The organism is Chitinophaga sp. ARDCPP14 (genome assembly GCF_051362515.1).
Lineage (GTDB): Bacteria > Bacteroidota > Bacteroidia > Chitinophagales > Chitinophagaceae > Chitinophaga.
The window spans coordinates 346,029-403,699 of record NZ_JBKIXB010000003.1 but is presented as its reverse complement, the minus strand read 5'-3'; the positions used below and the strand labels follow the sequence as shown (position 1 = coordinate 403,699).

The 57,671-nt window shown below is 47.9% G+C and carries 51 protein-coding genes (2 of these 51 cut by a window edge); 20 read left to right on the top strand and 31 right to left on the bottom strand.

Annotated features, from left to right (window positions below):
- From ACLHR0_RS10760 to ACLHR0_RS10740, 5 genes are all read left to right on the top strand, one after another.
- On the top strand, positions 1-1,724 hold the 3' portion of the coding sequence (locus ACLHR0_RS10760) for a TonB-dependent receptor domain-containing protein (protein WP_436486449.1). It extends 499 nt beyond the left edge of the window; only the last 1,724 of its 2,223 coding nucleotides appear in the window; its start codon lies beyond the left edge, outside the window; it ends in the stop codon at positions 1,722-1,724.
- Between the two features lie 35 nt (positions 1,725-1,759).
- Complete coding sequence (locus ACLHR0_RS10755; protein ID WP_436486448.1) at positions 1,760-2,560, top strand: TlpA family protein disulfide reductase; 801 nt, start codon at positions 1,760-1,762, stop codon at positions 2,558-2,560.
- Positions 2,561-2,678: 118 nt separating this feature from the next.
- Positions 2,679-4,385 (top strand): arylsulfatase, encoded by a 1,707-nt coding sequence (locus tag ACLHR0_RS10750; protein ID WP_436486447.1) that lies wholly within the window; start codon positions 2,679-2,681, stop codon positions 4,383-4,385.
- A 25-nt stretch (positions 4,386-4,410) separates the two neighbouring features.
- Positions 4,411-5,214: a 3-keto-disaccharide hydrolase gene (locus ACLHR0_RS10745; RefSeq protein WP_436486445.1), complete on the top strand. Its 804-nt coding sequence runs from the start codon at positions 4,411-4,413 to the stop codon at positions 5,212-5,214.
- Between the two features lie 117 nt (positions 5,215-5,331).
- A complete protein-coding gene (locus ACLHR0_RS10740; protein ID WP_436486444.1) occupies positions 5,332-6,015 on the top strand; it encodes a GNAT family N-acetyltransferase in 684 nt (227 codons plus the stop codon).
- Positions 6,016-6,022: 7 nt separating this feature from the next.
- Here ACLHR0_RS10740 and ACLHR0_RS10735 read toward each other — a convergent pair whose 3' ends face one another.
- From ACLHR0_RS10735 to ACLHR0_RS10715, 5 genes are all read right to left on the bottom strand, one after another.
- Positions 6,023-7,534, bottom strand: a complete 1,512-nt coding sequence (locus ACLHR0_RS10735) for a DUF6770 family protein (RefSeq protein ID WP_436486443.1) — start codon at positions 7,532-7,534, stop codon at positions 6,023-6,025.
- 35 nt (positions 7,535-7,569) lie between these two features.
- A complete protein-coding gene (locus ACLHR0_RS10730; protein ID WP_436486441.1) occupies positions 7,570-8,955 on the bottom strand; it encodes a M48 family metalloprotease in 1,386 nt (461 codons plus the stop codon).
- 81 nt (positions 8,956-9,036) lie between these two features.
- Positions 9,037-9,996: a hypothetical protein gene (locus ACLHR0_RS10725; protein WP_370910774.1), complete on the bottom strand. Its 960-nt coding sequence runs from the start codon at positions 9,994-9,996 to the stop codon at positions 9,037-9,039.
- A gap of 50 nt (positions 9,997-10,046) precedes the next feature.
- Entirely contained in the window at positions 10,047-11,315 is a 1,269-nt protein-coding gene (locus ACLHR0_RS10720; protein ID WP_429048302.1) for a Na+/H+ antiporter, read from the bottom strand.
- 66 nt (positions 11,316-11,381) lie between these two features.
- Positions 11,382-11,705, bottom strand: a complete 324-nt coding sequence (locus ACLHR0_RS10715) for a hypothetical protein (RefSeq protein ID WP_370910776.1) — start codon at positions 11,703-11,705, stop codon at positions 11,382-11,384.
- 150 nt (positions 11,706-11,855) lie between these two features.
- Between ACLHR0_RS10715 and ACLHR0_RS10710 the strand changes: the two genes are divergently transcribed.
- The gene (locus ACLHR0_RS10710; RefSeq protein WP_370910777.1) at positions 11,856-12,515 is read left to right on the top strand and encodes a sigma-70 family RNA polymerase sigma factor; all 660 of its coding nucleotides are present in this window, start codon (positions 11,856-11,858) and stop codon (positions 12,513-12,515) included.
- A gap of 5 nt (positions 12,516-12,520) precedes the next feature.
- Here ACLHR0_RS10710 and ACLHR0_RS10705 read toward each other — a convergent pair whose 3' ends face one another.
- The 14 genes from ACLHR0_RS10705 to ACLHR0_RS10640 form a co-directional block, all read right to left on the bottom strand.
- Entirely contained in the window at positions 12,521-13,012 is a 492-nt protein-coding gene (locus ACLHR0_RS10705) for a MarR family winged helix-turn-helix transcriptional regulator (protein ID WP_429048300.1), read from the bottom strand.
- Positions 13,013-13,031: 19 nt separating this feature from the next.
- A complete protein-coding gene (locus ACLHR0_RS10700; RefSeq protein ID WP_436486438.1) occupies positions 13,032-15,479 on the bottom strand; it encodes a TonB-dependent receptor domain-containing protein in 2,448 nt (815 codons plus the stop codon).
- 171 nt (positions 15,480-15,650) lie between these two features.
- Positions 15,651-16,220 carry a dihydrofolate reductase family protein gene (locus ACLHR0_RS10695; protein WP_370910780.1) on the bottom strand — a complete coding sequence of 190 codons (570 nt, stop codon included), beginning with the start codon at positions 16,218-16,220 and terminating at the stop codon, positions 15,651-15,653.
- 201 nt (positions 16,221-16,421) lie between these two features.
- On the bottom strand, positions 16,422-17,495 hold the full coding sequence (gene leuB / locus ACLHR0_RS10690; protein WP_436486436.1) for a 3-isopropylmalate dehydrogenase: 1,074 nt from the start codon (positions 17,493-17,495) through the stop codon (positions 16,422-16,424).
- A gap of 18 nt (positions 17,496-17,513) precedes the next feature.
- Entirely contained in the window at positions 17,514-19,037 is a 1,524-nt protein-coding gene (locus ACLHR0_RS10685) for an alpha-isopropylmalate synthase regulatory domain-containing protein (protein ID WP_436486434.1), read from the bottom strand.
- Positions 19,038-19,055: 18 nt separating this feature from the next.
- On the bottom strand, positions 19,056-19,652 hold the full coding sequence (gene leuD / locus ACLHR0_RS10680) for a 3-isopropylmalate dehydratase small subunit (protein WP_370910783.1): 597 nt from the start codon (positions 19,650-19,652) through the stop codon (positions 19,056-19,058).
- A 42-nt stretch (positions 19,653-19,694) separates the two neighbouring features.
- Complete coding sequence (gene leuC, locus ACLHR0_RS10675; protein ID WP_370910784.1) at positions 19,695-21,098, bottom strand: 3-isopropylmalate dehydratase large subunit; 1,404 nt, start codon at positions 21,096-21,098, stop codon at positions 19,695-19,697.
- A gap of 280 nt (positions 21,099-21,378) precedes the next feature.
- Complete coding sequence (locus ACLHR0_RS10670) at positions 21,379-22,494, bottom strand: ABC transporter permease (protein WP_436486432.1); 1,116 nt, start codon at positions 22,492-22,494, stop codon at positions 21,379-21,381.
- Positions 22,491-23,597, bottom strand: coding sequence for an ABC transporter permease (locus ACLHR0_RS10665; protein ID WP_436486431.1), 1,107 nt, complete (start codon positions 23,595-23,597; stop codon positions 22,491-22,493). The genes ACLHR0_RS10670 and ACLHR0_RS10665 overlap by 4 nt, the downstream gene beginning before the upstream one ends.
- A gap of 9 nt (positions 23,598-23,606) precedes the next feature.
- Positions 23,607-24,350 (bottom strand): ABC transporter ATP-binding protein, encoded by a 744-nt coding sequence (locus ACLHR0_RS10660; RefSeq protein ID WP_436486430.1) that lies wholly within the window; start codon positions 24,348-24,350, stop codon positions 23,607-23,609.
- 11 nt (positions 24,351-24,361) lie between these two features.
- Entirely contained in the window at positions 24,362-25,279 is a 918-nt protein-coding gene (locus tag ACLHR0_RS10655) for an ABC transporter ATP-binding protein (protein WP_436486428.1), read from the bottom strand.
- Complete coding sequence (locus ACLHR0_RS10650) at positions 25,276-26,226, bottom strand: HlyD family secretion protein (RefSeq protein WP_429048286.1); 951 nt, start codon at positions 26,224-26,226, stop codon at positions 25,276-25,278. The genes ACLHR0_RS10655 and ACLHR0_RS10650 overlap by 4 nt, the downstream gene beginning before the upstream one ends.
- Positions 26,227-26,239: 13 nt before the next feature.
- Positions 26,240-27,520, bottom strand: a complete 1,281-nt coding sequence (locus ACLHR0_RS10645) for a TolC family protein (protein WP_429064472.1) — start codon at positions 27,518-27,520, stop codon at positions 26,240-26,242.
- A gap of 65 nt (positions 27,521-27,585) precedes the next feature.
- Positions 27,586-28,206, bottom strand: coding sequence for a TetR/AcrR family transcriptional regulator (locus tag ACLHR0_RS10640; RefSeq protein WP_429048283.1), 621 nt, complete (start codon positions 28,204-28,206; stop codon positions 27,586-27,588).
- A gap of 129 nt (positions 28,207-28,335) precedes the next feature.
- Between ACLHR0_RS10640 and ACLHR0_RS10635 the strand changes: the two genes are divergently transcribed.
- Together ACLHR0_RS10635 and ACLHR0_RS10630 are read left to right on the top strand one after the other, a co-directional pair.
- A complete protein-coding gene (locus tag ACLHR0_RS10635) occupies positions 28,336-29,055 on the top strand; it encodes a DUF2071 domain-containing protein (protein ID WP_429048281.1) in 720 nt (239 codons plus the stop codon).
- 109 nt (positions 29,056-29,164) lie between these two features.
- On the top strand, positions 29,165-31,699 hold the full coding sequence (locus ACLHR0_RS10630; protein WP_436486424.1) for a phosphocholine-specific phospholipase C: 2,535 nt from the start codon (positions 29,165-29,167) through the stop codon (positions 31,697-31,699).
- A 48-nt stretch (positions 31,700-31,747) separates the two neighbouring features.
- Here the strand turns inward: ACLHR0_RS10630 and pafA are convergent, their stop codons facing one another.
- Positions 31,748-33,388, bottom strand: a complete 1,641-nt coding sequence (pafA, locus tag ACLHR0_RS10625) for an alkaline phosphatase PafA (RefSeq protein WP_436486422.1) — start codon at positions 33,386-33,388, stop codon at positions 31,748-31,750.
- 232 nt (positions 33,389-33,620) lie between these two features.
- Between pafA and ACLHR0_RS10620 the strand changes: the two genes are divergently transcribed.
- Both ACLHR0_RS10620 and ACLHR0_RS10615 read left to right on the top strand, forming a co-directional pair.
- The gene (locus ACLHR0_RS10620; protein ID WP_436486420.1) at positions 33,621-35,933 is read left to right on the top strand and encodes a WG repeat-containing protein; all 2,313 of its coding nucleotides are present in this window, start codon (positions 33,621-33,623) and stop codon (positions 35,931-35,933) included.
- A complete protein-coding gene (locus ACLHR0_RS10615; protein ID WP_436486418.1) occupies positions 35,926-37,872 on the top strand; it encodes a WG repeat-containing protein in 1,947 nt (648 codons plus the stop codon). Before ACLHR0_RS10620 ends, ACLHR0_RS10615 begins: the two co-directional genes overlap by 8 nt.
- A gap of 49 nt (positions 37,873-37,921) precedes the next feature.
- On the opposite strand, the gene ACLHR0_RS10610 is transcribed toward ACLHR0_RS10615, so the two are convergent.
- Entirely contained in the window at positions 37,922-39,586 is a 1,665-nt protein-coding gene (locus ACLHR0_RS10610) for an ABC-F family ATP-binding cassette domain-containing protein (protein WP_436486417.1), read from the bottom strand.
- 308 nt (positions 39,587-39,894) lie between these two features.
- Here ACLHR0_RS10610 and ACLHR0_RS10605 point away from each other — a divergent pair, with 308 nt between their 5' ends.
- From ACLHR0_RS10605 to ACLHR0_RS10595, 3 genes are read left to right on the top strand one after another with little or no spacing between them, the layout of a single operon-like run.
- Complete coding sequence (locus ACLHR0_RS10605) at positions 39,895-40,416, top strand: RNA polymerase sigma factor (protein WP_436486415.1); 522 nt, start codon at positions 39,895-39,897, stop codon at positions 40,414-40,416.
- The gene (locus ACLHR0_RS10600; protein ID WP_436486414.1) at positions 40,397-40,654 is read left to right on the top strand and encodes a hypothetical protein; all 258 of its coding nucleotides are present in this window, start codon (positions 40,397-40,399) and stop codon (positions 40,652-40,654) included. Before ACLHR0_RS10605 ends, ACLHR0_RS10600 begins: the two co-directional genes overlap by 20 nt.
- A gap of 1 nt (position 40,655) precedes the next feature.
- Positions 40,656-41,294, top strand: coding sequence for a ClpP family protease (locus ACLHR0_RS10595; protein WP_429048270.1), 639 nt, complete (start codon positions 40,656-40,658; stop codon positions 41,292-41,294).
- Here the strand turns inward: ACLHR0_RS10595 and ACLHR0_RS10590 are convergent.
- Genes ACLHR0_RS10590 through ACLHR0_RS10580 form a run of 3 tightly spaced genes read right to left on the bottom strand, consistent with a single transcriptional unit; the run spans position 41,262 to position 46,995 of the window.
- A complete protein-coding gene (locus ACLHR0_RS10590) occupies positions 41,262-42,647 on the bottom strand; it encodes a TolC family protein (RefSeq protein ID WP_436486412.1) in 1,386 nt (461 codons plus the stop codon). The two genes, ACLHR0_RS10595 and ACLHR0_RS10590, sit on opposite strands and share 33 nt — an antisense overlap.
- Positions 42,648-42,684: 37 nt before the next feature.
- Positions 42,685-45,840 carry an efflux RND transporter permease subunit gene (locus ACLHR0_RS10585; protein WP_436486410.1) on the bottom strand — a complete coding sequence of 1,052 codons (3,156 nt, stop codon included), beginning with the start codon at positions 45,838-45,840 and terminating at the stop codon, positions 42,685-42,687.
- 18 nt (positions 45,841-45,858) lie between these two features.
- Positions 45,859-46,995: an efflux RND transporter periplasmic adaptor subunit gene (locus tag ACLHR0_RS10580; protein ID WP_429048264.1), complete on the bottom strand. Its 1,137-nt coding sequence runs from the start codon at positions 46,993-46,995 to the stop codon at positions 45,859-45,861.
- A 276-nt stretch (positions 46,996-47,271) separates the two neighbouring features.
- Between ACLHR0_RS10580 and ACLHR0_RS10575 the strand changes: the two genes are divergently transcribed.
- Positions 47,272-48,408, top strand: coding sequence for a redoxin domain-containing protein (locus tag ACLHR0_RS10575; RefSeq protein WP_436486408.1), 1,137 nt, complete (start codon positions 47,272-47,274; stop codon positions 48,406-48,408).
- Between the two features lie 83 nt (positions 48,409-48,491).
- Here the strand turns inward: ACLHR0_RS10575 and ACLHR0_RS10570 are convergent, their stop codons facing one another.
- The 4 genes from ACLHR0_RS10570 to ACLHR0_RS10555 all read right to left on the bottom strand — a co-directional run bounded on the left by ACLHR0_RS10570 (position 48,492) and on the right by ACLHR0_RS10555 (position 51,880).
- Positions 48,492-48,911 carry a VOC family protein gene (locus ACLHR0_RS10570; RefSeq protein ID WP_429048261.1) on the bottom strand — a complete coding sequence of 140 codons (420 nt, stop codon included), beginning with the start codon at positions 48,909-48,911 and terminating at the stop codon, positions 48,492-48,494.
- A 107-nt stretch (positions 48,912-49,018) separates the two neighbouring features.
- Positions 49,019-50,125, bottom strand: coding sequence for an ABC transporter permease (locus ACLHR0_RS10565; RefSeq protein ID WP_436486405.1), 1,107 nt, complete (start codon positions 50,123-50,125; stop codon positions 49,019-49,021).
- A 10-nt stretch (positions 50,126-50,135) separates the two neighbouring features.
- Positions 50,136-50,903, bottom strand: coding sequence for a DUF1295 domain-containing protein (locus ACLHR0_RS10560; protein ID WP_436486403.1), 768 nt, complete (start codon positions 50,901-50,903; stop codon positions 50,136-50,138).
- Positions 50,900-51,880 (bottom strand): NAD-dependent epimerase/dehydratase family protein, encoded by a 981-nt coding sequence (locus ACLHR0_RS10555; protein WP_436486401.1) that lies wholly within the window; start codon positions 51,878-51,880, stop codon positions 50,900-50,902. Before ACLHR0_RS10555 ends, ACLHR0_RS10560 begins: the two co-directional genes overlap by 4 nt.
- Positions 51,881-52,009: 129 nt before the next feature.
- Here ACLHR0_RS10555 and ACLHR0_RS10550 point away from each other — a divergent pair, with 129 nt between their 5' ends.
- The 4 genes from ACLHR0_RS10550 (at position 52,010) to ACLHR0_RS10535 (ending at position 55,251) form a co-directional block, all read left to right on the top strand.
- On the top strand, positions 52,010-52,837 hold the full coding sequence (locus ACLHR0_RS10550; protein ID WP_436486399.1) for a helix-turn-helix domain-containing protein: 828 nt from the start codon (positions 52,010-52,012) through the stop codon (positions 52,835-52,837).
- Positions 52,838-53,145: 308 nt separating this feature from the next.
- Positions 53,146-54,051 carry an SMP-30/gluconolactonase/LRE family protein gene (locus tag ACLHR0_RS10545; protein WP_436486397.1) on the top strand — a complete coding sequence of 302 codons (906 nt, stop codon included), beginning with the start codon at positions 53,146-53,148 and terminating at the stop codon, positions 54,049-54,051.
- Between the two features lie 42 nt (positions 54,052-54,093).
- Positions 54,094-54,456, top strand: a complete 363-nt coding sequence (locus tag ACLHR0_RS10540; protein WP_436486396.1) for a hypothetical protein — start codon at positions 54,094-54,096, stop codon at positions 54,454-54,456.
- Between the two features lie 159 nt (positions 54,457-54,615).
- Positions 54,616-55,251, top strand: a complete 636-nt coding sequence (locus tag ACLHR0_RS10535) for a murein L,D-transpeptidase catalytic domain-containing protein (RefSeq protein WP_436486394.1) — start codon at positions 54,616-54,618, stop codon at positions 55,249-55,251.
- A gap of 30 nt (positions 55,252-55,281) precedes the next feature.
- On the opposite strand, the gene ACLHR0_RS10530 is transcribed toward ACLHR0_RS10535, so the two are convergent.
- Entirely contained in the window at positions 55,282-55,818 is a 537-nt protein-coding gene (locus tag ACLHR0_RS10530; RefSeq protein ID WP_429048250.1) for a GNAT family N-acetyltransferase, read from the bottom strand.
- Positions 55,819-55,869: 51 nt separating this feature from the next.
- On the opposite strand from ACLHR0_RS10530, the gene ACLHR0_RS10525 reads away from it, so the two are divergent.
- Positions 55,870-56,535, top strand: coding sequence for a YiiX family permuted papain-like enzyme (locus ACLHR0_RS10525; protein WP_436486391.1), 666 nt, complete (start codon positions 55,870-55,872; stop codon positions 56,533-56,535).
- A 41-nt stretch (positions 56,536-56,576) separates the two neighbouring features.
- On the opposite strand, the gene ACLHR0_RS10520 is transcribed toward ACLHR0_RS10525, so the two are convergent.
- Positions 56,577-57,020: an SRPBCC family protein gene (locus ACLHR0_RS10520; RefSeq protein ID WP_429048248.1), complete on the bottom strand. Its 444-nt coding sequence runs from the start codon at positions 57,018-57,020 to the stop codon at positions 56,577-56,579.
- Between the two features lie 34 nt (positions 57,021-57,054).
- On the bottom strand, positions 57,055-57,384 hold the full coding sequence (locus tag ACLHR0_RS10515) for an ArsR/SmtB family transcription factor (RefSeq protein WP_436486389.1): 330 nt from the start codon (positions 57,382-57,384) through the stop codon (positions 57,055-57,057).
- 151 nt (positions 57,385-57,535) lie between these two features.
- Here ACLHR0_RS10515 and ACLHR0_RS10510 point away from each other — a divergent pair, with 151 nt between their 5' ends.
- Positions 57,536-57,671 carry the start of a GDSL-type esterase/lipase family protein gene (locus ACLHR0_RS10510; RefSeq protein ID WP_429048245.1) on the top strand. Its footprint extends 638 nt past the window's final position, so the window shows 136 of its 774 coding nt (coding positions 1-136); its start codon is at positions 57,536-57,538; the stop codon falls past the right edge of the window.

Sequence of the window (57,671 nt, the reverse complement as noted above, 5' to 3'; positions counted from 1 at the left end):
ATGGCTATGGAGAGAAGGCCGCCGCCAGCCTTAATTTCGGCCGCACGCTCCGCAATACGACCTTGTACGGAAGTTATTCTTTCTCGCACGACAAATCCTATTACGACTGGTTTGCCCGCGCAACAGATGATATGCAATTGCTGGGAGGCCCCAGCTCCTCCGATTTCCTCAGCGTGACGAAGTCCGTGGGGAATAGTCATAATATCATACTGGGAGCAGATGTGAACCTGACCCCGCGTACCATCATCGGCGGCAGCATCAATGGCAACATCAGCCGGGTTACAGATCATACGTTGAACCACGGGGAATACCTGGTGAATAAAACCACCGCCTATAACATGGATGCGGATATCAGGGTTAACAACAACTGGGATAACCTGGGCGCATCTGTGTATGCAGAAAGAAAAATGCGCGAAGGAGAGCAGCTGAACATCGACCTGGATTACCTGTATTATAAAAACAACCGGCCCTCTGCCGGTATCAGCGCTTTCGTGGATAGCGCCGGCCATACACCGGGTACCAACGATACTCTTTTTGCCCCGGTGCAACGAACCTTTTCTGTGTCCTCGATGCGGATCGGCGTATTGAAAATGGATTACAGCAGGCAGCTATCTCCCAAAATAAAAATTGAAACAGGGCTGAAAGGAACCTATACAAAAAACAACAGTAACTCCAGGATAGAAAGCTTCCTGGATGAGGCCTGGGTAAGCAGTACCGCCGCTATCAATAATATCATTATGAAAGAAGTCATAGGGGCCGCCTATGGCTCACTGGAAGCGCAACTGCATCCTGCGCTACGGCTGGCAGCCGGTTTGAGATATGAATATGTACAAACACAAATGGATGATCCGGAAAATAAGCAACAGATCACCAAACGAACCTCCGGTAAGTTCTTTCCGGGCATTTTCCTGACATGGAAAAAAAAGGAAGCGGAATGGCAACTGTCCTATACAAAAAGGATCAGCCGTCCTGCTTACAACGACCTGGCCTCATTTGTCATTTACTCGGGACCCACTTCGGTGGAAACCGGCAACCCTATGCTGAAGCCAACGATCACCAACAATGTAAAGGTTGGTTATAACTATCACGGCTACTCGTTTTCCCTGCTTTACAGCAGGGATGATGCACCCATAGCCCGCTACCAGCTTACACCCAATCCCGCAGGGGAAGTGATATGGGTATCTCCGCAAAACCTGTTGTTCCAGGATAATGTTTCCTTTCAGGCGCTGCTGCCCTGGAAGGTGAGCGACTGGTGGAATATGAACTTCGGGTTTACGGGTGGATGGCGGCAATTTAAACTGGACTATACCGCCACACCAGTAGAGAAACAATATTTTGGCTTTAATACTAACTTCTCCACGGCCTTTACATTGCCTGCCCGTTTCTACCTCGAAATCTCCGGCTGGTATAACAGTGCGTCGTACGATGGTTCCAAAAAGGTAGATCCGTTCGGTGCGCTGAATGCCGGTCTTAAAAAAGAACTGAATAAAAACGGGGGAAGTCTCCAGCTAACGGTAACGGATATACTACGCACGGTGCACATCAGCAGTTATTTCGGGACGCTGGCGGAAGAGGCGTTTAACCTGAAAAGTAAAGTTACCTTCCAGCCGGAATCAGGCAAAATGCAGATCATAAAGCTGACATGGGCAAAAACTTTCGGGAACCAGCTGCAGCGGAAGCAGCGCAGCGGGGCGGCAGAAGAGAGTAACAGGGTAAGGAAATAATTTGTAACTTATGCATACCTGTAAATGGATACCATATGCTGCCTGCCCGTACACTGACGCTTATTATTATTCTTTTCTGCGCCTGCTCACAGCCGGCGGATAAATCAACCGGACCTGAACCCGGGGAACCCGCGATAGCGCCCGACGCCATTCTTCGTGATTACGCTTCCCTTTATTACTACAAAACAGGTGAGATGATGCTCACGGTGAAGTATACAGCATTGGATACCGCATCGCATGAAATCAGCCGGGAAGCATTCCTGGAGGCATTTGCGAGCGGCAACTATCTTCCGCTGAAGCTTGTTACGGCAGATTCATCAGTGAAGTATAAACTCTACCCGCTGCCGGATTCAACACCCGCCGGTGTCAGAAGTGCACTGCAGTACTACGGGAAAACTTATTATGGATACTATAAGAGAGAAGGAAAACCTTTTCCTTTTATTTCTTTGGAAGATATTAACGGCCAGGCATACACGAAGGAGTCAACCAGTGGCAAGATACTTGTCGTGAAATGCTGGTTTATTCATTGCGTGGCCTGCGTGAAAGAAATGCCCCGGTTAAACCAGCTGGTGCAGCAATACCGTAACCGGGACGACGTGCTTTTTTTAAGCCTGGCATTCGACGACCGGGAGCAACTGCGCAGCTTTATGAAAAAAACAATATTTGACTATGCCGTGATCCCTGTGCCGGAGCGTTATATCAGCGACAGTCTCCAGGTAAATCTTTATCCCACGCATTTGATCGTGGATAAAAAAGGCGTTATCCGGAACATTACCTCCGAAGCCGGTGAGCTGGCTGCTGCCCTGGAAGAAATAACTGGTCCGGGGAAAATTTAACCGGTTGCCAAAATAATTCTTCCCAATCATCCGGTTTATTTACTTTTCTGTCCGTTTTATTTTATTTTAACGGGAATCCGGTATAGCCGCAGCAATAGTAATAAAACGGTGAGAACCCATGAATGTAAAACCAAAGTCAGTTTATATTGTTCCATTCCTGTTGAGCAGTCTGCTGCTCACAGGGTTTAAAAAAAGTAAACAGCCGCTGAGGAAAGACGCGCGGCCCAATATTATCGTCATCCTCGCGGATGACATGGGTTTTTCCGATGCCGGCTGCTATGGTGGTGAAATCCATACACCCAATCTCGATTTCCTCGCTGCTAACGGTATCCGGTATACGCAGTTTTATAATACTTCCCGTTGCTGCCCTACCCGCGCTTCGCTGCTCACCGGTTTATATAACCAGCAGGCTGGCATCGGTAAGATGACCGAGGCAGAGGATGAGCCCGGGTACCAGGGACATATTTCCACTAACGCAGTAACTCTGGCGGAAGTACTGAAAACAGCCGGCTACCAGACCGCCATGTCAGGCAAGTGGCATGTATCTAATACAGTCGGACAGAAAACCCCGGCTGAACAAATGGCCTGGCTTAATCACCATCAAACATTCGGCGACTTTTCCCCCATAGCGCAGTATCCCACCAGCAGGGGCTTTGATAAGTTCTTCGGCACCATCTGGGGAGTAGTGGATTTCTTTGATCCCTTCAGCCTGGTAAGCGGAACAACACCCATCACAGCAGTGCCTGATCACTATTATCACACCGATGCTATCAACGATACGGCTGTGGCTTATATCAAAGGCTACGCGGAAACAGAAAAGCCTTTCTTTCTGTATGTGGCCCACAATGCGCCACACTGGCCGCTGATGGCATTGCCAGAAGATATTGCAAAGTATAAAGACACCTACAAGGCAGGCTGGGAAGCTATCCGCACCGCCCGCTATAACAAAATGGTGAAAATGGGACTGGTTGATCAGGCCACTACGCCGTTGCCTAAACGTTGGAATCAGGATCAGACCTGGGCGCAAAACCCTGATACCGCCTGGGATGCCATGGCCATGGCAGTGCACGCCGCCATGATCGACCGGATGGACCAGGGCATTGGTCGCATTATGGAAGCGCTGAAAGCAACAGGGCAGTTGGACAACACCCTCATCCTGTTCCTGTCTGATAATGGCGCCAGCCCGGAAAATTGCGCCAACTACGGCCCTGGTTTCGACCGCCCCGATGAAACCCGCGATGGCCGCAAGATCGTTTATGCCACCAAAAAACAGGCAATGCCGGGCCCGCAAACCACGTATGCTTCCATCGGGCAAACATGGGCCAACGTAGCCAATACACCTTATCAATACTGGAAAGCAGAATCATATGAAGGCGGCATCCACACACCATTGATCGCTTATTGGCCCAAAGGAATTACCACTAACAAAGGAGGCTTCAGTGATCATGCGGGACATGTAATGGACTTTATGTCTACGTTTACCGCACTCGCCCATGCGCAATATCCACAAGTATACCATGGTCATAAGATCCCGGCCACTACAGGTATGAGCCTGTTGCCATCTTTCAAAAATAAAAAAACAACCGGGCACGATCAGCTGTTCAATGAACACTTCGGTGCACGGTATGCACGCTCGGGCAACTGGAAACTGGTGTCGCTCAGCAATGATACCACCTGGCAATTATTTAATCTCGCTGCCGATAAAACGGAAACAAATAACCTGGCGGCACAGTATCCCGAAAAGGTACAACAGCTGCAAACCCTTTGGTACCAATGGGCGCAAACACACCAGGTATTTCCAAAACCAGGCAGCAGAAAACAATAAAATGAAAAAATCTTTAATTATCTATATGAGCAAAGTCCGTATCTCGCGTAAACTATTGATGATAGCACTGCTGGCAGGCAGTGTTTCCTGTAATGAAGTAAAACAATCCGAAAAAAAACAGGAATGGGTGTCCCTGTTTAATGGTAAGGATATCAACGACTGGATCGTGAAAATCCATCACCACGAACCAGGAGAGAACTTTGGAAATACTTTCCGGGTAGAAGACAGCATCATCAAGATACGCTATGATCAGTACGGCGACTTTAACGACCAGTTCGGGCATCTTTATTATAAGCAACCCTTCTCACATTATCATCTCAAATTTGAATACCGGTTTGTAGGAAAATGGTATCCGTCCGCACCGGAATATACATTGCTGAACAGCGGCGTAATGTTTCACTCCCAGGACCCGCGCACCATGCCTAAGGAGCAGGACTGGCCCATCTCCGTGGAAATGCAGCTGCTGGCTGGCTTAGGTGATGGTAAGCCACGCCCAACCGGTAACATGTGCTCGCCGGGCACCAATGTGGTTTACAAAGGAAAACTGGATGAAACGCATTGTATTGAATCCACCTCCAAAACTTATGAAGGCGAGCAATGGGTGAGGGGCGAACTGATTGTACTGGGCGATTCCCTGATCACGCATATCATCAACGGCGATACCGTATTGCAATATTCCAAGCCACAGATTGGCGGTGGTGTGGTAAACAACTACGACTCCACCATTAAAATAGATGGCAGGCTCCTCTCCAAAGGCTTTATTGCCCTGCAAAGCGAAGGGCAACCCGTTGATTTCAGAAGGATAGAAATATTAAACCTGGAACACTAACAGGTATAAAAAGAAAAGCGGTTTCCTGCAAAGGAAACCGCTTTTTTATGGGATGAACTTCCTGAAAAAAATATTCTTCCCCGGTTATTTTTTCTGATAAATGTATAATTTCGATGCATGAAGGAAGCCATCTTAGACAACCCCGCCTGGGGCGCGTTAACCACTACGCATGCGTACTTTGCACAAGGAACAGACCAGGCGAAAAGATACCAGCGGGAAATTGCACCCTTTGTTGCCGCCAGGCAAACCGATAACGACAGCATTGCCGCACTCGATACTTTGATTGATGCCGGGGAAACATTTTATATCGTCGGTGAATTGCCTGTGTTACCGGGTACCTGGACCGTAGAAAATGAACTGCCCTGCGCCCAGATGATACTGACAACGATGCCAGCCCCCTTGTCTGAAAAGGACGCGGCCATGGTGCACCTGCTGGGGCCAGAAGACGCCGGCGATATGTATGAACTGATCAACAGCATTCAACCAGGATTTTTTAATCACGGTACACGCCTGATGGGCAACTACTATGGCATCCGGCACAATGGCCAGCTCATCGCTATGGCCGGCGAACGCATGCAGCTCACCGGGTTCACCGAATTGAGCGCCATTTGTACGCACCCCGATCACACCGGCCGCGGATATGCGCAAAAGCTGATTACACAGCTATGCTATCAGCACGCCGGCGCGGGCATCACCTCCTTTTTACATGTAACCCGCACCAATGAACGGGCTGTGCGTTTATATGAGCACATGGGCTTTGAGCAAAGAAGGGACATTAGTTTCTACCGGGTGAAGAAGTAAGGGAAAATCAACTCACCTTCTCCATCCGCATCGAACTACCTTTCTCATTCGTTTCAAATATCAGCAGGTTCCCCGCTTTAGCCGGGTATATACTGATATTGGTCTTATCTTTCTGTATCGGCAAATCATCATTGCGGAACTTCAGGCCATTGTAGCGTATAATATGATAAGCGCCCCTTTCTTTTTTGGAGACCCTGCGCATATCGGTATAGCAAATGGAAAAGTTTTTATAGTCTTCCGTAATGGTCGTGAGTTTATAGTCGAAGCTGTTGTATCGTTTACTGGCATAACCCATTTTATGGATATTCCTGAAATCGGCCATATCCCGGAGGGTGATGCGTTGCTTCTCATAAACGTTGGTGCGTTTGAGGTGGTACTTACCGTCAAATTCCAGCATCACCAGGTTTGTAGAGATCAGTTTGGTGTTATTAAACATCACGCCCTGCGAGCTCAGGACCCTTTTATAACCTTCTCCTACCACAAATAATTTACCATCAGGTCCGGGAATCATATTATGGAGATAAAGATACCCCAACCCCTGGTATTTCCCTTTTTTGTTAGCCGTTAAAGTGCCGGACAGTTCCTTATTCCAGGCGTTGTAGGTGCTGGTGAGGATGTTGCCTTTTGAGTCGATATCATAAAAACCGATTCCTTTACTGGCGCGGCCTCTCACCTTATTGGCCCCCTTGAAATATTCACCTGCCACGGTGATGGTATCAGTGCCGGGCTTCGGCATTACGAAAGAAGGTACCAGGTGATAAGCTTCTTTTTTTTCTTTCAGTTCAAAAACTTTTTTCTTCGACTCAATGCTAAATGCGGTGAGGGAAGAAGTACACTTATTATTCTTCCTGCTGCGGGTAACTTCCAGCAGCATCAGGTTATCCGTTTTAGCCATGAATTCGGCTACCCATTCTTTGTGTGCTTCTTTTGGCTGCGTATATTTCCAGTGCTTTTTCTTAGCAGCATCAAAATAATTCACTTCAAATACAGCGGTGTGAATGCGATGACGTACATCCAGTATGGCCATATAGCCATGTGTGCCTGCATCAAAAAGGGAATGGTTGGCATCCCTGATATCATGATAAGCACTGTAATAAATGTTTGGCTTTCCCTGTCCCTTTACATAAGGTCTTTTGTAAGAGAATTTAAGCTGCCCATCTGCATCCAGGATCTTTAATTCCATGTCGCCTGTATGGGAATTACTCAGGAGGAATGCGGTGGTGCTGTCGTTGGAAGCCGCTTCGCATACGTATACGTCCTTTGCATCCAGGTATTCATATTCCCTTACCTTGTGCATGTTCTCATCCAGGATCTGCAGGCTGTACCGGATGGTATCTTTGCTCAGCTGATCCTTGATTACCAGCAGGAAGTAGCCGGTAATTTTTTTATTCCGCATAATATTGCCGCTGTTGGCCACTCTTATGTTGGATACATCGCCGAGGTTTAGTCTTCTCTGCGCATATACCATAGTGACGAACATCATCGTACAAAAAAGGGAAATCAGTATTTTCCGTATCATATATTTTAGTTAATAGGGATAGATGTTGTTAACGGTTAAGGCTGTACGTAAGAAATACTTCTTGCCATTTCTTTCTGGAATACCGGGTAGCTGTTGAGCCTGGCGTTGTACTGTTCCAGGAAGCTGTTGCTGATCCGGGCATAATCCTCCAGGTACAGGTTCCTGATAAATTGTGCCAGCAGGTTATAAGAGTCCGGGTTGCCCGGCGCCGGCATCGCTATTTTATCGCCGATATGATGCTGCTTCTGTGCCTGGTAACAGCTGTTGAGTATTTTGCCTGTCTGGCAAATCAGGTAGGCATCTTCCGGTTGTTCCTGCAACAGCGTAATGGTTTGATACAGGCTGGACGTATAGTTGTTATTGGTATACGCATACTCAATAGTTTCATAGGAGAATTCCTTCTTCAGTTTTTCAAACATTGCGGGATTAATGCTGTTGTTGTTTGTTTCCCTGCTGTATTCAGCTACCGCCGGCGCCAGTACGTTGATCCGTACTTTACAGTCGGGATGCGTTTTTAATGAATCCTCCACCGCGTGATCGTTTAATAATTGCGCATGGCCACCCAGTAGCAGATCGCTTTTCGCTAACCAACGCGATTGGAAAGGATAGCTTTTCGACCGGAACATCTTTTCAAGACAGGGTTTGATATCCAGGGAGTCGTTATCAATGGTATCCAGTAACGCCAGCGCGGTAAGAGCATCGGCAGTATTAAAGTGACTGTTATGCAGGAATTCCAGTCCCAGCGAATCTGCTTCTGACTCATGATCGCGGCTGTGCCGGCGGCTGTCGAATTTCAGCAGGGTATTCAGTTCTTCAAGATGCTCCTGCTTCCGGTATTTCTCTTTCTTGATTTTCTTTAACTGTTGCTGCACACTTTTTGAGTTGATGTCTGTCACATATTTCTTAATGGAGTTCTCGTTGTGATGCAGGTAGTAATGCGCCAGTTCATGACACAGCACAAATGCCGCCTGGCTTTCGGTTTTCAACTGCCGGAACAGGCCCATATTGAACAGAATAACGCCCTGGCCTATATAACTGGCATTGGGTACGGCCGACCTTGAAAAGTATGCATGTATTTCACGGCCTTGTAGCAAAGGATTGGTTTGCACAATCGCCGTCAGCATGCTGTCGATATATTTCTGCGCAGCAGGAGCAGTATACACTTCCTTCTCTTCAAACTTGGACTTGATATTTTCCCACCGCTTGCCATATATTTCCTTATACATGTCGCGGTTTTCTTTTGGAAGATGACTGATTACATCCTTGTGTTCCTTTTCCAGCTTACTGGAAGCATTATGCAGAAAGGAGGTGTTAACGGTCGCCGGGGTGTAGATGTCCTGTGAATGGGCTTTGCCGGTTAACAGGAACATGGCGGCGAAGGCATACAGCGGGTATGCACAACATAGAAACTTCAATTTCATAGCTTGTAATAGGTATAAGTTCCCGCAAATTAATATTTTTTACATGGGAACTACTATTACTATGTTTATTTTTTTAGCTTGCTAATTTCCGTACACCGCCTGTGTAATAAAATAAATATTCAGCAGCACATATACCAGCAGCACACCTATCGATAAACCGATATCCAGCCGGCGGCTCTGCTTAAACTTACCTGCTTTAATAAGCTGCAACGACCATGCAGAAGAAGTGATCACCACAAAAATAAAGAACAGGGTAATGCCATGGAGGGTATCTACCAGCGTAAAAGTAGTAGAGTCGGGGAGAGAGGAATCAATAATATATTTGTTACCAATGGCGGCAAACAGCGATCCAACACCAAGTCCAAACCGCGAATCAATATTATCAGGGTGAATATAAAAACAGATGTAAGCAATCAGGAAAGAAACGTACATGCCGAGAAACATCTTCCAGAACAACTGGGTAGCATCCCTGTTGATGCCTATTCTCACTGTAAAATTACTGTACTCTGTATGTGGCCTGCCGATATTTTCGTCGCCAAACGCGGTTTCATAGGCTTTTATACCGGTATTGATCCGGAAGCTGTCGATCACCCAGCCTCTCAGCGTAAAGCGCGGGTCAAAATGTTTGCCTAGTGAGTCCACTGAAAACACAAGTGATTTGGCATCAAACTGTGAGTTCTCAATGGAAAACCGCAAACGCTGCCGGTCAAAAGGAAAGTTGTTGATCCTCCAGGAGTCCTTCATCACGCATTGCAGCTTCATCAGCAAATAGATCCGGCCATTGGAAGAGTCGATAGTGGAGTAGGATTTGGTAAAGGTTTTTGCCTGGGGGATTTCCAGGTTCTGTATAAAATCGAACTGCTTGTTTTTATAGGTAAGCCACAACCAGAGGTTGACAGTAAACTCACTTTGTTTGAAGTCGATGTCATGAATGCTGGTAATGTATATTCCTGTTTTAACCGTATCTGGCGGCTCCTGCCGGGCAATAGCAGGAAGGAACAATAAAATAAGGCAGTTGAAAAGCAACAGTGATTTTTTCATCCACGCATCCTTTAGTAGTAAGATAGTATATTTCCGGCTGTTGTGATAAGTTAATGCGGCGTTTTTTTATCTGCCGGGGAGAGTTTTACGGCTTTCACAATCCACGGTAAAGAGATACCCTGCCCGATAAGGGTAAACAACACCACTACCACAGAAATAAAAATGATGGCATTCCGCTCCGGAAAGGGGGCTTCATCTTTCAGTGTCATCGGTAGCCCAATGGCAATGGCCAGTGATACAATACCGCGCATACCGGACCAGCTGATGATCAGGCTGTTCTTGAAATCCAGCAACGCGTTTTCAGTGATCCTGCCTTTGCCCTTTTTGAAAGCCTGGTCTAAATTGATCTGTTGCAGGAATACCCTGCCCATGCGCAATAACAAAGCGGCGAGGGTAATGATAAATCCATAACCGATATACGGCAGGATCTGGTGACTGGGAATACTTTTAATGATATAAGGAAACTGCAGCCCGATGATAATAAAGATAAGCCCGTTCAGCAGGAAGATGATAATATCCCAGATGGACCTGGACTGTTGCTTTAATTTCTCCGGGAAAACTTTCCCGCTGATCCGCGCAATCATCAGCCCAAGCACTACTACTGCAATCACGCCGGAAACATGCAGCTCTTCTGCCATCAGGTAGGTAACAAATGGCATCAGCAGCATAAAGCTGATGGTCACCAGGTCGTTTTGATGCACCCTTTTCAGGATCATCGCCAATATCCTGCCTACTACTATACCCGCCAGCACGCCACCTGCCATCAGCATAACAAATTCCAGGGAGGCCTTCCAGAAAACAAAGGCGGTACCGGTGGCCGCCGCAATGGCAAAATGATAAGTTACCAGTGCCGAAGCATCGTTGATCAGGCTTTCCCCTTCAAGAATGGTCACCGTTTTATGTGAAAGTCCCAGTCCTTTGGTAATGCTCATGGCTGCCACCGCATCTGTGGCCGACAGGATAGCGCCCAGCACAAAAGCCAGCGGCCAGCTCATCCCGGGAATAAGATAATGCGCAATCACCGCTACGGCCCCCGCTGTCAGAAACACCAACCCTATCGCCAATGTACCAATGGTGTTGAAGTTGGTTTTAAATTCCTGTGGGGAGATGTTAAACGCAGCGTCATATAGCAATGGCGGGAGAAATATCAGGAACACGATATCCGGGTTCAGCGTGATATTTGGCAGGGCCGGAATAAATCCGATGCCTATTCCCGCGGAGATCAGCAGCACAGGGTAAGGTAACTTTATCTTGTCTGCCACCGCAGACAGCATAATCATGATGGCCAGTATAAAAATGACGATGCTGTAATTCTCCATAGCATTTGTTTGTGTGCAAATGTATAGTTTTAATGAGATTAGCAGCATCCGTCACCGGCATCCCTCTCAGGATGCTTTACTGATTTGTTGCTCCCGCCATTTAATAAACATAATATGATAGGCAAATTCGAGGTAGAGATGATCGTCCAGCATTTCCAGGAGCAGCATTTTCCGTTTGGCGCTGTCCATTACGGTTTGCTGGATATAATCATATTGCGCCAGTTGCTCCTGCAGCGCAATTTCCATTGAGCTCACCAATGCCTGGAAAGCCTCCATGGGAGTACCGGTAATGAGTTTTCCCTTCGCTGTTTTCTTCAGCTCCTGGATCTTCTGATGGGTTAGCTCCGGCATTTTTATGCCGGGCAGATGAAAAATGTTATCTGGTTTCATAGCAGCTGCTTCACAAGTTAGGTTATGTCAAAAATCAGGGGCCGTTAACCGGCCCTCCTTTAATTAGAGTATAAAAAATTCAAATGGTTACAAAATCCCATAAAAGTTTTTTGTAACTTCTCAGTCGATTTATCATCTAATAAAAGAAGAATGACCACACTGCCGAAAACCGACACCGAAATTGACTACGAATTAATCACTAAAGTACTGGCCGGTGAAGAGCGCCTCTATGAGCAACTGATGCGCCGCCACAATGCCCGCCTGTTCCGGATAGGCATGACCATGCTGGATAATGATATGGATGTGGAAGACATGATGCAAACCACCTATATCAATGCTTATCAGAATCTGGATAAGTTTAGGATGGAATCCGCCTTCGGGACCTGGCTGACCAGGATCATGATTAATGAGTGCAGTCAGTTGCTGAAAAAGAAAAACCGGTTGGGCAGTGAGGATCTATCTGTTTTAGATGATCATCACCCGGCAAATAGTGCCGGGGTAAAAGAATCGCCCGTGGCAAAAGTTATTGATAAAGAATTGGGAAGGGTAATGGAACTTGCCCTGCTCGAAATCCCTGAGAAATACCGCCTGGTATTTGTAATGCGGGAAGTAGAGGGCTTAAACGTGGCAGCCACCGCAGCTGCATTGAATATCTCCGCGGTAAACGTAAAGGTCCGGTATATCAGGGCCCGGCTCATGCTGCGTGGAAAGATTTCCGATTACTATAAAAACGACCTGGTGTTTCCATTCCATCTTATCCGCTGCGACAGAGTGGTTAACCATGTATTGGATAAACTCGGTATCAAATAACCGGTTCACCTGGCAGATTGCTCTACCAGGCTCACTTTAATACGCTTATACATACTTCTTTCATCCAGCGATTTCTCCAGTTCAGACAGGAGCTGCAAAAGGTCTGCGCTGGCCTCGGCCAGCCATTTCCGGTTTTCTTCTTTGATCACCTGCAAAACAGGACCGATCTTTTTATGCATTTGCTTACCGGCAAGCGTCAGGGAAATCAGTCTCCTCCTTGCGTCTTTGGAGTCAGGCGCCGTTTTAATAAGACCATGCGTATGCATCTGCTCCGTAAACTGTACTACAGCAGCATGGCTCAGCTGCAGCGAAGAAGAGATCTCTGTAACCGCCATTACTTTTTCACGGCTCAGTAGTTCCAGGATCAGGTACCATTTTGCTTCAAAGTCCAGATCCGATTCTTTGTATATCTGGCTCACGTCCTGCGACAGGCGCTCTGCCAGCCGTTTTAAACGGGTGGCCAGGGCCAGTTCTTCCAGTTCGGTAACTAAGTTCATGCAATAAATGTATAAATTTTTATCCTGCCCTGCGCTTTTCGTCTTCAGCGCCGCCGGTCTTCCTTTTGACGCCACCGGCTCCAGTTCCGCCAAATTTATAATTGAAGGTCACCGTCGCTACCCGCGTATCCCTTTTCTGCTTAAACGTTTCGCCATAGCCCGTAAGCCGGGTCACTGCATTCGTTTGGTTGGTAAAGAAAATATCGCCCACATTCAGTTTTACAGATGCCTTCCGGTTCCATAACTGCCGCTGTGCGCCGGCATTAACAAACCAGAAGCCCCTGATATCAAGGAAACCGTAATACGCCCGGCTTTCATAACTGCCGGTCACTTCAATGGTAGTCAATGCGTTTACGGTAATGGTATTCACCGAATTGAAATTGAAAGATACCCTGTTCACATTGAGATCGGTATTCACCAGGTTGCCGCTGTAGTGCCCGTAATACACCAGCGCTGTGTTGGTGCTGCTAAGCCATTTACGGATATTTACCGGGAAGCCAAAGCTGAGATTGTAATAATCATACTTAGCCAGGTTCCTGCCGGTTTGGATGACTGCTCCCGGCGCTTCATCCGGCGATAGTACAATAAGGATGTTATCACGGGTACGGCTATACCCTAACTTAGTGGTGTACTGTTGCCGGAAGGTATGCGTAAGCTCAAACGAGTTGGTGATCTCCGGCAGCAGGAATGGATTTCCCGCAGAAGAGGTCAGCGGGTCCAGAAATACTTTAAATGGATTCAGCTGCCGGTAGGAGGGCCGGTCTATTCTGCGGCTCACGGAAAAACCGAGGTCGTGTTTTGCATTGAATTCATAGCCTGCATAGCCGCTGGGGAACAACTGTGTATAGTTCCGGTTAAACTTTTCAGCATTGGTTACCTGGAATCCGTCGGCCAGCGTATTTTCTACCCGGAGGCCCAGCTGCACGCTTAAACGTTTCCATTTCCGGGAAGCGTTTACATAGGCCGCATTGATGTTTTCTTTGTAAATAAAACGGTTACTTTTTCCTTTGTCTAAAACATTGCCGCCGTTACTCCTGTCGAAAAACTGCACATCATTATCTGATTTCACCCAGCTGCTTTTAATACCCGCGTCCAGTTTGGCGCCTATCAGCTTCAGGGGTTGCGTGTAATCCACTTTCACCGACCGGATACTAAGTTCGCCGTTTAAATCACCAAAGAGTGCATAAGGTGTTTTGGTTTCCGCCTGGTACAGATCATAATAACGGGTATTATAATTTTGTTCTTCGGAAGAATTGAAACGGGCATAGTCCAGGTCGGCAGTGAGTTCCCGCCCGCCGGTATCCAGGGTGTGTTTGTAATTCAGGTTGAGGCTCCCGTTCTTCCTGCCGGGATAGTTATCACCCAGCGTAATAAAGGAACCTGTATTTGCCTGGTGCGCATCAACAGATTGCGCCACACTGTTGATCGTAATGTTGCTGGCATTAAACATCCCATTGGCGGCAAAACCTACGACCACATTCTTATTAATGTTGTAATCAGCTCCCACACGCACATTATGGTTATTGTTCCGGTATTTAAAAAAGTTCTGGTAATTGTTACCACCGGTATAGGCGTTGTTTTCATCATAAAACTGCCGGTAAATGGTAAGGTCATTCATATCTTGCCGGTAATTATAATTATAAGAACCGAAAATATTGAGATGTTGTTGTTTGCTATTGAAGTTGAGAGATGGATTAACTTTGGGGTACCTGCCCTGGCTCAGGCTGAGAGACGCGTTCCCGTTAGTGCCGGATTTCTTTCCTTTCTTCAGCCGGATATCTATAATACCGGCATTGCCGGCGGCATCGTACCTGGCAGAAGGATTGGTGATAAGGTCGATCGTTTCAATCTGGCTGGCCGACATATTCCGCAGCATATTGGCCAGGTCCTGCCCCGACATGGGCACCTGTTTGCCGTCGATCATCACGAGCACGCCCTGCCTGCCACGCATGGCAATGTTATCGTTCTGATCAATGGTAATACCCGGTGCTTTTTCCAGTACTTCCAGCGCTGTGCTGCCGGCAGCGGAAATGGAACCCTCCACGTTCAAAACTGTTTTATCGTATTGCTGCTGGATAAAAGGCTTTACCGCTGTAACCGACGCTTCTTTTAATGCGGTTGTCTTTACCTGCAATGTGATAGTACCGGCCGCCGTATTTTTTTCATGCCGGAACGGAGCAGATTCATGTCTCCCGAAAACCATACTCTGCGTGGCAATCACATAACTGCCGGCAGGGATCTGTTCAAACGTAAATCTGCCGGTACTGTCGGCGTATTCAATTTTTACCATCTTCTTATCCGTGGCGTTCAGCAGTTGTATCACCACCTCTTTCAGCAACGCAGGATCATCCGCACGGAGAACGCCGCTGATATTAAAACCAGGAGACTTTACCTGCGGAAAGCAGGGATTTATGTAAGTAGTGACGGAAATTATAAAGGCAATAAAAAAGACTGTTTTCTTTTTCATCTGAAGGGGTTTATTTACTGCTAATGTAGATATTAAGCAGTATTTAAGCACTATAAAAGGAAACCTATTACAGGAAATATAGGTATGTACTTACGGGATGTTTTAGGAGATGATGAGTGGTAAATAAAAAACGGCCGGCAGATACTGCCGGCCGCTCACATTCAGGAAGATTTATTTTTTTTCATAGTGCAAACACACCACGCCTGAATCCGGGAAGGAGGTACTTGCCAGTAATTTCAGCCCTACCCGTTCCCTGATATTTTTAAACAGTGGAATGCCTTCGCCTATCAATACCGGGTTTACAAACAGCCAGAATTCATCTACCAGCTGGTGTTGCATCAGCGACTGCGTGGCGCCGGGGCTGCCAAACATGATGATTTCCTTGCCGGGCAGCTGTTTTAATGCACTTATTTTACCGGCGATGTCATCACTGATCACCGTGGTTTTGTCTTTCTTTAATCCCTTCAGCGTATTGGACAGCACAATTTTATCTACGTTGTTATACCACCGGGAGTGTTCAATGTCATGCTTGCTTGGATTAGGATGGTCGGCGGCAGTGGGCCAGTAGCCGTCCATCAATTCGTAGGTAACCCTGCCATACAAGGCAGTATCTGCCTCGTTGGTACGTTGTGCGGCGAAATCAAATATTTCATCGCCAACACTGATCCAGTCCATTTCTCCGGCAGGTCCGGCTACAAAACCATCCAGGGAAACATGCATGAAGGAAACTATTCTTCTCATAATGATATGTTTTTAAGTACATCACAAACATACCGCGGAAATCGAATACGGATGTGGTGCAATTCTGACATTTATGGGGGAGATTCCGTCAGGGCATTTGCGGATCAAGTCCACCTCAAAGGTGTACATGAAGCCTGCTTAAGGCATAAAACAACAAAGCCTCCCGGAGGGAGGCATTTGTTTATAGATTGTCAGTATTGCCTAAAGTAATTTCAGCACTTCTTCTCCCATAGCATTGGTATTCAGTATTTTATCGGCTGGCGTTTGCTTGTCGGCAATATCCGCGGTGCGGAAGCCTGCTTTCAATACACCATCAACAGCGTTGATCACGGCTTCTGACTCGGCCTTCATACCAAAGGAGATATCCAGTAACAACGCGGCGGATAAGATAGAGGCCAGCGGATTAGCGATGCCTTTACCGGTAATATCATGCGCGGAGCCATGAATGGGTTCGTACACGCCGGTACCATCGCCAATAGAGGCGGAGGCCAGCATCCCCATTGATCCGGCTATCTGCGAAGCTTCATCGGTAAGGATATCGCCAAACAGGTTGGCAGTTACCACCACATCGAAACGGCGCGGGTCCTTGATCAGCAACATAGCAGTGGCATCTACAAACTGGTGCTCCACTTCCACGTCAGGATATTCCAGGGCTACCTTCTGCACTACCTCCCGCCAGAGACGTGAAGTTTCAATCACGTTGGCTTTATCTACGGAGCAGAGTTTTTTTCTCCTGGTTCTCGCCGCGTCAAAAGCTTTGCGGGCAATGCGTTCTACTTCGTAGCGACTGTATTCCGCTATGTCGTAGGCAGTATCGCCGTTATTCTTTCTGCCTTTTTCACCAAAGTAAATATCGCCGGTCAGCTCACGGAAGAAGAGGATATCTGCGCCTTTTAATATTTCAGGTTTAATGCTGGATGCGCCCAGTAATTCATCAAATAATTTGATAGGACGGAGGTTGGCATACAGGCCCAGCTCTTTGCGCATCTTCAGCAGGCCCTGTTCAGGTCTTACTTTGGCAGAAGGGTCGTTATCATATTTAGGATGACCCACCGCGCCAAACAGCACGGCGTCTGATTTACGCATCTTTTCCAGCGACTCATCCGGCAACGGGTTACCGGTAGCTTCAATGGCTACGTGGCCTATCAGCGCTTCGTCGTAAGTAAAGGTGTGACCGAATTTTTCAGCAATCCTGTCCAATACTTTTTTACCTACTGCAGTTACTTCCTGTCCGATTCCATCACCCGGAACTATTAAAATATGTTTGGTAGCCATTCAGTTGTTATTGATAGTTTAGATTAGGTTCAGCATTTTTTGTGTGGCCTTAATGGCAGATACGGTCTGGTCGCTGTCCAGTCCCCGGGTCTTAAACTCTTTGTTGTTCAGCCTCCAGGTAATGATCGTTTCGCACAACGCATCGCTTTTACCGCCGGGAGGAATACGCACTGCGTAATCCGTCAGGGTAGGGAGCTCGCGCTTCAGCTTTTTGTATACCTTCTTCAGTGCATTCATAAAGGCGTCGTACTGGCCATCCCCCTGTGAATGTTCCTCGAATACTTCCCCATCAATGGAGATCTTCACGGTAACAGAAGGGTTCAGGTTTTTGGAGTGGGTAAGCACATAGTTTTCTACGGTCACCTTTTCCTCGATCCGGTTGCTGTCCAGCACATCAGAAATGATATAAGGCAGATCCGCCTGCGTGAGCACTTCTTTCCGGTCGCCCAGTTCAATGATCCGCTGCGTTACTTTCTTCAGATCAGGATCCGACAGTTTAATGCCCAGCTGTTGCAGGTTGTTTTCAATATTGGCTTTACCGCTGGTTTTGCCCAGTGCATATTTGCGGGTACGGCCAAATCGTTCCGGCATCAGGTCACTGAAGTACAGTTTATTCTTTTTGTCGCCGTCGGCATGGATACCGGCTGTTTGGGTAAATACATTTTCCCCTACAATCGGTTTATTCACCGGGATGCGGAACCCGGAAAAGGTTTCCACCAGTTTGCTCACGGTATACAACGAGGTTTCTGCCACGGCGGTTTTTACCTCCGGCAAAAAATCGTTCAGTACGGCGATGGCGCTGGCCAGCGAAGCGTTACCGGCCCGTTCGCCCATACCGTTGATGGTAAGGTGAATGCCGTGCGCGCCTGCTTTTACGCCTTCCAGTACGTTGGCGGTACCAAGATCGTAATCGTTATGCGCATGAAAATCAAAATGACTTTTCGGGTAGCGTTGCACGATGTCGGAAACAAATGCTTTCACTTCATCGGGCGTGAGCACACCGAGCGTATCCGGCAGCATGATCCTTTTTACAGGCACATTTTGCAGGAAGTCGAGGTACTGGAACACATACTCCCTGGAATGGCGCATACCATTGCTCCAGTCTTCCAGGTACACATTGCATTCCAGTCCTTTTTTATTAGCCAGTGCAACAACAGCGGCTACTTCTGCAAAATGTTCAGCAGGCTTTTTCTTTAACTGGTGGGTTAAATGATTGAGCGAGCCTTTAGTGAGCAGGTTCATTACTTTGGCGCCGGCTTTCAGCATCCATTCTACGGAAACGTCGCCATCCACAAAGGTGAGTACTTCCACTTTATCCAGAAAGCCGTTCGCTTTGGCCCATTTGGTAATTGCCTTTACCGCAGTAAATTCACCCTCTGAAACACGGGCGGAGGCAATTTCAATCCTGTCCACTTTTACTTCTGTCAGTAAAAGCTGTGCAATGGTTAATTTTTCTGATGGCGAAAAAGATACTCCGCTGGTTTGTTCACCATCACGGAGGGTGGTGTCCATTATTTCAACGTGGCGCTGGGTCACTGGCATAATACTTATGGAATGTTTTTAGTACAGGCTCTTGCCGGCGAATGTGGTGATTTCGTCTTTCATGGCCTGCAGGTAGTCAATATCATCATAGCCATTCATCATGTTGTGCTTCTTATAGCTGTTGATGGCAAAGGACTCGCTTTCCCCGGTAGCCGGGATGGTGATGGTTTGCGCGTCCAGGTTGATTTCCAATTCCGCTTTGGGATCGGATTCTATCGCTGTGAATATTTTGTCGAGGAATTCAGGACTTACCTGTACGGGTAAGATGCCGATATTTAAAGAGTTGTTTTTGAAGATGTCGGCAAAGAAGCTGGACACTACGCAACGGAACCCATAGTCGTAGATGGCCCACGCCGCATGTTCACGGCTGCTGCCGCTCCCAAAGTTTTTACCCGCTACCAGTATTTTACCGGAATAGATCGGGTTGTTTAAAACGAAATCTTTTTTGGGTGTGCCGTCTGTTTCATAGCGCCAGTCGCGGAACAGGTTGTCGCCAAAGCCGGTGCGCTCTGTCGCTTTGAGGAATCGTGCAGGAATGATCTGGTCAGTGTCCACATTTTCGATGGGCATGGGTACTGCTGTACTCCTTAATATCGTGAATTTATCGTAAGCCATTTTTTGTTGATCGTTTATAAAATTTTGTAAGAAGGGGAATGATTAAGCAATCAGTTCTCTCGGATCGGTTACCACACCTGTTACAGCTGCAGCGGCGGCTACCAGCGGACTGGCCAGCATGGTCCTGGAACCTGGTCCCTGTCTGCCTTCAAAGTTCCTGTTGCTGGTGCTCACGGCGTATTTGCCGGCGGGCACTTTATCATCGTTCATCGCCAGGCAGGCAGAACATCCGGGCTGACGCAGCTGGAAACCGGCTTCTGTCAGGATATCCAGGATACCTTCTTCTTTGATCTGCTGTTCTACGATGTGCGATCCCGGAACGATCCAGGCAGTTACATGGTCTGCTTTCTTTCTTCCTTTTACAATAGAAGCAAATGCACGGAAGTCTTCAATACGACCGTTGGTGCAGCTGCCAATAAATACATAATCTACTTTTTTACCCAGCATGGCTTCTTCCTCGTGGAAACCCATGTACTGCAATGATTTTTCGTAGCTGGTTTTGCTGTCGCCGGCCAGCGCAGAAGGAATATGTTTGGTAATGCCCATGCCCATACCTGGATTGGTACCGTAGGTGATCATCGGCTCAATATCCGCTGCATCAAAAGTATACTCCTTGTCAAACGTGGCGCCTTCGTCGGTACGCAGCGTTTTCCAGTAAGCCAGCGCAGTGTCCCATGCGGCTCCTTTTGGCGCTTTCTCACGTCCATTGATGTAATTGTAGGTGGTTTCGTCCGGGGCAATAATGCCACCGCGCGCACCCATCTCAATACTCATATTACAAACGGTCATACGACCTTCCATGCTCATGTTTTCAAAAACATCACCGGCATATTCCACAAAGTAGCCCGTAGCACCGGCTGCCGTGAGTTTGGATATAATGTAGAGGGTTACGTCTTTCGGCGTAATACCTTTCCCCAGTTTACCCGTTACGTTGATGCGCATTTTCTTTGGCTTCGGCTGCATAATGCACTGGGAGGTGAGTACCATCTCTACTTCAGAAGTACCTATACCAAATGCAATAGCTCCAAAAGCGCCATGGGTGGAGGTGTGGGAATCTCCACATACAATGGTCATACCCGGCAGGGTAATACCATTCTCCGGACCTACCACATGCACAATACCATTTTTTGGATTGCCTAATCCCCAGTGGGAAATGCCATACTTGTTGGAATTGGTTTCCAGGGCTTTCAACTGGTTGGCGGAAAGCGGGTCCTGTACCGGTAAATGCTGGTTAATCGTTGGCGTATTGTGATCAGCTGTGGCAAAGGTCTTTTCAGGAAACATTACCTTTAAACCCCTGTTTTCCATTCCAAGAAAAGCCACAGGGCTGGTTACTTCATGAATAAAGTGGCGGTCGATAAAAAATACATCCGGACCATCTTCAATTTTCCTCACAACATGTGAATCCCATACTTTGTCAAATAAGGTAGCGGGTTTATTGCTCATTTTTTAAAATTTTAAAAGTAGCTACTTGATTGTTCAAATTTATTCATAAAATCTATTTTATTTCAATATTTTTTCTAACAATAAGCAGGAAAAGAGGGCGAAACAGCAGGTAGGACGGGCGTTTGAGCCTGTTTTACAATGTATTGGGTTGATAGTCAGTTATTTGTAATTTTTTGAGGTGGGACTTGGAAACCACCTTATTTTGGGTAAATGCGTACGGTTAGTAATATGTGAAGGAGATATATACTGTGGAAAAACATAATGTGTCCGGTAGAATGATTCAACTCGTTTTCCGGTAATTAAAGATCGCCCATCCGTTTAACAGCACTGCAAACAGGATAAGATACAACAGCTCCATCTGCACATCGGCAAAACCACTGCCTTTCAGTACAATCATCCGGATTACCTTGATGAAATGTGTCACCGGGGTTAAATTGGCGATCACCTTTGCCCAGGGCGGCATACTGTCTACCGCCGTGAATAGCCCGCTCATCAGCATAAAGATCATCATAAAAAAGAATGCCACAAACATCGCCTGCAACTGGTTATTGGTATAGGTAGATACCAGCAGCCCGAAGCCCAGCAATGCTACCAGGTACACCGCGGCAAATACATACAATGTTACAAAACTCCCCACCGGCCAGATGCCGTATATTCCCCAGGCCACCAGCAAGCCAAGCGTAAACACAATCATGCCCACTACCCAGAAGGGAATCAGTTTTCCCAGAATAAACTGCCACTTCTGAATCGGCGTTACATTGATCTGCTCTATCGTGCCCACTTCTTTCTCCCGTACAATATTGAGGGCCGACATAAAGCCGCCGATCAGCGTAAGCAACAGCACCAGGATCGCCGGTACAATATAAAACCGGTATTCCGCCAGGGGATTAAACCAGTTGGAGTAGGTAATATCGATGATACCAGCCGCCGGCATCATGTTCCCGCCAATATTAACCGGGATATTCTTATTGAAGTCGGTAATCACCGTCATGAGGTAATTACCGCCAATAGCCGCTTTGGTGCCGTTAATCGCATCTACGGATACCCCTACACGCTGTTTCCCTTCCCTTATCAGGTTGCTTTCAAAATTTGGTGGGATCTCCAGCACTACATCGGCTTTTTCCCTTTCAATATAGGTGATGGCGCGCTGAAAGGAAGGCTCGGCAGCCACTATTTTAAAGTAACCGGAGGCGCCTATCTTGGCAATCAGCTGCCGGGAATAGGAACTGTGATCATTGTCCACCACCGCAAGGTTTACGCTCTTCACATCAAAGTTCATCGCCAGGGGAAGAATGATCAGTTGTATGACAGGCATCGCAAACATCATCGCCAGGATCGTTTTGTCCCGGAAGATCTGCCTGAACTCCTTTTTTAATAAATAACCCAGCACTTTCATGATAACCGCGTTTTAAAATTTTTAAGCGCAATAGTGAGCAGCGCAATGGTCATACCCAACAGCACCAGTGTTTCTTTCCAGACATATTCAAACCCAAGTCCTTTCAGCATCACCGATTTAATAATCAGGAAATACCACCGGGACGGAATAATATTGGAGATGAGCTGGAAAACCTTTGGCATATTTTCTATCGGGAACATAAAGCCCGTAAAGATCATGGTGGGAATCATCAGCCCCATCATGGATAAAAGCAAAGCCGTTTGCTGCGAGTTGGTCGTATTGGAAATCATCAATCCGAACGATAAACAGGTAATGATAAACAACATGCTTTCCATAAACAGCAGCAGGATACTGCCTTTAATGCCCACATCCAGCACAAACACCGCCAGCACCAGGATCAGGGTAAAATTGAGCAGCGACAGCACCAGGTACGGAATGGCTTTGGCAATAAGCACCATCAGTGGTTTAAAGGGAGATACCAGCAATATTTCCATGGTACCCAGTTCTTTTTCACGCACTACAGACACAGAGGTGAGGGCAGTACATACAATCATGAGCACCAGGGCCATTACGCCGGGAATAAAATTCAGGGAGCCATTGCCTTCTTCGTTATACAGCATTCTCGATTCCGGAACAATGACATAAGGCAGTTGTTGCGAGGGACTGATCTCCTGCTGGTAAGCTGTGGTGATAGCAGTGATATAGTTTACCACGGTTTTTGCGGTATTGGGATCGGACCCATCTGCAATAATTTGCAGCTGCGCTTTGCCACCGTGCCGGAGGTCGTTGCCAAAACCGGCAGGGAAAATGAGCGCGCATTTTGTGGTACCTTTTTTAAAGGAATCTTCTATATCGTTATAATCGACAGATGATTCACTGACGATAAAGTAGGAAGATGATTTTATTTTATGGATTAGCTGTTGTGAATTAGCATCCCGGGAATGATCAATCACCATCAGCGTAATATCTTTCACCTCACTGGTCAGTGCAAAACCAAACAGCATAATCTGCGCTACCGGCAAGCCAAACATGATCAGTAAGGTCCGTTTGTCACGGAATACATGGAAAAATTCCTTCCGGATAAAAACAAGAAGCTGTTTCATAAAAATGTTTTAGTCGCCCGACCTTTTGGCCCCACGGGCCAACCGGTAAAATACTTCGTCCATATTTTCTGCCTTAAACTGCGCTTTCAGGTTAACAGGAGAATCCAATGCCTCTATCTTTCCATCCACCATAATGGTAACACGGTTACAATACTCCGCTTCATCCATATAGTGGGTGGTTACAAAAATAGTAATGCCACTTGCCGCCGCTTCATAGATCATGTCCCAGAACTGTCGCCTGGTAACAGGATCCACGCCACCGGTGGGTTCATCCAGGAACACAATCCGCGGCTGATGAAAGATGGCTACTGAAAACGCCAGCTTTTGTTTCCAGCCTAACGGGAGCGCCCCTACGAGTTTTTTTGCTTCAGCGGTGAGCCCCAGCTTTTGGATCAGGTTATCGCTTCTTTTACGGATTTCGGTGGAGGAAACCCCATACACGCCGCCAAAGAATTCAATGTTTTCCACTACCGTCAGGTTTTCATACAAGGAAAATTTCTGGCTCATGTAACCGATATTCTTTTTGATGGATTCTGTTTGCTTATATACGTCAAAACCGGCTACGGTAGCCTCGCCGGAAGTAGGGTGGGAGAGCCCGCAGAGAATCCTCATGGCAGTAGTCTTGCCTGCTCCGTTGGCGCCCAGGAACCCGAAGATCTCTCCTTTGTTTACTTCAAAAGAAATCTTATTGACGGCATAAAAGTCGCCAAACCGCTTCGTAAGGTCCTTGCATACAATCACTTTTTCTTCCATGATACCCTGTTTTAGGCCTGGTTCATTAACCGGATAAAGCTATCCTCAATGCCCGGATGAATTAATTTTATGGCTACGTGTGTATGTCCCCGTTGGGTGATGTTACGCTGCAATGCCTCTATATCAGCGCCGGCGTCTTTCAGCGTAATATGAATGTATTCCCCAAAAGCAAAGCTGCTGTCCACTTCCGGCATGCTGCGCAGGTCCGTCAGCAAGTGATAGATATTGTCCGCCTTGATGGCATAGAGTTTCACCGGGAACCTGGACATGATATTATCGGGCGTATCTACCGACATGATCTTACCATTTTGTATCAGTGCAATCCTTTCACAAAGCACGGCTTCGTCCATGTAAGGAGTAGACACCACGATGGTGATACCTTGTTGCTTCAGGTACTTCAGCATGTCCCAGAACTCTTTCCGGGATACTACATCCACGCCGGTGGTAGGTTCATCAAGGAATAATACTTCCGGTTTGTGGATCAGCGCGCAACACAATGCCAGCTTTTGTTTCATACCTCCGCTGAGCTTTCCGGCCCTGCGATCGCTGAAGGGTTTTATCTGTTCGTAGATATCCTTAATGAGTTCGTAGTTATCTTCAATCGTGCTCCCGAAGAGGGTGGCAAAGAAATCGAGATTCTCTTTTACGGTCAGGTCCTGGTACAGGGAAAATTTCCCCGGCATATACCCGATCCTGTTACGTATTTCTCTATAGTCTTTTACGCAATCATAGCCGCGCACGGTGGCCGTACCTTTGTCGGGCAGCAACAAGGTAGTGAGGATGCGGAAGACGGATGTTTTGCCGGCGCCATCAGGCCCTATCAGGCCAAACAGTTCACCTTCCTCCACCTGCAGTGAAATATCATCCACTGCCAGCACCTTACCCTTGTCGTAAGTTTTGGTGATATGGTCCAGTGTTACTGCGCTCATTTGGATGCTTTATTTATCAGCATTTCACCATACATACCTATTTTCAGATAGCCGTCATTTTTTACCCTTACCTTGATGGCATACACCAGGTTAGCCCGTTCATTTTTTGTTTGAATGGTTTTAGGGGTAAATTCAGATTTATCGGAGATCCAGGTAATTTCACCGGTGTATGATTTATAGTTCTTTTGGCCCTGGTCAATGCGCGCCTCTACCTGTTGACCCAGTTTAATTTGAGGAAGCGTAACGCCGGTTACATAAGCTTTCAGGTAAAGGGTATCGATATTGGCGACTTTGTACAGCGGTTTACCGACGGTGGCCATTTCCCCCTGCAGCGCATATTTCAGCAGTACTACACCACTCACCGGGTTAATGATCTGTCCTTTATGGATCTGTTCTGCATATTGGGCCAGTGATTTTTCCAGCGGTGCTTTTTCACTGAGTATGCTGCGGTTCTGGGTAGACGTATTGGAGTTGTTGAGCTTCAGTTGTTGCCGGGTCACGCTGATTTGCCGTTCCAGCTGCACAATGAGGGCATTGATATCATCCAGTTGTTTCTGTGTGGCGGCGTCGCTTTTTACCAGGTTCTCCGTGCGTGTTCTTTCCCGGTATTGTTGTTGCAGCTGTGCTTCCTGCACCAGCAGCTGCCTGCGCACCAGTTCTGTTTGCGGCACCGGGTCCTGGGTTTTTTCTTTCAGCGCATTGATAGATGCCTGCACCTGTTCCCTTTGAAGGGTGGGGATGGTTACGTCAATTTGTCCAACGGTTTGCCCGGCAGTGAGCTTGTCGCCTTCTTTTATAACGAAGGACTGTATTTCACCGGTTTGTTCGGCAGATACGATCACTTCATCTGCTTCAAAGTTGCCGGACGCATCGAAATCGTTTTTGCCGCTTCCGCAGGCATTGATCATCATCACAACGGCTATACCAAGTATCATGTTGTATTTCATATGCAATAATTAATCAGTTCCCGGAGGTGTTTTTATAATTGTATTGAGCCTGTAATAATTGTATGCTGTGGAGGATACGTGATTGTTTCGCCAGGTTCTCCGCATTCAGCTGGGAGATGTAATCATGTACGGTGATAACGCCGTTGTCCAGCTGTGCCTGCGCGGATTTCCTGACAGAGGAGCGGAGCGTAATGGCGCTGTCATCCTGTTCTATCAGGGTGGCAAACTTATCAATATCCTGGTTTTGTTGCTGGAGGTTCATGCTGGTATTGAACAGGAAAGTTTCCTTGCTTACATCCAGGTTTTGCCGGTTGATGTCCAGCAGCTGCCGGTTGTTTTTCAGCGAGTAGAGGCTGCCTAAAGACCAGTTCAGGCGTACGCCACCCAGCCACCAGGTGCCGAATTTATTGTCGATAATATTCAGTGTGGGCCGTCCATAGGCGCCCTGGATAAAAGCGCTCAGTTTGGGAAGGTAACCGGACTGCAATTGTTTTTCCTGTACGTCGAAGGCTTTTTTCTGAATATCATAGTAAGTAATTTCCGGTCGATGTATACCTTGTTGTGGCGTCACTGGTGCAGGCCATGCCAGGCGGGTGCTATCGTTCAGCGGCTGATGGATGAAAGCCGACAGCATTTTCATATAGGCCTTCCTGTTAGCGCTGAATTCAGTGGCGGCCATCTCGGTATTCATAATTTCCGCTTTCAGTTCATCCACATTGCTACGGTAGGCCACACCGTTGTTGAGCGCCGCCTGCATCTTATCCGTGGCGCTTTGCAGGTCAGCTTTCCTGAGCCCGTTTTGCTCCAGCTGTGCCTCCATCAGTAATATTCCGAAATAGAGTTGCGTAATCCGGTCGCGGATGGCGTAAAGGTTTACTTCCAGTTGCTGTTGCTGTATGGCTTCGTTGGCACGGCTGCTTTCCTTTTGCAGTTTGCTTACGCCGCCATCATAGATCTGCTGGGAGATCTCCGCCTGTATTTTATATTGGTCTTTGCTCAACGAAGGGAATGTCACGCCGGGCAATGAAGGGATTGCCTCGCCAAAGTTGATGGTCTCCGACTGGTACGTTGCCTGTCCGCTTACGGTGAGTTGTGGTAAATACAACTTCCCTGCATTTTCCACCGAATACCTGCTGCTGCGTGCGATCAGGTCATACTGCCTGATCAGCGGATAATTCTGGCGGGCCAGGGTATAGCACTCTTCAATGGTAAGGGTGGCAGGCGCCTGGCTCCATGCCCTGCCCACCGCAGGCCCCAATAATATGAAACAGCACAAAGCTTTAAATAAGTTCATAGTGCAATATTCAGTTTGAATTATTGTTTTGAAAAGTTGTTCAATTTCCGGGCAAAAAAAAGCAGCTATTTCAGCATGCCTTTAATCCAGATGGGTATCAGCTTTCTCCGTTCTTCCATCAGCGCGGTGAATTCTCCCGGTTTCACCACCTTGTTCCTTTCCAGTAAGGGCCTGGCCAGGAAAGGCATTACCACAAAGCCTATCAGGTTCATCATTAACTGTATCGGCTGGATGCTCAGCTTACCTTCTTTATGCAGCGCCGCTAATTGTTTAAAGAAATGAGACTGGAAGATGGCATTTTTGCGGTTGTCTTTCAACAACTCATCCGTGCCGGCAAAAATCTCATTCACCATAAATAACGGGAAGTCCGGATTCACCAGCAACAGGTTAATATAGTGATTAGCTACCTGTTCCACTTTCTGCTGCACGCTTAACTGTTCGTTATTAAGGATCAGCGTTACCGTGGTAATCAATTTCTCCACGATCTCTGCCATCACAAACTGGAACAACTTTTCCTTGCTGCGGAAATAATAATTGACAAGCGACAGGTTGATATCAGCCTCTGCTGCAATATCCCTTACTTTGGTAGCCTGGTAGCCTTTCTTGGTAAATACAGTTCTGGCCGCGGCTTTAATCCGCTCTTCGGTGGAAGCATCCATATTTCCCTTCTTTTCACTTACCGCCATAGTCTGGTTTTGAGTTTAATATTTTACAAAGATAGTAAATTGAACAACTTTTCAAAACATTTGTTCAATTTTATGAAATAGTCATTTCTGAAGTTGTTTTGCAGTACCTTTAATCAGATCCTTACCTATATGAAGCTACCCGTTATACATGGTTATATTGACCGCCGCATCCTGGTGAATTTTACCGTGGACCCGGAAGCCGTTCAGTCGCTGTTGCCCGCACCTTTCCGCCCTAAAATTTACAAAGGCAAAGCCATTGCCGGTATCTGCCTGATCAGACTGAAACATATTAAGCCTAAAGGCTTGCCTGATTTTATGGGCATTTCCTCGGAAAATGGCGCCCATCGCATTGCAGTAGAGTGGGAGGAGAACGGTATTACGAAAGAAGGCGTTTATATCCCACGCAGGGATACCTCATCGAAGCTAAACGCCCTTGCCGGCGGACGACTGTTTCCCGGGAAACATCACCTGGCGGATTTTCACGTAAAAGAGGCCGGCGGGCATTTTCATATTGATTTTACCAGCTCAGATAAAACCTCTATCTCCATCGACGCACGCAGCACCAGCGAGTTTCCCGCGACCTCTGTTTTTGAAACGCTGGAAAACGCCTCTGCATTTTTTGAAGGTGGCGCTGTTGGTTATTCTCCGAATAGTCAGCAGTCGCTCGACGGGCTAAAGTTACAAACCTATCAATGGAAAGTAAGCCCGTTGCAACTGCTGCACGTAGCTTCCAGTTTTTTTGAAAATACAACGGTGTTTAAGAAAGGAACGGTTGCATTTGACAATGCCCTGCTCATGACCCGAACCGAACACGAATGGCATACCCTTACCGGTTGTCCTCAACCATAGCCGTACATACCGGATAATAAACACATAACGGGAGGCGCCATTGCATTCCTTGAGAATGTTTTTTATTTTGTTTTTCGAACAATGTAAAACCCACTCAATCGGAATATAAATGGACTCACGCAGAGAATTTCTAAAAAAATCTTTATTACTATCCGGTGCAGCAGGCTTGTCAACCATGATGCCCGCATCCATTCAACGGGCACTGGCCATAGATCCTGCTCCCGGCAGCACTTTCCACGATGCGGAACATATTGTGATCCTCATGCAGGAGAATCGTTCGTTCGATCACTGCTTTGGTTCTTTACAGGGCGTCCGGGGTTTTAATGATCCGCGCGCCGTATGCTTGCCGGACGCAAAACCGGTATGGTTTCAAACCAACGCCCAGGGTGATACCTACGCACCTTTCCGGCTGAATATCAAAGATACCAAAGCCACGTGGATGGGAGCATTGCCCCACTCCAGGCCCAGCCAGGTAGATGCCTACAACAAAGGCCGCTACGATAAATGGCTCATCGCAAAAACACCCGGCAACAAGGAATATGCGGCCATGCCTTTAACAATGGGGTACTATACCCGTGAAGATCTTCCTTTCAACTACGCAATGGCAGATGCTTTCACGGTATGCGACCAGAACTTCTGCTCGGCTATGACCAGCACCACGCCCAACCGCTCCTTTTTCTGGACGGGCAAAATTGTACATGAAGTAGACGGACTGCCAAAAGCACATATCCGGAACGATGACTTCAGCTACGGGAAACTACCGTGGAAAACATTCCCGGAATTACTGGAGGAAAATAATATCGCCTGGAAATTTTACCAGAATGAAATCAGCTGCGGTGGCGGATGGAAAGGAGAGGAAAGGGCATGGCTCGCAAATTTTGGCTGTAACCTGCTGGAATTTTTTGCGGCCTATAACGTGAAGTTCTCTGAACGGTATGTAAACGGATTATTGAAACAGGTGGAAACCCTGCCGGACGAAATCAATAAACTCCAGGAAGCCAGCCCTTCTTCGGATGCCGCCGCCGAAAAGATCCGCACCGATATCTCCAAAAAACAAGCGGTGCTGGACAATGCTACCCAGGAACTCCTGCAATGGAATAAAGAAAGCTATGAGAAATTAACGGATCAACAGAAATCGCTGTACCAACGCGCTTTTGTAGTGAATAAAAACGATCCCGCCTACCGGAGCGTAACAGCCGTAAATTATAAAGACGGCTCAAAGGAACGCACCATCACAGTGCCCGCCGGCGATGTACTCCACCAGTTCCGAAAAGATGTGAACGAAGGCGCATTGCCTCAGGTATCGTGGCTGGCAGGCCCGCAGAACTTCTCCGACCACCCCAGCGCCCCCTGGTATGGCGCCTGGTACGTATCCGAAATACTCGATATCCTCACACAAAAACCGGACGTCTGGAAGAAAACTATTTTCATTGTTACCTATGATGAAAATGATGGTTACTTCGATCATGTGGTGCCTTTCTCTATCTGCGATAACAATAAACCCGGTACTGGTAAATGCTCCGCCGGAATAGATACGGAGATAGAACAGGTGAGACTGGCGCATGAACTGAAACAGGGCATAAGTGAAAAGCAGGCCCGGGAAGCCCCGGTAGGACTGGGATTCAGGGTGCCTATGATGATTGCATCGCCCTGGAGCAGGGGAGGAAAGGTATGCTCACAGGTATTTGAGCATACTTCTACTTTACAATTCCTGGAAACATTTTTTAGTAAGAAGCTAAACAAACAGGTACACCTGGATAATATCAGTCAGTGGAGACGCACCATCAGCGGTGATCTTACCGCAGCCTTCAGTCCGTTTAATACCACCACACCAGCCAAACAGATTTTCCTGGACCAGCGCCGTGTAGTGGAAAATATTAATAACGCCCGCTTTAAATCAGCACCCGCAGGCTTTAAAAAGGTTACCGGTGAAGAGATAAAAGCCTTTGCTAACGGCAACGGCACTACGATCTTACAACAGGAAAAAGGTACCCGCCCTTCCTGCGCATTGCCTTATGAACTGCTGGCGGATGGTCAGTGGAAAGCCGGTGAGCAGTTGCTGACGCTGAAAATGAAAGCCGACAAACAATTGTTCGGCGACCGGGCACATGGCGCGCCTTTTACTGTATACACCAACCTCCCTTACAAAGACGAACAAACCGGTGAAACAGAAACAGGAAGAACCTGGTCGTTTGCAGTGGCAGCCGGAGACACGATCACCTATGAGTGGCCCGCCAAAGCCTTTGCGGATAACCGTTATCAGCTGCACCTGCACGGCCCCAACGGATTCTACCGCGCATTTGAAGGCTCCGCAAAACATCCGCAGCTGGACCTGGAGCTGGGTTATGAAATAAATGGCAAGCTGAAAAAGAAAGCAACCGGCAATCTTGTTTTACGTGTAGCCAATACCGGTAGCAGTGCACGCGATTTCAGTATCACAGACAATGCCTACGGCGGAAAAGTAATCCAGCGGAATGTTGCCGCCGGCGCCACTTTGGAACTTGTATTGCCATTGCAAAAAAGTCATGGCTGGTACGATTTCAGTGTACAGGCTGCTGGCTTTGATACTTTTAGTCAACGGTATGCAGGAAGAGTGGAAACAGGAGAAGAAGGGATAACAGATCCGTTTATGGGAAGAGTATAAAAAGAATCCGGGAGGATTTACAGGATGTGTAAGTCCTCCCGGAATATATTATTGCAGTATTTCCTTTACAGGCTTGCCTACACAACCGCTTGGCATTTGTATATGCAGCATTGCAGCAAGGGTAGCGGCGATATCTGTCATATGTACGGTTTCATTGGAAGCGCCATGCTTTACATGCCATCCCATAAATACCAGTGGGATATGGATATCGAAAGGATTCCAGTTACCGTGGGTAGTGCCCTTCAGCGAACCTTCAAACCATCCTGGCTCAGGAATCACAATCACGGAACCGGTACGTTTACGGTTGTAGCCATTGATCGCCATGGTGTTCAGCGGCTCCGGTAAAGGATTTGCGCCGATATTATCCAGGTCGGCGGCAAACTGGATACCCGGTTGTGCCTCAAAATACTTCACCGTTTCTTTCTTCACCGCATCATAGTCCAGTTTAGCTGCCGCAATTTTACCTTTGTCGAAGCTTACGTGGTAGTTCATAAAGGAAGACACCAGTTTGCTTACGCCAAAACGTGCATTCAGCGTGCTATCCAGGCCAGCTACCAGTTTCCTGCTTTCTGTCAGCCCGGAAGGCAGCTTATGCTCTTCCATGAATTTAATGGCATGCGCGGCGCCGTGGTCGGCAGTAAGGAACACGAGGTAATTACCTTTTCCTACACGCTGGTCCAGGTAAGTAAAAAAGGCCGACAGGTCTTTATCCAGTCGCAGGTAAGTATCTTCCACTTCAATGGAATTAGGACCATATTTATGGCCTACATAATCGGTGGAAGCGCAGTTAATAGTAAGGAAGTCGGTCACGGTATTATTGCCGAGGTCATACCCTTCAATGGCGGCTTTCGCAAAATCCAGTGTGAGCGTATTGCCACCGGGAGTGGATCTCAGGTTGCCCGGATCTTTTTTATAAGCATCTTTTAGTGCATGCGGAAAAACAGGGGCTTTTTCACCCGGGAAAGTACCTTCCCAGTCTACGTTGTCTTCACTGCTCTGCACATAAGTATTGATAGGATATAAAGTTTCCCAGGGTTTAGACATTAACTGTTGGGGCTCTTTGCGGTCGTTAAAACGCTTTACCCACTCCGGCAGTTCTTTCATGTACCAGGTGCTGGTAATAAAGCTGCCGTTGCTGTCGTCCAGCCAGAAGGCGCCATTGGGCGTATGTCCGGCAGGAAGAATAGAGGCGCGGTCTTTCAGTGATACGCCTACTACTTTGGAGCGGAAGTTGGTAGACAGTTTTAATTCATCTGTAATAGTGGAGGCCAACAGGTTGCGTGGCGACATTTTGCCCGCAGCACTGTTGCTGCCAACGGCTTGTACGGTAGTGTCTTCTGTGCAATACCATTTTCTGCCGGTAAGCTGATCGGGCCAGTCGTTGCCGGTGATACCATGAATAGCCGGCACACTGCCTGTATAAATGGTGCTGTGTCCCACGGCGGTAAAGGAGGGAAGGTGGCTGATAAAAGTGTTCTCACAGGAAAAGCCGTCGCCCAGCATACGTTTGAAACCACCCGCTTCGTAACGGTCGTAGTAACGGTATAAGTAATCCCAGCGCATCTGGTCTACCACAATGCCTACTATCAACTTCGGCTTTTCATTCGATTGAGCTACTGCGGTGAGCCCCTGTAGCGCTGCGAACGCGCCCAGGAATGCAGTGGCAACAGATTTAGTCATTCCATTCATAATGCAGATTTTTTTCATTTCTTAGGTTCACACCCCAATTGGGAATCGACAAACGTAATAAAAAAATTATAAAAACCCTGCACCTTTTCGTTGAACGGAAAAGGATGGATCGCTTCCCGGAAAAGTAGCCGGTATCTTTTTAACAAGAGATATTTATTTGCGTTTTCTGAAAGATCCGCATCTTTGCATATCTTCCATGAGAAGAATACTATTTCATAATGTAGCAAGACAGATGATAAAAAGATATTTACTGGCAGGACTCCTTTTAAACAGCATATCCCTGCATGCACAAGAGCCCGTGGTAGCGGGCTACCTCGGAAGATTCGAAGGACAGTTTGCCCCCGTGTTGATTAACCAGCAAAAACAATGGCTGCATGTTTCCGGTGCAGTATTGGTAGATAAAACGGAAAACACGGGTTACTACAATACCGTAGTAGCCGTGAAGCACAACGCCTATGGCGCTATCAACAATGCCGGTAAAATCATTGCCCCTTTCAAATATGATGAGGTCACCCTGGCCGATGAGCAGGACAACAACGACTCCACAAAAAATTATTGCTTTGTAATTACCCGGCTCAATGGAAAATATGGCGCCGCAGATACACTCGGCAATATCATCTGTCCGCCTATATACGCCGAGGTAAGCGCGCTCACACCCCATGTATTGAAAATAAAGAAGGATGGACGCTGGGGATGGATAGAGATTAAAACCGGTAAGGTATTACAGGAACCCATATACGAAGAAGCAGGTAAAAGCTATGCACTAAAAAACGCTATAGAAATTACCAAAGCAGGTAAAGTCGGACTGGCAGCGGAAGACGGCACCATCATCGTTCCGGCAGGGTACGAATCGTTTGATTACCTCGGCGGCAACAGCACTTATTTTGGTTTTACTGCCAACGGTAAAACAGGCATCATGGATCAAAACGGAAAGGTGATTATTCCGGCTGTCTATGATAAATGCAAGCCCGGACCGGCCACCACGCTGTTTGCCGTAGAAAAAAACGGTAAAACCGGCCTCGTAGACGCGGGCGGTAAAACACTGCTCCCGTTTCAATACACGGGAACCGGTTTGACGGGCAATGTCATGAAAGTGAGCATAGGCGATAAATACGGGGTGGTAAATACCGAAGGCAGAGAGATCATCCCGCCGCGGTACAGCGACATTAAAGCGATTAATGCAGCGGGACAGGAAGTGTTTGACGGTGGCGTAATATCGGCGCCCGGGCAGGCAACAGACCGGGTGTCGCCCGTGCCGGTAGTTTTCCTGGTAAGCGATGCCACTGGCACCGGCCTGTTTGATGCAAACGGGAAGAACCTTCTGCCCCTTACATACAGCCGCATAACACCGTTCTCCTGGCAGGACACTCCTTACCTGGCAGCGGAGAAAAATGGTAAAACAGGCGTCCTCGGAATGGATGGGAAAATAATTCTGCCAGTAGTCTATGATGGTTTGGTAAATGGCTTCGGCAGCGGATTTTCATATGTTGATGATAACGCAGGGGAAAGCAAAAAAGATTACCTGCCCATTGTAAAAGGAGAGAAGATAGGATTGGTTAATATTACGACCGGGAAAGAAATTATCCCCGCCCAGTACGAATGGCTGCAGTGGCAAAACAGCCGGATACTGCTGCTGCGCAAAGGCGATACCACTTCCCTGGCAGATGTAACGGGAAAGATTCTCCGTGGCGGAAAACGGTATGGATTTTTTACTGCGGTGGACACCAACAGGATTGTAGAAACACAATACAACGACGATGGCTCCACTACCAGCCTGCTCACCGATCTCGCAGGCAATACGCTCTATACCAGCCAGCGCTGGGAGTTTAAAGAAAACCAGGTGTCGCGGCTGCTGATGCCGGAAAGCGAAAAGGGAAGCAATGCAAGATTCAATAACGGCCTATTGAAATTATGGAGCAACGCCCGCAACAATGTCTTTTTAGATCCTAACGGAAAAGAAGTGGTTTTTGAAGGCTACAGCTTTGTGGGAGATTTCTGGAACGACCTGGCGCTGGCAGGAATCGACAGCACCCCGCAACATACCTTATACGGCATCATCAACCGCAGGAAAGAAATTATTTACCCGGTTACAGCCGACGATATTTATGCAATGAACAACCTGCTCGTGGTAAAAAAAGGAGACCGCAAAGGACTGATCACAAAAGAAGGTAAAACATTGCTCCCGGTGGAGTATGAGGAAATCGACGATATCTATGACGCGCCTTTTTTCAAGGTGTCACGCAATAATAAATATGGTGTAACAGATAGCCTGGGTAAAATAATTTTACCGGTAGAATTTGATGATATCAGCTACCGGAAAGATGAGCGCCTGTTCCAGGTAACGCGCGCCGGCAAGTACGGTATCGCAGATGCCTCCGGCAAAATGATCATTCCCGCTATCTATGATAATATGGATGTCAACCAGGGATATGACAAAAATATCTTTCCAATACTGGTACAGGAAGGCAAATGGTATTTTTATCTCGATGCGCAAGGGAAAGCATTCCCCTACAAATCACTGAAGAAAAAAGGATATGATGATTAAGGGTATAACAGGCAGGAATATACGTTTTTTACTGGCAGGTAGTTTTTTGCTGGCGGCTCATAGCTTATCCGCACAGCAGGGATCCGCGTTTCATAATGGGTTTGCCCGTATGGAAGAATCCGGCAAAAGCTGGTATATAGATTCCACCGGCAAAAAAGCATTTGACCAGATCGTTGCCCTGTATCACCCCGCTGCCGCCACAGCTGCAGATGAAGAAGCACTGCCTGAAGCACAGGAAACCATGCTCCTGGTAAGCAGCGCCGGCAAAACAGGCATTATTGCCGGTAATGGAAAGTGGCTGCTGCCGCCTGCATATGATACCATCGAACTGAAATGGAAAACTTACCTGGTATTACGTCAGCAAGGTAAAATGACTTATGCAGATACCGACGGGAAGCTGTTGCTGCCGCTACAGTTTGAAGACGCTGGCATATTGGACGATACACACTTTGATGTGAAAACCGGCGGTAAATGGGGAATCTACAGCACCGCAGAAAACCGGTTGCTGATACCGGCCATGTATGAATCATTCGACTACTGCGGCGGATGCGGCAGGAAAGGAGATTACCTGTTTGCGCAGAAGAATGGTAAATGGGGTATCATCGATTTTAACAATAATGTCCTGATGCCTTTTGAATACGAACATGCACACGCTTTTATGCGCAGCGACAACTGGGTACAATGTTTCAAAAAGCAGGGGCACGAAGTAACCATCAACCTGAAAACAAAAAAAGAATATACCGCACCGGAGTATACAGATATGACGATAACAGGTAACAGTTTGCTGAAAGCGCAAAAGAACGGGAAGTACGGACTGATTAACGAAGACGGCGTTACCATAGCCGATTTTATTTATGACGATATCACCGATGCTTATGGCGAAACAGAAAGAGGCCCCTATCTTCAGGTCACAAAAAATGGTAAAACAGGCATCCTGCGGGAAGATGGGAAAGTAATGATTGCTCCTGTATACGAAGGTGATATTACAGGATCCGGTGACTATTTTATTATCCGGGTGGATGGCAACTATAACCTGACAGATACCACCGGTAAGAAGTTACTGGCAAAAGATTATACCGAAATAACCTTCATGGATAAACGTTTTTCCGCCCCTCTCGTTAAGCTGAAGCAAAAAGCACTCTATGGTTTTTATAACCCGGTTAACAGGAAAGTAGTGGAACCTGCCTTCTTTGATATTGACAGGACCACAGTTACTGCCCCCGGCATAGAATTACTGGAAGTAAGTTACCAGGAGATGTATGGCTTGTATGATGCAGCAGGGGAGCAGGTGTTGCCCGTGGCGTATAAAAAACTGGATGACCTGGTACCCGGGCTGGTGGCGGTAAAGAAAGAAACCGGCACAGGTGTGTATGATATCAGGAAGAAGAAGATGCTGATCCCCGCAGTATATAACAGCATCAGCGTATCATCGGCAGACAGCAGTTTATTCCTGGCATCCCAAAGCACCCCGGAAGGCAGCTACAAAGAACTTTTCTTTAATCATAACGGCGTAAAGATGCCCGCACCTAAAGTGCCCATTGTCCCGGAAAAAAAGTCGCGGCTGCTGGAAAAGGAAACGGCTAACGGAGGATATCCGCTTTATGGTTATGCCAATAGCACCGGCAAAGTAATAGTGCCGCCCATATACGATCGCCTGCTCGTGGAAAAGAACGGACGGGGATTCCTGGCGCAAACAGGCGGTAAATTTACCGTGTTGAATGAAGCCGGACAACCGGTAAGCAAACAGCTTTTTGATGATATAGCGCTGGAAGAAGTACCCCGCTATGGCTCCGCGGAAGTGCTGTACAGCTTCCCGTTGCTTTGCAGAACAGGCGATACGTATCAGTATCTCACCGCTACGGGCAGTTTCCTGCCTGTTAAAGTTACCGGCATCGTTGCCTTCAGCGCGTACAGCCTGGATGGCATTCCCGAACTATAACAAGGATCCCGGAAAGGCTTTCACGAAGCCTTTCCGGGAAAAGATAACACTAGGTGTTTAACGCCAGTACATCATCCACACCCACTTCCGCAATAAAGTCGGGATCATGGGAAATGACCAGCAACGTACCTTTATACTCCCCGAAGATCTGCGTCAGTATCTTAATGTTTTGCAGATCCAGGTTGTTGGTGGGTTCATCGAGCAGGATCATGTCAGGCGCTTTGTCCTGTAAGGTCATGCTGCAGAGGGCCAGTCGCAGCATTTCACCGCCACTCAGCACTGCGCACGACTTATCCCAGGTATCGGGGCCAAAAAGGAAATTCACCAGCACCGTTTTTACCATCGATACTTCCAGCAGGTTGCTGTTGTAAGACAATGCCTGCTGCAATACCGTTTTACTCCGGTCTATCAGCGTATAGTCCTGGTCCAGCAGCAAACTGCGCGTATCGGCGGTATACAGCTCGCCTGTTGACGGCAACAGCCTGCCCAGTATCAGTTGCAGCAAGGTGGACTTGCCGCTGCCGTTGGGCCCTGTAATGGCCAGCCGCTGGCCGCTGCGGATTGTAAAGGTGAGCGGTGTTTTCCAGAGCATATTTTCCGGAGATGATGATTTTGCCGGTTCATTTGATGGCGGGGGATCCGGCGCCGCGGGTTCCGGTTGTGCAGCAGGCCATCCGAAGTTTATATCGTTTGCCTGCACCAGCACTTTCCCTGTATGAAGGGTAGATTGCTCAAAATAGCCCTTCATCATGCGCTGGAGCTGTATCATGGCAGAAAGTTCCTGCCAGCCTGCACGCAGTTCTTCTACTTTTTCAGTATGTACCTGTTTTAATTTTGAGGTAGATACTTCCGCATTATTCTTCCTCGCATTCAATAATATTTTAGGCAACCCTGCACTTTTGGTATGTTTCCGTGCCTGTGCATCGGCATGCTGCTTGCGCTCTATGGCCTCCTGGCGTTGCTTTTTGGCTTCTTTCAGTGTTTTCTCCTGGTGAGCCACCCGCTGTTGTAAGGCATCCGCTTCCAGTGTTTTTTGTGCGGCATAGAAATCGTAGTTGCCGCCATAAGTCTTTATGCCATTGGATTGCAGCTCCCAGATGGGTTCGCAGAGGCGTAGCAGCTGCCGGTCGTGGCTCACCATCAGCAACGTGCACGAGGTAGCGGCCATCCATTCGTATAGCTGTTCCCGTGCGTCGTAATCGAGGTGGTTGGTGGGCTCGTCCAGCAACACAATGGATGGCTCAAAGATATCGATGCCGGCCAGGAACAGCCTTGTTTTTTCGCCGCCGCTGAGGGTGGACAAGGGCTGATCCGGTTGCAATGCACGAAGGCCCCATTTTTCAAAGGCAGCTTCACTGCGCGCGACAATGTCCCAGTCGTCCCCGAGTATATCGTAAAGGTGCGGACTGGTGTCGCCCTGCAGGATTAATTCAAGGGCCTGGACCTTTTGCGCGGTGCCGGCGGCCTGCGCCACGGTAAGCGTGTTAAAGTGCCCGAAATGCTGCGGTACATAATAACAGGGCGCGGTAGTGCGGACGGTACCGGAAGACGCGGTTTCCTGGCCGGCAATGATCTTCAGCAAAGTAGATTTGCCCGCGCCGTTAGGACCCGCTATCGCTGCCCGGTAGCCTTTATGAAGCGTGAAACTGACATCCTGGAATAAATACTGCCCCGATGGAAGCTGGTAACTGAGTTGTTGTGCGCTGATAAGCATGTAAAATCGTTTTGAAATGAACAATGGCGACGGCAGGCGTCGGGTTAGCGGGTCGGGAAATGACAGTACGCATTTTCATGGCAGTAAAATTTAGTTGAATAAATCAGCGTATGCAGGAGCATCACTGTATGACGGTAAAAAATATATAAATGGGAAATGAAACACGCCAGAACGGCATGTATACAGGTATCAGCCTGCTATTGTATGTAGAGTATTGATCACATGGTTGAGCAAAGGTAAAAAAAAATTCTTAAATTTTAGGTGATATATCAGTGGTTTCTGACACTAGTATATAAAACCAGGCTCATATGCGTACTCATGAAGATCAATGGCTGGAAGAAATATACCGGAATACACTGCCACGGGTAGCAGGCATGATATACCGGATGGGCGGCCACCTGGAAATGGCCAAAGATATCTTCCAGGATGCTGTTATTATCTATCTTGAAAAACAACAGCAAAACAAACTACCTGCCGGGGTACCTGCGGAAGCATACATTACAGGGATCGCCAGGATTCTCGCTGTGCGGAAACTGAAACAATCCGGTCCGCATATTCCACTTGATGACATAGCGGGTGATATTGGCGTACCAGCAGATTATTATGCGCCGCCTCCCGTGGCGAAACCGGTACTGGAATATGTAAAAGCCGCCGGGAAAAAATGTTTGCAGCTGCTGCACGCATTTTATTACGACCATCTTTCCATACCCGAAATAACAGCAGGCTTTAATTTTAAAACGGAACATTCTGCCAGCGTACAGAAATACAAATGCCTGGAAAAAGTAAGGGAACAAATTAAACAATCAGATTATGCGGAAACAGTTAGCTGAAGCACGGGAAATTGAACAATACCTGCTGCGGGAAATGCCTGTTTCCTCCCGGCTGGTATTCCAGGCCAGGATGCTGGTGGCGCCGGCATTACGCGAAAAGGTGAAGTACCAGCGGAAAACAATGCAGCTCGTGCGCTGGCTCGCACGCGAAGAAAAACGGCAGGAGCTGGATCAGCTCTTCCTGCGTCTCATGCAGGATACGGCCTTCAACAATTCTATCACCTCTATTTTTAAATAATATGGCATTCCTGGTTCCTACCGTAATCGACGGCGACAGCCGCGGTGCGTTTGATATTTACAGCCTGTTGCTGAAAGAAAGGATTATTTTTCTCGGCACTGCCATCGACGACCAGGTGGCTAACCTGATAGTGGCGCAGTTGCTGTACCTCGACAGTGAAAATCACCGGCCCATAAATATGTACATCAATAGTCCGGGTGGCGTTGTTTACGCAGGCATGGCTATTTATGATACCATGAAAATGCTGAAATCGCCGGTATCCACTATGGCAATGGGTTTCACCGGCAGCATGGGCACCATCATTCTTACGGCCGGCGCTACCGGTCAACGGTATGCCTTGCCCAATGCTACCATCCACATGCATCCGGCAAGCGGCGGCGCCAAAGGATATACGGAAGATGTGCGTATTGCTTTTAATGAACAGGGCAGGTTGCAGCAAAAACTTTTCCAGATCATCGCCATGCAATCCGGCCGCTCCGTGCAAGAGGTGGAGCATGCCTTTCGCAATGATCATTTCATGGCCGCAGAAGAAGCCCGTGATTTCGGGCTGGTAGACGAAGTGTTGAACAGTGCTGCCGCACTGCCTGCGCTGGCATTCCGGCAGGAACTATTGCCATCCGCCGCCGAGCGCGCGGTATAAGAATACCACTGCCTGTAACTGCTGCAGGTGATCGTTGATCCTGTTGAGTTGCGCTGCTAAAAGGCTCTGTTGTGCATTCAATACTTCCGTGTAGTTGGCAAATCCATAACGCACCAGCTCCTGTGTATAGTCAACAGACAATTGCAGGTTCTGTAATTGCAGCCGCCGGGAGTTTCCTTTTTCCATGGCAGTCTGGTAAGAATATAATGCATTCGATACTTCCTGCCCGGCCGTTAATACGGCCGTATGGAATTCCAGCGCCGCCTGTTGCTGCTGCTCTTTCGCCACCTTCAGCCGGGTTTTATTTATGCCCTGGTTAAAAATAGGTTGTGTTAAACCCGCCGTCAGGTTGCTGATCCACGAGCCGGGACCGGTGAGAGACAAATAACTGGTATACCCACCAGAAGCGGAGATGGTGAGCGCCGGGTAAAAATAAGTACGCGCTACATTGGTCAATTCATAATAGTAACGCAGGTTATATTCCGCTGCCTGCACATCCGGCCGGTTGGCCAGCAGCTGTGCAGGTACACCGGTTTTCAGCAGCATGACTGGTTGCTGGTCGTCCATGCCGCTGCGGCTGATGGGACCGGGAGGCCGGCCCAGCAAGAGGTTCAGCTGGTTCTCTGTTTCGCGGATCGACTGTTTTAAATCGGGGATCGTTACTTCTGCGGCGTATCTGCTGGCTTCACTTTGCACCACGGCTGCCCCGGTAACCACATCACCTTTTTTCAGTTCCTTCATCACCTCCACGGTCGCCTGCCAGTTCACAACGGTTTGTTGCGTTATTTTCAGTTGCTGATCCAGTGCGGTAAGGTTGTAGTAGTTGGTGGCAATACTGGCAATCAACCCGGTTTGCACGGCCCTTGCATTGGCGGATGCCTGCAGGAATGCCGCTAAACCCGCGCGCCTGCTGCTCCGCAGCTTACCCCAGATATCAGCTTCCCAGGTGGCTGCGAGCCCGGCATTATATTGCTGCGGTATAACGGTCCTGCCTGTACGCTGTTGATTAGAGGCGCCTGCATAACCGGCGCTCACATCACCATTAACGGCAGGATACAATGCCTGCCTGCTTTGCGAGTAACTGGCTTCTGCCTGCCGCATGCGCGACCATGCCACCTGGAGATCGAGGTTGTGCTGAATACCCGTGTCAATAAGCTGCTGCAACAGCGAGTCCGTGAAAATTTCTTTCCAGTGAACGGTAGCGAGACTGTTGGTATCCGTTGTATGAATATCCCGGTACAGGTTATTGTCTGTAATGCCGGGCGATTGGTATGGCTTCGTGATGCCACAGGCAGTTACGAATCCTGCCAGGACTACAAAAAGAAAAATATATATACTGTTACGACCATTCATATGACCTGTTTTGAGATCTGCCTGCGGCAGGATTTTTTTAAGATGCCGGTGCTGTTACCGGCGGCTGCGCTTCTTCCTCATCATCTTCCTCCGGTGCACGTTTTATTTTTTCCTGTAAAGTCTGGAAGATGATAAACAACGTAGGCGTAATAAATATACCGAATACAGTTCCCACCAGCATCCCGCCCACAGCGCCTGTTCCGATAGACCGGTTTCCATTGGCGCCCGCGCCGGTGGCCAGCATCAACGGGATAAGGCCAAGGATAAAGGCGAAGGATGTCATCAGGATGGGCCGCAGCCTGGCCTGCGCGCCGCTCACCGCCGCTTCCGCAATACTCATCCCGCTGCGCCGCCTTTCTGCTGCATATTCTACAATCAGGATCGCATTTTTTGCGAGCAATCCTATCAGCATGATCAGCGTGATCTGTACATAAATGTTGTTGCTCACACCAAATAGCTGCGCAAAAAGGAAGGCCCCGAAAATACCCACCGGTATGGCCAGCAGGATCGCAAAAGGCAAGAGGTAACTTTCATACTGCGCACTGAGCAACAGGTATACGAAAATGAGACAGAGCAGGAAAATGAAAATAGTTTGACTGCTCCCTGCCAACTCTTCCCTGCTCAGGCCCGAAAACTCAAACCCAAAGCCCGTTGGCAACGTTTCCGCTGCCGACTCCCTGATAGCGGCAATAGATTGGCCGGAGCTGAACCCGGCATTAGGTGTTCCATTAACACTGATGGAGTTGAACAGGTTAAACCGTGTAATAGCTTGCGGACCGTAGGTTTGCGAGAGACTCACAAACTCCGTGATCGGCACCATTACCCCCTCGCCGGTACGTACAAACACAGCGTTCAGGCTTTCTTCCGTGAGCCTGAATTCCGGCGAAGCCTGCACCATTACGCGGTACTGCTGACCAAACTGGTTGAAGTTGGAAGCATAAATACCGCCAAAATATCCCTGCATGGCGTTGGTGATATCTGTTACATTCAGCCCCGCATCTTTTATTTTCGGCACATTCACGTTCATTAAATATTGCGGGAAATTAGGATTGAAAGAAGTGGTGGCAAACTGTATTTCCGGCCGTTGGGTTAATACAGAGAGGAAGTCTTTGCTTACTTTATAAAAGTGCGCAATGTCGCCGCCGGTTTTATCCTGCAACTGAAAAGCAAACCCGTTGGATGCGCCAAAACCCTGGATGGTACCGGGCGCAAAAAACTTAATCTCCGCTTCGGTCATGTCCGCCGTTTTCTTATTCAGTTCCTTAATAATTTGCTGGATATTCCGCTTGCGCTGATCCCAGGGAGTGAGCCGCATCACCACCATTGCATAGTTACTGCCGGTACCGGACAATTGCCCGCGTCCTGTAACCGCCAGCACGTTATTGATTTCCGGTATCGTGGCTGCGATCTTTTCGATTTTGCGCGTCACAATATCGGTGCGCTCCAGCGAGGCATCCGGTGGCAAACTGATGTTACAGTTAATCGTACCCAGATCTTCTTCCGGCACAAAAGCCGTAGGCGTCATCCTGGCAAGGATTACCAGCCCCGCACAGAAGCTAAGCAGCACCATCACCGGTATCCATTTCCGTTTGCTGAAAAAGCGCAAGGTATTGGTATAACGTTTTGTTAACCGTTCAAAAGCCACATTGAACGCATGATAGAAACGCTGCAGGAAGTTCATTTTCGTATGTTCCTTCCCGTGAGGTTTCAGGAAAATAGCACAGAGCGCAGGACTGAGCGTAAGTGCGTTAATCGCTGAAAGCACAATGGCAATGGCCAGTGTGAGCCCGAATTGTTTGTAGAAAATGCCGGAAGATCCGCCGATAAAACTAACCGGGATAAATACGGCTGACATGACCAGTGTAATGGACACAATTGCGCCGGATATTTCATCCAGTGCATCAATACTCGCTTTGCGGGCGGATTTATAGCCGGTATCCAGGCGGGCATGCACAGCCTCTACAATTACGATGGCATCATCCACCACTATACCTATGGCCAGGATAAGGGCAAATAAAGTAAGCAGGTTAATGGTGAATCCAAACAGCTTGAGAAAGAAAAAAGTTCCTATAATGGCTACCGGAACCGATATCGCCGGTATCAGCGTAGAGCGGAAGTCCTGCAGGAAAATAAACACCACCACAAACACCAGTATAAATGCTTCCACCAGCGTATGCAATACTTTATCGATAGAGGCGGTGAGGAAGTCGTCCACATTTTGCAGCACCACATATTTCACACCTTTGGGAAATGTTTTGGAAGCTTCTTCCATTACCTTCAAGGTTTCGCGGATCACATCGCGGGCATTGGAGCCGGCCACCTGTGCTACGCTTACGGAAACAGCGGGATAGCCGTTGGTACGGGTACTGTTGAAATAGCTGAGGGCGCCCAGCTCAATGCGGGCCACATCCCTCATCCGCAGCAAACGGCTGCGCAGGTTGGAGCGCAATACAATGTTGCCAAACTGGGTGGTATCTATGAGCGTGCCCGGATACCTGATCACATACTGGAACGATTGTCCGCCGCTTTCCCCAAACTGGCCGGGAGCGGCCTGTATATTCTGTTCAGCCAGCGCGGCAGTGATATCAGCGGGTATGAGCCCGTAGGAAGCCATCGCCTGCGTATTGAGCCAGATCCGCATGGAGTAATCCATGTTACCGGAGGCGGAGGCATCGCCCACACCGGGGATACGTTTGATCACCGGGGTGATATTAATATCAGTATAATTTTGCAGGAAGGTTTGATCGAAAGATGGATTGGTACTGTAAACAGAAAAGATGAGCAGGTTACTGGTCTGTTTCTTTTGCACAGTAACGCCGGAGCGGGTTACTTCCTGCGGCAGCAGTGGTGTGGCACGGGCCACGGCATTCTGCACATTCACGGCGGCCATATTGGGGTCGCTGCCAATTTTAAAGCTAACGGTAATATTCGCTGAACCGTCATTACCTGCTGTAGAGGTAATATAGTCCATGTTCTCCACGCCATTGATCTGTTGTTCCAGCGGTACTACCACACTTTTCAGCACCACGTCTGCATTGGCGCCGCTGTAGGACGTTTGCACCTGTATAGTGGGCGGGGCAATGTCAGGATACTGGGAGATAGGCAGTGACACCAACCCCAGTATGCCCAGTGTGACAATAATGATAGACACTACTGTTGATAATACCGGCCGTTCTATAAATCTTTTTAACATGATATTGTTTTAAATGGATCAGAGACTGTTGTAAACACTGTCTGCGTTTACCAGGCGTGGCTTGATCACCAGGTCTTCCCGGAGGTTACTGATCCCGTCTACCACTATTTTATCGCCCGCTTTCACGCCATGCTGCACTACAAACGACTGACCGGCAGCGCTGGCATTGGAGCCTATGTCTACTGATTTTACTTTGTTATCTGCATCCAGTACATACACGAACAGTTTACCCTGGATCTGGAAGGTGGCCTTTTGCGGTACCAGCAGTGCGGTATCTATCAGCTGGGGGATCCTTACAATGGCGCTGCTGCCGCTGCGTACCAACCCATCCGGATTGGAAAAGGTGGCCCTCATATTGAGCGCACCGGTGGAGGGGTTGATTAAACCGCTGGCAGTTTCCACGCGCCCTTTGCGGGGCAGCACAATGCCATTGGCCAGCACCAATGTTACCGGTGGCAGGGTAGCCAGCTTTTCCTGCATGGTGGCGCCTTTTGAGGCGAGGAAGAAATCCAGTCCCTGTCTTTCGTTAATCGAAAAATAGGCGTAGATCTGGGTAATATTGGAAACGGTGGTCAGCGGGTTGGCGGTGGTGCTGCTCACCAGGCTGCCTATTTTATAAGGCAGGATGCCTACCACGCCGTCTGCCGGACTGTAAATAGTGGTGTAGCTTAAATTGGTTTTGGCGTTGTTAAACGCCGCCTGGGCCTGTGCCAGCGCTGCCTGCTTGGACTGCAGGTTATACGCCGCAGCTTCCAGTTCATAGGCGCTGATGATATCCTTTTCCACCAGGGGCTTTACCTTGTTAAGCTGCATCTGTGCGGCATTTACATCTGCCACCGCTATTTTGATATTGGCCTGGGCAGTGTTTACATTCTGCTCGTATTGCGGGGCGCTGATACGGAACAACAGCTGTCCCTTTTTAACAGTAGCGCCTTCGTCGATGTAGATGGCATCCACATATCCATCTATCTTTGGCCGGATCTCAATATTCTGGATACCCTGTATGGTAGCGGGATAGTCGGCATTGATAGTGGCGTTTTTAGGTTGCAGTACAATCACAGGGTAAGGCTTTACAGCGGTTTGTGTGTTCCCTTGTTTCTTGTTTTTACAGGCACATAACAGCAACAGCAGGAGCGCAATGGTAGATCTACTCATAGCATTTTACAGTTCATTTAAATAATACAGACAGCAATCAGGTACTATGAGTAACTATCCGTTCAATTGTATTGTTCAAAAAACGGCGATAATTATCCGGTAGCTGGCTACGGGGTATTAGACGGTGGTAAGGCTAATTAGTTTATTATGACAATGTTAACTACTGTTAAAGCCGCGCAGGCGCCACTGTGTGGAATAAAAAAAACAGGAATAACGCTAAGATTCCGGTGCTTTCCTGCTTTATGTCTTCATATACCAACTATCTAAAGTTAATTTATGAAAATAGGGATGTTAATAGGAGCACTGGCATTGCCGGCCATGACCTTTGCACAGCAGGCATACACACTGAAAGGTAAAGTGGGGCAGGTGGAACCCGGCGCCAAAGCTTATCTCGACCGGCGCGTGAACGGGGAAACCTTCCTCGACTCGGCTGTTATCAAAAATGGCATGTTTGAATTTAAAGGCACGCTGAAATCGCCCTACCTGGCGATGCTGATGGTGGATCATAAAGGCACCGGTAACCACGGGCCGGACATGGACCGCCGCCTGCTTTACCTGGATAATACCACTTTTACCATTGCCGGCAGCGATAATATCAGCGATGCGGTGATCACCGGTTCCCCGGTAAATAAAGAACACGACCGTTACAAATTGTTTATTGCGGCCTATGATACTGCTATGGCAGGTATCAACAAGGATTTTGGAGCGGCTACCGAAGCGCAAAGAAATGATACCGCTTTCACCAATAAACTGAATACCCGCTTCCATGCTGCCATTGCTGAAAAGAAAGCTTTACAGCGCAGGTTTATCAGCGAAAATCCTAATTCCTTTTTCAGCATTGTAGCGCTGAAAGAGCTGGCGGTGATGAATAATATGAACCTGAAGGAGTTAACGCCGATGTACAATGGTCTCACGGCTGCGCTGAAGAAAAGCCCCGCCGGCCAGGAGTTTTACCAATCGATGGAAACTGAAAAGGCATTAGGCATTGGAGCGCCTGCGCCGGACTTCACCCAGAATGATATCAACGACAAGCCCGTGAAGTTATCCGACTTCAAGGGTAAATATGTGTTACTGGACTTCTGGGCTTCCTGGTGTGGACCCTGCCGTGCAGAAAATCCTAATGTAGTGGCTGCCTATAAGAAGTTCCATGATAAAAACTTCGTGGTGCTGAGCGTATCGCTGGATCAGCCGGGGAAGAAGGCTGCCTGGCTGGGCGCCATTGAAAAAGACGGTTTGCAGGACTTTGTGCATGTATCCGATCTTAAATACTGGGATAACGCGGTAGCGCGCCAGTATGGTGTTCGGGGTGTACCTACCAATTACCTGATTGCGCCGGACGGTAAAATTATTGCAAAAAACCTCCGTGGCGAGCAATTGGATAAACAACTGACGGGACTAATTGTCAACAAATAAAAGAAATGCTGTCCTATACCTGTCACAATGCAACAGCCGGTTCAGTGGAGTGAACCGGCTGCTTTATTTCTTTTAAACGGGAATCAGCCTTTCTGGGCATAGTCGTAATTGATCAGCCAGGACACGCCATACTGATCGGTTAACATGCCAAAATAGGCATTCCAGGGAGCCTTGTTCATTGGCATGGTGGGCTGGCCGCCTTCCGACAAACCTTTAAACAATTTGTCTGCTTCCGCTTCACTTTCTGCCGCAATAGCCACAAAGAAAAGGTCGCCCAGGGTGCCTTTGCCATATGCGCCGGGCCTGTCGCTGCCAAACAGGAAAGAATCTTTACCGAGTGGGAGCGCCACGTGCATCACCTTATTTTCTTCGCCTTCCGCGCAATGCGCCATCTCTCCAAAGCGGGTGAATGTCTGGAATTCTTTGCCAAAAACAGCTTTGTAAAAATTAAAAGCCTCTTCACAATTGCCGTTGAAATTCAGGTAAGGATTAACTGCTGCCATGTTTTTATTTTTTATTTGTGTTTAATAAGATACCATAAAGTTAAGTTGCTGCTGTAAAGAAAGAGGTGGCCGGATACGACAATAAAAGGGGCAGTTGCGCCAATTTGTTATTCCCATTTGAACGACCGGATCGATAACCCGGCAATAAGTATACCCCATACGATCAGGCCCGCGAGTTGCAGCGGTATCTGCCAGATATGCAAACCTTCAAAGGCAATTTTGCGTAACCCGTCTACAAAAAAAGTTAGTGGCAGCAATTCACAAAAAGTGCGCAACCACACCGGGTAATTATCTATCGGGAAAAATAATCCGCAAAGTAATATCTGTGGCACGGTAAGCGTATTAGCCACCGGCGCAATGGAGCTTTCATTGCGGATAATGCCGCTGATAATAAAACCGATGCCCATAAAAATCACCAATCCAAAAACAGAGAGCAGCAGCATTTCCATAAAGGTGAGGAGCCCGTTTACCAACGTAAACTGGAATGCAAAGTATCCCAGCGCAGTAATGATAATAAAGCAGATGACCTGGAATAATAAGCGGCTGAGCATTTCACCCAACAAGATGGCCGCGCGGCTCACCGGCGTTACGTATATGCGTTTCAGTACCAGCGTATGCCGGAGGTTAAACAGGAGGAACGCAGAGCTGAATACGCCTGCCATGAGTAAAGAAAAGCCCAGTTGCCCCGGTAAAATAAAATCTATCTGGCGGTATACCCGTCCGGGTATATTCACCACCTGTATGGATGCCGGCGCCGGCTGATCCGGCAGGATGCGTTGGTTTACTTTGCTGGCCGCTTCCTGCAGCGCTGCCTGGATCAGCGGCATTTTATCCGCTACAGCGCTGCTTCCCAGCAGATCCGTCCGGAATTGCGGCAGGCCGTTTACCACGGTGGGCGCATGAAGATAAAGCACGGCGGCGATCCTTCCTTTTTTCAGATCCGACAGCATCGCAGCAGAATCGCTGCCATAAGAAAGGTCGAAGATAGGGATGGCTTTAATGGCCGCATACATCGGGTTGGCGCTGTCGCTGTGCGGTGATAGCCGGACCTTTACTTTTACGGCGGTGTTGTCTACCATGGCGCCAAAAACCGTAACGAAAATAACGGGGAACAGGAGGGCAAATACAACGGAAGTAGGGCTTCGGAGCGTAGCAATAAGACTGGCTTTTGCCATCACCAATGCTGCTTTAAACTGACTGTACTTCTTTGCCATAAGCGGGTTGTTACCAGATAAAAGGAAGTAATGCTTTCCGGTTGGCCGGGTATTCCGGGAATTGTTGCTGATACCAGCGGTGGTTGGCCATTGCACGGGGCACCAGGTTGGCGCAGGTCCAGATAAAAAAGGCCAGCGCCGGCAGGCTCCAGGTAAGCAGTGCAAAGCCTCCCCATTCAATAATTTCCCCCGCCAGGTTAGGAGAGGAGATGTATTTGAAAAGCCCCGCCTGTGGTATCTTATAACCGGTTTCATTTCTTTTCCTCAGGTGTATCAGCTGGTAATCCGACCACCAGTTGATGAACATACCCGCCAGGAACAACAACAGGCCGGTGATAAACGACGGTGTAAAAAATGTATGATCGGGATAGTGGTCAAAAGCGGTAAACCAGATGCCCAGCAGGGAACCATTCACGGTATTAAATAGCATGGCCGACAACATAATCACCACCGGCATTTTTTTGCCTTTGGTACGTATCATAAACGGATATACGAAACTGCGGTGTACATAATGCAGCAGGAAAAGCAACACCATAACGCCGGCGGGGGAACGCCATGGAAAAGTACGGAGCGGGATCCATATAAGGAAGGTAACCAATACGGTGGCTTCCATCAGCAGCCAGGCCAGTTTGTTCGAGATCATAGGCCCCCATTTATCGCTGCTGTAGCGACCGTAAGGCGCCTCCCTGCGTAACAGGTAAATGCCCGCGCCAATACCGGTAAGCGCCCAGCAACAAACAAAAACAACATAACCTGGTGATGGTAAATAGTCAATCATTTGATAGCGCCTGTTTGTTTGAACCAATCAATGGTATCCCGAAGGGTTTCCGTAAAGGGCCGCGGCCTGAAATTGAGTTCGGCGGCGGCTTTTGAATGATCAATTTTTTTGCTGCTGTAAATCAGGTTGTACACCGACTGCCGCGTATAAAACGGCGGTCCGCCGCTGATCACTGCCAGCATTCTCACAAATGGCAGCATGCTGAATACAAGCCATAAAGGTACTACCCGCAGCGTTACCGGCCGTGCTTTTATCCGGCCAACTTCCCTGTTCAGGCTCACAAGTGATACCCATTCGCCGCTCAGAAGGTATACAGCGCCGGCGGTTCCCCGCGTTAATGCGCTTGCAATGGCCCCGGCCACATCCCTTACATCAACGAAATCAACACCACCGGGAAAAAGAGCCGGTATTTTTCCTTTATACATATTAATGATGGCTTTACCTATCAGCGATGGTTGCCGGTCGAACGGCCCCATTACGGCTGTTGGCGCCAGCACCACCACTTCCATGCCGCTGCCGTTATATTCCAGCACAATGGCCTGCGATACCGCTTTGGAATAGTCGTAACCGTGCCGCGTGGTATTTACCACGCTGCGGCTTTCATTCATCGGTTCATCATAGGGCGCCTGGTTGTAAGCAGTAACGGAACTGAGGTGAATGAATCTTTTAACGCCGGCTTGTTGTGCGGCGGCGGCCAGCAGCCGCGTGCCCTCCGTATTGATGTGAAAAAGGTTTTTATCGGGCCGGTCATCTACCGAAATGACTGCCGCCAGGTGTATCACAGCATCCGCACCTGCTACGAGCTGGCGGATAGCCGCTTCGGCTAACAGCTCCCCCTGTACGAAAGTTATGCCCTCCGGGGTGGTTTCCGGCAACGGTTTCCGGGTAAGCAACCGCAGGGTATGCCCTTCGGATAAAAGCAGCGGCACCAGCACACTGCCTATATAGCCGGAAGCTCCGGTCATCGCAATTTTCATCTTTAAATATAAAATAAAATTAACCCGTATAAGATAACGCTTATAGGTAGCATTGGTTGTCTTTTTTAATATTTGTATATATTTGTTTCAGCGGATCACAGTACTGAGCACCTATAGCCGCACACATCCATGAAATCAAAAAGTTACAAACCACATCCGGCCCTGAGGGATCTCGTGAGTTATTTTGGCATCTACGAAATAGATTTTAGCCAAAACAAGGCGCTGTCAAACATTTACAGGTTTGTGCCCGCCTATCAGCGGTTTATTATTTTTTACCTGGAAGATCCTATCAAAGTATTGAAGGCCGGTCACAGCGACTATGTAACCAAAACCATTTGTGTAACCATCGGGCCGCAGGAGCAGCCGGTAACCCTGGATATGGGACGCCGCCACCTGGCGCTGTGCATAGGCTTTCAACCCGGTGGCCTGCACCGCCTGCTGAGGATTCCCATGTCTGAAATATATGACCAGGATTTTGACACCCGCCTGTTGATGGGTAATGAAATTGATGAAATCACCGAACGGTTGAAAGAAGCCGACGATTGGGGGCACATGATAAGTATCGTTGAGTTTTATCTGCTTAAAAAAATATCCCAGGTAAAGCCAATCCTGCCGTTGGACAAAGCAATGGCTGCCCTGGTGAGCACCGGCGGTAACGGAACGATAGAAGCCCTGGCGTCGCTTGCCTGCCTCAGCCTGCGGCAGTTTGAACGGAAATGTACCGAACGGCTGGGCATGCCGCCCAAGCAATATGCCCGGCTTATCCGCTTCTGTAAAGCCTATCAACTGAAAGAACTGTTTCCCGAGAAAACCTGGACCGAAATTGCTTACAAAAGTGGTTATTATGACCAGATGCACTTTATCCGCGACTTCAAAAAATTTGCGGGCATAACCCCTTCCTTTATGCATGAACAGGAACTCACCAACACCATACGGCTCCATAAAATAATGGAATAAAGCAAAAGATGTCGCTTTTGTACTATGTCCCTGCCATTAAGCACGATAATTTCGCTCCATCAACGTACGACCTTTCTCCATAGGAGTAGCATCCCCATACCGGAATAGAACGCCATTCTAAAATCGGGTAAAATGTCATCCAGCGTTGGTTACCCCAAAAAATCAATATCATGTTTACCTATAGGCGGGCTATTTACATAGCCGGCTCTGTAAATAAATATGATCTCCTCCACCAGCCCCTCTCTCCATCATTTTTTGAAAAAATTCTCCGCAGGATTGATTACAATTGTAAAAATTGACGGAGCACTATGCGGTTAAAATTTTATTCCACGTTACTACTGGCTACCTGTTGCTACCTCGGTGCAGGTGCGGTTACAAAAGATACCCTTCCGCCCACAGTGGCTAAAGATGCCCGGCTGAAGCTGGTTTCAAAACAATTCGACTTTACAGAAGGCCCTGCGGCCGATAAAAAAGGGAATATCTATTTTACAGATCAGCCCAACAATAAGATCTGGAAATATGATACCAAAGGGAAGCTGTCTGTTTTCCTGAAGGAAGCAGGCCGGGCCAACGGGATGTATTTTGATGGGAAAGGCAACCTGGTAGCGTGTGCAGATGAGCAATACGAGTTGTGGTCCATCTCTCCCAGTGGAAAAATAAAAGTGCTGGTAAATAATTTCGGCGGTCATAAGTTCAATGGTCCCAATGATGTTTGGGTGGCCCCTGGCGGTGGTATGTATTTCACGGATCCTTATTATCAGCGTGATTACTGGTTGCGCAGGAAACCCGATATGAAAGAAGAAAATGTTTACTACCTGGCGCCCGGCGCAAAAGAAGCGGTGGTAGCCGCGGCAGATATTAAGAAGCCTAATGGTATTATCGGTACGCCCGATGGAAAGCTGGTATACATAGCAGATATCGGCGGCGGCAAAGTTTACCGCTATAACGTACAGGCAGATGGCCGTTTAACCGGTCAATACCTCCTGGCGGAGAAAACAACGGATGGCATTGCACTCGATGAACAAGGCAACCTTTATCTCTGTGGAAACGGCGTTACCGTCGTTAACAAAAACGGTCAACAGATCGGGCAGATCCACGTGCCGGCAGAATGGACCGCCAACGCCTGTTTTGGCGGGAAAGATAACAACATCCTGTTCATCACCGCCGGTAAAGGCATTTATACGATCCGTATGAACGTAAAAGGCGCTGAATAACACCCGGAAGTTGTAATATTGCGGTCAGAAAAAATTATAATTATGTCAGTTGCGATGGATATCATGCGTGCCCTGGATCCTGCGGGATTGGAAAGGTTTAAGATCAACCTGGATACACCCGCACAATCGGAGAAGATAGGAGAGGTGTGGACGCTGAAAGTAGTGCCGTTTGAACAAACTGAATCTGCCCGGAAAGCCTTTAACCAGCAGTTTGATAATAACAGGACCGCCAAATCATGGGTAGTGGAAAATAAGGCGGAAGCCATTGCAGTAGTGCAGGAATTATACGGGCAATATGCAGATAAACTGCCGCAGCCCTTTGATGAAACGCAGTTGCACATCGGTCATTATCCTCCCACCGGCCGTTACTCGATCCTCATTCATGTCAAAGATATCTGGGAATAACGCGGATTTTGTCTTGGCTCAGGATTACGCTGATTATACTGATTAGCCGGATTTTTACTGCTGGATTTTTTTTGATTTAATAATTAAGGGAGATAAAAGCGGATTATCGCAATTTTTACGGATGCTTATGGAAAATGTGTGGTGCTGCATCTGACAAGCATGATACGGTTCAAAGCATGGAGCGTTTTGCTGTTGGCAGCACTTTTATTTGCCGCCTGTAAAGAAAAAAATACCACTACACATTCAATACCATCATTGCTGCCTGCTCCGCAGGAGCTTGTAATGGCGCCTGATGAAGCACGGCTGCACGAAAAGGCAAAAGCGTTGCAACAGTATGCCGTGAAACATGGTTATAATACCCGTTACGCTTTCCTGGTAGATTTTAGCGTGTTTTCCGGTGGCAAAAGATTTATCTGTTACGATCTGCTGCATCATAAAATAAAAAGCAGCGGCCTGGTGGCGCATGGCCAGGGACCGGATTTCAGAGCGGAAAAGGTGGTGTTTTCCAATGTACCCGGCAGCCGCTGTTCTTCACTTGGGAAATATCGTATAGGCGGCAAGTATAGTGGCCGGTTTGGCACAGCGTATAAATTATATGGGCTGGATAGCAGCAACAGTCGTGCGTTCGACCGGTTTGTAGTATTGCACAGCCACGCCTGTGTGCCCGCAGCTGCACAGGATCAGGGTATTTGCCGCAGCGATGGCTGTCCTACATTGAACCCTGCTTATTTCACTTCGCTGCAACCTTATATAGATACCTCTTCCCGGCCGGTGCTGTTATGGATTTACCAGTGACGCGCCTTGCCATATCCTTCTGAAATAAATTTATTGCAGCTTATGCAGCGGCAGGTTTAACCGCATAATAAGATCCGTTTGCATCTCAGTCCCCAGCTGAAACGGATGCGTGGTAAAATCGGTAAAGCCGTTTTTACGGTAAAACTCAATGGCTTTGGTATTGTGCTCCCATACACCCAGCCACAGGAAAGGAGCGCGGGCTTCCATGGCAAGGGTCATAGCCTGGTTGAACAGCTGCTGACCCACTTTTTTCCCCTGGTGCGACTTTAAAACGTATATGCGTTCCAGTTCTACCGCCCGGCTGTTGTACAACTCAGATTGTGCAGATCTGAAGTTCACTTTCATATACCCGATCGGCTGATTTTTGAGCATGGCGAAATAAAATTCCGAATCCGGCTCACTCAGCTCTGCAGATAATTTGGCAATACTGAAATTCTCCTGCAGGTATTGTTTCATGTTTTCCGGTGTATTGTCGGCTGCAAAGCTCTCCTGGAAGGTTTCCCGGGCTATCTGCTGTAACAGTTCCACTTCAGCTGTAATAGCCGGCACGATAAGTATGTCGTTCATTTTCTATGGGTTATATAATAATAGGATCTATTTTTACTTAAATTCGGGTTTATGCCAGGTCTCAAAAAAATTATACTTACAGTACTGGCGCTCACCATTGTAACGGGTACCTTACTGGCGGCGTCTTATATTTTCACGGGCAAACATCTCTCCAAAAAATTAACAGCTACATTTCCGGCTGTCCGGGAAGGGGATATCATTTTCCAGGTATCCCAGTCAGATCTGAGCACAGCTATTCAACAGGCAACACATTCCAAATATAGTCATTGCGGAATAATTTTTAAGAGAGATGATCAGTGGTTTGTATATGAGGCCTTACAACCAGTAAGATATACTCCGCTGATGCAATGGATTAACAGGGGAAAGGGCCGGCATTTTGTAATAAAACGGCTGAAAGATGCTGGTACCGTGCTCACACCGGAAGTGGTGGCTAAAATGAAGGTAGCAGGGGAGCAATACAATGGCAAGGACTACGACTTCTATTTTGGCTGGTCCGATGAACGGATCTATTGTTCCGAACTGGTCTGGAAAATTTATAAAGAAGGAACCGGCCTCGAAGTAGGCAAGCTGCAGCAGCTGAAAGATTTTGACCTGGGCAGTGCGGCGGTAAAGCAGCAAATGAAAGAGATCTACGGAAACAATATCCCGTTGTCGGAGAAAATTATTTCGCCGGTAAGCATGTTTGAATCCCCATTGCTCGTGACCGTGGCAGAATAAAGGAAACGCCTGATGAAACATCGTTCCATCAGGCGTTGTACTTAATTTGTTACCTGTTCTTTTTCCAGGAATGCAGGTAAAGAGGTACCAAGAATATAAGTCCAGCCTTCATTAAAGTTGCTGGCGGCAAAGGCAGGATCATTCGCTGCTGCGAAGCTGTGAATGCCGGTATGCGTTAGCACCAGTTTGGTTTTCCCACCTTGGGGAAACAGCTCCCACGTTACTTCCGATTCGCCGGGTTCGCCTTTGTACTTCCAGGTGTAACTGAGTTTTTTACCCGGTATCACGTCTGTGATTTTACAAAGATGAACATATTGTTTGTTATCTTTTTCTACTGTGAAGCTGAACTCAAATCCCTTTTCCGGCTTAAAAGCCGCGAGATCAAAATACCATTGCTTCATTTTGTCTTTGTCTGTAATAGCTTCCCATACTGCATTAACGGGGGCGTCCAGGGTACGTTCGAATACCAGTGGTTTGTTACTCATGGTGAATTTTTTTATTGATGAACGATTGACATGACTATTGTTTTTTCCTGCGGGGCTTAGGTGATTTGGCCAGGTAGTTTTCCAATGCATCCAGTTTCTGTGTCCAGAATTCATGGTACTGGGCTGTCCAGTCGGCCACGGTTTTTAACTGCCTGAGATCTGCGCTGCAAAAGCGCTCGCGGCCTTCCTGCCGGATGGTGACCAGCCCGCATTCCGTTAGTATCCGGATATGTTTGGAAATCGCCGGCCTGCTGATATCGAAGTTGTCAGCAATGGCGTTGAGGTTCAGGGAACTGTTGGCCAGTAACCCGATGATCTGCCGCCGGGTAGGATCTGCTATTGCCTGAAATACATCTCTTCTCACGGTAATTGTTTTTAAGTTATGTAACCTTTCGGTTACAAATATAAGTAACCATTTGGTTACGCAAAAATTTATTTCCGGGAAAAGTGTTTCAGGAAAAATGTTTTATTCTCAGGTGAAGGTGTTATTTTACAAGTTTGAAAGTTTTTATATCATGATGAGAATATTATCTGTCGCCCTTTGCTTCCTGGTACTCACCGCTGCCGGCGCGGCAGCGCAAAAGAAAAAGCTGGATATCGTGTTTATCGGCAACAGCATTACACAAGGCGGCGGCTTGCAACACCCGTTGC

Excerpts from the sequence above, each read along its gene's own strand:
- ACLHR0_RS10735 (WP_436486443.1), bottom strand. The coding sequence starts at position 7,534 with ATGATACGGAAAATACTGATTTCCCTTTTTTGTACGATGATGTTCGTC.
- ACLHR0_RS10530 (WP_429048250.1), bottom strand. The coding sequence starts at position 55,818 with ATGAACGACATACTTATCGTGCCGGCTATTACAGCTGAAGTGGAACTG.
- ACLHR0_RS10540 (WP_436486396.1), top strand. The coding sequence starts at position 54,094 with ATGTCAGTTGCGATGGATATCATGCGTGCCCTGGATCCTGCGGGATTG.
- ACLHR0_RS10595 (WP_429048270.1), top strand. The coding sequence starts at position 40,656 with ATGGCATTCCTGGTTCCTACCGTAATCGACGGCGACAGCCGCGGTGCG.
- ACLHR0_RS10700 (WP_436486438.1), bottom strand. The coding sequence starts at position 15,479 with ATGAAAAAGAAAACAGTCTTTTTTATTGCCTTTATAATTTCCGTCACT.
- ACLHR0_RS10520 (WP_429048248.1), bottom strand. The coding sequence starts at position 57,020 with ATGAGTAACAAACCACTGGTATTCGAACGTACCCTGGACGCCCCCGTT.
- ACLHR0_RS10570 (WP_429048261.1), bottom strand. The coding sequence starts at position 48,911 with ATGGCAGCAGTTAATCCTTACCTGAATTTCAACGGCAATTGTGAAGAG.
- ACLHR0_RS10560 (WP_436486403.1), bottom strand. The coding sequence starts at position 50,903 with ATGATTGACTATTTACCATCACCAGGTTATGTTGTTTTTGTTTGTTGC.
- leuC (WP_370910784.1), bottom strand. The coding sequence starts at position 21,098 with ATGAGCAATAAACCCGCTACCTTATTTGACAAAGTATGGGATTCACAT.
- ACLHR0_RS10705 (WP_429048300.1), bottom strand. The coding sequence starts at position 13,012 with ATGAACTTAGTTACCGAACTGGAAGAACTGGCCCTGGCCACCCGTTTA.
- pafA (WP_436486422.1), bottom strand. The coding sequence starts at position 33,388 with ATGAATGGAATGACTAAATCTGTTGCCACTGCATTCCTGGGCGCGTTC.
- ACLHR0_RS10620 (WP_436486420.1), top strand. The coding sequence starts at position 33,621 with ATGATAAAAAGATATTTACTGGCAGGACTCCTTTTAAACAGCATATCC.
- ACLHR0_RS10545 (WP_436486397.1), top strand. The coding sequence starts at position 53,146 with ATGCGGTTAAAATTTTATTCCACGTTACTACTGGCTACCTGTTGCTAC.
- ACLHR0_RS10645 (WP_429064472.1), bottom strand. The coding sequence starts at position 27,520 with ATGAACTTATTTAAAGCTTTGTGCTGTTTCATATTATTGGGGCCTGCG.
- ACLHR0_RS10580 (WP_429048264.1), bottom strand. The coding sequence starts at position 46,995 with ATGAGTAGATCTACCATTGCGCTCCTGCTGTTGCTGTTATGTGCCTGT.
- ACLHR0_RS10600 (WP_436486414.1), top strand. The coding sequence starts at position 40,397 with ATGCGGAAACAGTTAGCTGAAGCACGGGAAATTGAACAATACCTGCTG.
- ACLHR0_RS10720 (WP_429048302.1), bottom strand. The coding sequence starts at position 11,315 with ATGGAGAATTACAGCATCGTCATTTTTATACTGGCCATCATGATTATG.
- ACLHR0_RS10730 (WP_436486441.1), bottom strand. The coding sequence starts at position 8,955 with ATGAAATTGAAGTTTCTATGTTGTGCATACCCGCTGTATGCCTTCGCC.
- leuB (WP_436486436.1), bottom strand. The coding sequence starts at position 17,495 with ATGGCTACCAAACATATTTTAATAGTTCCGGGTGATGGAATCGGACAG.
- ACLHR0_RS10685 (WP_436486434.1), bottom strand. The coding sequence starts at position 19,037 with ATGCCAGTGACCCAGCGCCACGTTGAAATAATGGACACCACCCTCCGT.
- ACLHR0_RS10665 (WP_436486431.1), bottom strand. The coding sequence starts at position 23,597 with ATGAAACAGCTTCTTGTTTTTATCCGGAAGGAATTTTTCCATGTATTC.
- ACLHR0_RS10725 (WP_370910774.1), bottom strand. The coding sequence starts at position 9,996 with ATGAAAAAATCACTGTTGCTTTTCAACTGCCTTATTTTATTGTTCCTT.
- ACLHR0_RS10575 (WP_436486408.1), top strand. The coding sequence starts at position 47,272 with ATGAAAATAGGGATGTTAATAGGAGCACTGGCATTGCCGGCCATGACC.
- ACLHR0_RS10695 (WP_370910780.1), bottom strand. The coding sequence starts at position 16,220 with ATGAGAAGAATAGTTTCCTTCATGCATGTTTCCCTGGATGGTTTTGTA.
- ACLHR0_RS10740 (WP_436486444.1), top strand. The coding sequence starts at position 5,332 with ATGAAGGAAGCCATCTTAGACAACCCCGCCTGGGGCGCGTTAACCACT.
- ACLHR0_RS10535 (WP_436486394.1), top strand. The coding sequence starts at position 54,616 with ATGATACGGTTCAAAGCATGGAGCGTTTTGCTGTTGGCAGCACTTTTA.
- ACLHR0_RS10635 (WP_429048281.1), top strand. The coding sequence starts at position 28,336 with ATGAAGCTACCCGTTATACATGGTTATATTGACCGCCGCATCCTGGTG.
- ACLHR0_RS10650 (WP_429048286.1), bottom strand. The coding sequence starts at position 26,226 with ATGAAATACAACATGATACTTGGTATAGCCGTTGTGATGATGATCAAT.
- ACLHR0_RS10630 (WP_436486424.1), top strand. The coding sequence starts at position 29,165 with ATGGACTCACGCAGAGAATTTCTAAAAAAATCTTTATTACTATCCGGT.
- ACLHR0_RS10710 (WP_370910777.1), top strand. The coding sequence starts at position 11,856 with ATGACCACACTGCCGAAAACCGACACCGAAATTGACTACGAATTAATC.
- ACLHR0_RS10585 (WP_436486410.1), bottom strand. The coding sequence starts at position 45,840 with ATGTTAAAAAGATTTATAGAACGGCCGGTATTATCAACAGTAGTGTCT.
- ACLHR0_RS10670 (WP_436486432.1), bottom strand. The coding sequence starts at position 22,494 with ATGAAAGTGCTGGGTTATTTATTAAAAAAGGAGTTCAGGCAGATCTTC.
- ACLHR0_RS10525 (WP_436486391.1), top strand. The coding sequence starts at position 55,870 with ATGCCAGGTCTCAAAAAAATTATACTTACAGTACTGGCGCTCACCATT.
- ACLHR0_RS10655 (WP_436486428.1), bottom strand. The coding sequence starts at position 25,279 with ATGAGCGCAGTAACACTGGACCATATCACCAAAACTTACGACAAGGGT.
- ACLHR0_RS10550 (WP_436486399.1), top strand. The coding sequence starts at position 52,010 with ATGAAATCAAAAAGTTACAAACCACATCCGGCCCTGAGGGATCTCGTG.
- ACLHR0_RS10615 (WP_436486418.1), top strand. The coding sequence starts at position 35,926 with ATGATTAAGGGTATAACAGGCAGGAATATACGTTTTTTACTGGCAGGT.
- ACLHR0_RS10715 (WP_370910776.1), bottom strand. The coding sequence starts at position 11,705 with ATGAAACCAGATAACATTTTTCATCTGCCCGGCATAAAAATGCCGGAG.
- ACLHR0_RS10660 (WP_436486430.1), bottom strand. The coding sequence starts at position 24,350 with ATGGAAGAAAAAGTGATTGTATGCAAGGACCTTACGAAGCGGTTTGGC.
- leuD (WP_370910783.1), bottom strand. The coding sequence starts at position 19,652 with ATGGCTTACGATAAATTCACGATATTAAGGAGTACAGCAGTACCCATG.
- ACLHR0_RS10605 (WP_436486415.1), top strand. The coding sequence starts at position 39,895 with ATGCGTACTCATGAAGATCAATGGCTGGAAGAAATATACCGGAATACA.
- ACLHR0_RS10750 (WP_436486447.1), top strand. The coding sequence starts at position 2,679 with ATGAATGTAAAACCAAAGTCAGTTTATATTGTTCCATTCCTGTTGAGC.
- ACLHR0_RS10555 (WP_436486401.1), bottom strand. The coding sequence starts at position 51,880 with ATGAAAATTGCGATGACCGGAGCTTCCGGCTATATAGGCAGTGTGCTG.
- ACLHR0_RS10565 (WP_436486405.1), bottom strand. The coding sequence starts at position 50,125 with ATGGCAAAGAAGTACAGTCAGTTTAAAGCAGCATTGGTGATGGCAAAA.
- ACLHR0_RS10610 (WP_436486417.1), bottom strand. The coding sequence starts at position 39,586 with ATGCTTATCAGCGCACAACAACTCAGTTACCAGCTTCCATCGGGGCAG.
- ACLHR0_RS10590 (WP_436486412.1), bottom strand. The coding sequence starts at position 42,647 with ATGAATGGTCGTAACAGTATATATATTTTTCTTTTTGTAGTCCTGGCA.
- ACLHR0_RS10640 (WP_429048283.1), bottom strand. The coding sequence starts at position 28,206 with ATGGCGGTAAGTGAAAAGAAGGGAAATATGGATGCTTCCACCGAAGAG.
- ACLHR0_RS10755 (WP_436486448.1), top strand. The coding sequence starts at position 1,760 with ATGCTGCCTGCCCGTACACTGACGCTTATTATTATTCTTTTCTGCGCC.
- ACLHR0_RS10745 (WP_436486445.1), top strand. The coding sequence starts at position 4,411 with ATGAGCAAAGTCCGTATCTCGCGTAAACTATTGATGATAGCACTGCTG.